Source organism: Mesorhizobium sp. WSM4308, from assembly GCF_002294905.1.
In the GTDB taxonomy this organism is placed as follows: domain Bacteria; phylum Pseudomonadota; class Alphaproteobacteria; order Rhizobiales; family Rhizobiaceae; genus Mesorhizobium.
On the sequence record NZ_NSFW01000006.1, the window covers coordinates 56024 to 112009 of the forward strand.

Genomic DNA, 55986 nt, shown 5'->3' on the forward strand with positions numbered 1-55986 from the left:
CATTGTGTTCAGCCTGGCGCTGGTCGCCGGAGCGACACAGTTGTCCACGGTCGCCGCCTTCATGGGCTCGCCGCAGGTCGGCCTGCGGGTATCGCTCGGAATGTCGCTCATCGCTCTCGTGATGGTGGCGGTCGCCGAAAACGCCCGCATACCAGTGGACAATCCATCGACCCATCTGGAGCTCACCATGGTCCACGAGGCGATGATCTTGGAATATTCCGGTCGTCATCTGGCGATGATCGAGTTCGCAGCCTTCCTCAAACTCCTGCTTTATGTGTCGCTGATTTCCTGCGTCTTCCTCCCCTGGGGGCTGGCTGGTGTCGAGGCTGGGCCGAAATCATTTGCTCTGGGTGCCGTGGCCTATCTTGGCAAACTTGCCTTGTGCGGCATTCTCCTCGCCGTGTTTGAGACTGCGATCGCCAAGATGCGCGTTTTCCGCGTCCCGGATTTTTTGGGCGCAGCACTCATGCTGGCGTTGCTCGGCACGCTCTTGCTGTTCGTCTCACGGAGCCTCTGATGAACGGCCTCACCTTCGACATCGCTCATCTGCTCGCCGGCGGCCTGGTGCTGGTCAGCTTCATGATGCTGTACCAGGATCGCCTCTTCGCCCTGATCAACGTTTTTGCACTTCATGCAATCGTGCTCGCCCTGTCCGTGGCCTGGCAGGCCTACATCCAGGACGCCCATCACCTCTATGTCACGGCGGCGATCGCCCTCATCTTCAAGGCGATCATCATTCCTGTTGGCCTGCACCGCATCATCCAGCGGCTCGGCATCCACCGCGACATCGAGACCGCCGTCGGGATCGGTCCAACCATGCTTGCCGGAATAGGTCTGGTGACCCTGTCCATGGTGCTGATGCTGCGGGTCACTCCCGACGCCGACCCCCTCGCCCGCGAGGATCTTGCCTTTGCGCTGTCCATCATACTGCTTGGACTCCTGGTGATGGTCACCCGCCGGAACGCCGTCAGCCAGGTTGTCGGATTCATGTCGCTCGAGAATGGCCTGGTGCTGGCCGCCACGGGCGCCAAGGGCATGCCGCTGGTTGTCGAGATCAGTGTCGCCTTCTCGATTCTGATCGCCTTCATTGTCATCGGCGTCTTCCTGTTTCGCATACGCGAGAGATTCGACTCGGTCGATGTCGGCGCGCTCGACGACTACAGGGGGGAACATCGTTGACCGCGTTTTCCCTCGATGCGGTGGCCGCCATCTTGCTGATACCGGTCGGCGCGGCCGCACTCCTGGCGACCCTGCCGAACTATCGGATAACGGCTGGCCTCAATGTCGCCGCGAGCTTGCTGACCTTGCTCGCTGCGGTGTCGCTTCTCGTCACGGATCGGCCGCAGCCCGGTCAGTATTTGCTCGTCGACGATCTCAATATCGTTTTCATCGTGCTCAACACGTTCGTCGGCTTCACGACCAGTGTGTTCAGCGCCTCCTACATTGCGCACGAACTGGATACCGGACGGCTGACGGCGACGAATTTGCGATTTTATCACGCAATGTACCAGATCATGATGTTCGGCATGAATCTGGCGTTCGTGTCGAACAATATCGGCTTAATGTGGGTGGCGGTGGAACTTGCCACGCTGACTACCGTGCTGATGGTCGGCATCTATCGCACGCATGAGGCGCTGGAGGCGGCTTGGAAGTATTTCATTCTCGGCAGTGTCGGCATTGCGCTTGCCCTCTTCGGCACCATCCTCGTCTACATGGCCGCTCAGCCGATTGTTGGCGAAGGCACGAATGCCATGGTCTGGACAGTGCTTATCGAGCACGCAGCGCGCTTCGACCCGGCGCTGCTGAACGTCGCCTTCGTCTTCCTGCTGCTCGGCTATGGGACGAAGGTTGGTCTTGCGCCTTTGCATGCCTGGCTGCCCGACGCCCACGCGGAAGGCCCGACGCCGATTTCGGCGGTGTTGTCAGGACTGCTCCTCAACGTCGCGCTCTATGCGGTATTGCGCTTCAAGCTGCTGCTCGCGGCTAGCCCGGACGCGATCGCGCCCGGACCACTGATGATCACGATGGGGCTCACCTCCCTCATCTTCGCGGCCTTCATGCTCTACCGCCGCCGCGACATCAAACGTCTGTTCGCGTACTCCTCCATCGAGCACATGGGCATCATCGTGTTCGCTTTCGGCATGGGTGGCCCGCTCGCCAATTTTGCCGGACTGCTGCACATGGTCATGCACAGCCTGACCAAGTCGGCGATCTTTTTCACGGTCGGCCACATCGCCCAGATCAAGGGGACACAGAACATCGCCGAGATCCGGGGGCTTACGGAAACGCATCCGGGGCTTGGCTGGGCGCTCGTCATCGGCGTCGTTGCCATTGCCGGCCTCCCTCCGCTCGGCATCTTCATGAGCGAGTTCCTGGTCGTGAGTTCGACATTTGCAAGGCACCCCCTTTTGGCGATGCCGTTGGTATTCGGGATTCTGCTCGCTTTCGGCGCCCTGCTGCTTCGGCTGACCGGCGTCGCTTTCGGCGAACCGCGAGGCAGCACCGCGCCCGCCGAGGCGTCCTACGTTCCGATGTATTCCCACCTGACGCTTGTGTTTGCCGCCGGCATCTATCTGCCACCACCGCTGGTCATATGGTTCCAGCATGTCGCCAACCTTCTAGGATGAAGCGGATGGGAGAAATGACATGCCCGCACTGACCGACCTCATCCTTGCTGGCAAGGGTGTCGACAACCATTTCCCGTGGTCGCGCGCAGTGGTGACTTCGAAAAAATGGAGCTTTGCCGTCGAGCAACTGGCTGAGGGTCACTTGAGCTTGCTCGGTCTTTGGGGCGAACCAGGCACCGTCCACATGGCACTACTCGACGAGGCTGTCGGGAACATCGGCGTTGTCAGCCTGCTATGTCCGGATGGACGCTACCCATCGGTCGGCCTGCTGCATCCGCCCGCATTGCGCCTTGAACGTGCGGCCGCGGACCTGTTCGGGCTCTTGCCACAAGGCGCGCCCGATACGCGACGGTGGCTTGATCACGGCTACTGGGGCATCAGCTTTCCATTGAGTGCCCACGTCCGGACCTCCGTTGCGACGGCGTCCCCCTACCAATTCCTGCCTGCCGAGGGGGAAAGCCTGCATCAGATCCCAGTCGGGCCCGTGCATGCCGGCATCATCGAGCCAGGGCATTTTCGATTTACAGCCAGCGGCGAAACGGTCGTCCGGCTGGAGGAACGCCTAGGGTACACGCACAAGGGCATAGAAGGCTTGATGGCGGGGTCCGATATCGACCATGCTGCCAAGCTGGCGGGCCGAACCTCTGGCGACAGTACCGTGGCATACTCCCTTGCTTTTTCCCGCGCGGTCGAAGCGGCCCTTGGTATCGAGGTTCCTGCGCGCGCGGTCTGGCTGCGAGCGCTCATGGCCGAGTTGGAGCGTCTGGCCAACCATCTGGGCGACATCGGCGCCATCTGCAACGACGCCGCCTTCGCACTCATGCATGCCCACTGCGGCGTCCTGCGCGAGCGCGTATTGCGGGCAAGCGATGCTGCCTTCGGCCATCGTTTGATGCGCGACCGCGTCGTGCCTGGAGGAGTGGCGACCTACCTGAACGACGAGGGGACGACAGCGATCTGGTCTCTGATCGCAGAGATCAGGCAGCGGTTTCCGGCGCTTGTAGAACTCTACGACAACACCGCGTCGCTACAGGATCGGACAGTCGCAACTGGGCGGCTGAAGGTGGAACTCGCTCGACAATATCGTGCCGGAGGGTATGTCGGCCGGGCCTCCGGTCGGGACTTTGATGCGCGACGCAGTCTGGCCTATCCTCCCTATGACGCGCTCAACTTCAATGTGCCTCTCCTCCAGGAAGGCGACGTGAACGCCCGTGTCTGGATTCGCATTCACGAGGTCGAGCAGAGCTTGTCCCTGGTCGAGCAAATCCTGCGACAGCTGCCGGGTGGACCGATCCGCGTCGACTTGGCACAGACAAGCGGCCCGCATGAAGGCATGGCGCTCGTCGAGGGTTTCCGGGGCGACATTCTTGCCTGGCTGCGCATTGGTAAAAGCGGCCTGGTCGAGCGCTGTCACCTGCGTGATCCGTCATGGTTTCAATGGCCGCTGCTGGAAGCGGCCATCGAAGGCAACATCGTCGCCGACTTCCCACTATGCAACAAATCGTTCAACTGCTCGTATTCAGGACACGACCTCTAAGGGTCCAAGGCAAGCCATCATGCGCAAGCTCCTCTTCGAAAGCCTGATACGCCCGCCGCTGACCGAGCGTCCGCCGCGAGTGAGCGACGCGGCGGTTGACGAGCTCGCACGCGCCCTCAATGGGGTTGCTCATAGAAGATTGGGGCGAAGCCTGTCGATCCGGGCAGTCGATGCCGGTTCCTGCAACGGTTGCGAACTCGAGATGCACGCGCTCAACAACGCTTTCTACGATATCGAGCGTTTTGGGATCCGGTTCGTCGCATCGCCGCGCCATGCCGATGTCCTGCTTGTCACTGGGCCGGTGACCAGAAACATGCGTGAGGCATTGAAGCGGACCTACGACGCAACTCCCAACCCCAAATGGGTGGTCGCGCTCGGCGATTGCGCCCAGAATGGCGGCTGTTTCGCCGGCAGTTACGCCGTGGTGCGCGGCGTGTCGGAGGCGTTGCCTGTCGATCTGCACATTCCAGGCTGCCCGCCACCGCCCATCGAAATTCTGAAAGGCCTGCTCGCCTTGCTTGAGGGAGTGAATTCAAAGGCCGGTGTTGCCCGAAATTGACTATCGATGTGGAGGGCTTTTCCGCCACTAGGTAGCAAAAGCCTCCAGACCTAAAAGGCATCCCGACTGCCTAGGTTTCGATGTGAAAACGGAGCCTTGAACGATCGTAGCGTGAAGCAGAAGCAGGGCGACTTGGTCGAAGGGCTGCCGCAAATTGCAAGGGAGCAGGCCGAGATCCGGAAGTGTTGAGCGCGCTGGACCGGGTCAGCCAAGCGGCCAGGAACCATCAACCGCCGGCAGATAGCTTCCGCTGTTCCTCACGGAACCCATGCCCTCCGCCGTGAATCGTCGACGAGATAGCGGCGGCAGGCTTCCGTGCGAACGCTCAGGCGTCCAAGTGGGCCTTATGAGTTGGCCGATCATCTGAAATGACAGTCCGCAACAGGCGTGCATGGTCAGACCGTGTCCATCTGATGGCGCAGCAGCCGCAAGCTGACGCTGGACCCATGCAGTATCATGTCAGACAGTGGATATATAGGTGTTGAACCATTTAATATCATGTATTATACATTATCATTATTGGACAAAGGAAGCGGTTGATTTGCACGACCGACCCTGCCAGCCGCCCTTTCACGAGGCTTGGTGGGCCGATGCCCTAATTGTGGTCAGGGGAAATTGTATCGCACCTACCTGAAGCAGGTGGAGCGTTGCGCAGTTTGTGGAGAACGCTTTGGTGACATAGAATCTGATGACGCGGCGCCTTGGTTCACTATCCTCATTGCGGGCGTCTTTGCAGCCCCCCTGTATTTCTTGTTCCAAGGGCTTCTTCTGTCATACTTCGCCGTCACAATGGTATTGATCTCTCTTATTATTGTGGCGCTGATACTGCTTTTGTTACCTCGCGTAAAAGGCGCTTTGATCAGCGCGTTCTGGTTTTCGCGGCTTAAAAACGACGAGCCGGGATGAACACTCTACTGATCACAAACGCCGTTTTTCCATACGCCGTCGCGTTGGTCGATGACTGTTTCAATACGAAGCAGCCGTAGTCTGGAGACCAAAATGTGATTAGCGCTTCGCAGATTCGCGCAGCCCGGGCATTGCTTGGAATTGACCAGAAAAGCCTGGCTGAGCGTGCCGGCATCTCGCTGTCAGCCATCCAACGAATGGAGGCCGGCGAGAGCGATCTACCAGGCGCGTTCGACATGCAGAAGAACGTCGTAATCGCCCTCAGAGCAGCAGGGATCGAGCTGATTGGCGATCATGAGCGCAGTGGCGGCGGAGGCCGAGGCGTGCGCCTGGCGCATCCTGTCGGCCTGGCAGGCCGGACACATTGATTGCCTCGACGGCGTCGGAAAGCCGGTACTGATCAATCGGCGGGTTTCAACCGTGAAGCAGGAAAGATGAACACGTATCATCCATTGGACCGATGAAGCGACGATATACAGAACATCAGGAGCCAACTGGTAGCTGGTCGGTTTTAGATACTCAATTCTCAGGCTGAAGCACCACGACCTGTCGATTGTGGTACGGCGCGACGTCCGGCCCGGGATCGGTCGTCAGCATGGTAAAGGTGGCCGGCTTGTTGCCGACAGCTTCGCGCCAAAGCCCAGCGACGGCCATGAATGGACAGCCGTTGAGCGTGAAGCGATGTTTCGCCTTCGGATACTTCGTCCCTGTGAATTCGAAGAACGCGGACGCAGGAACGAGGCAGCGTTTGCTGTTCCCGAATTGCCGCCCTTCGGAGCGGAAGTTGAACACAGGCCCGCCTTTTGGTCCGGCCGGCGCGAATCCGAACGTCATCGATGCAAGCTCGATCGTGTCATCAGCGGCGCGCATTATTGGTGCCGGGTCATTAATGCGGACGTCGTCCACCTGAGGCAAATCGAGTTCGGTTTGGTGGGTGGGGGACTTTGAGCGCCAGCGACGCCATCATCCGGCAATACTCAGCCCAAATAAAATAATATGCTGCTCGTAATCGTTGCACATGGACGGCTCCAGACTTGGGCGACCTCTGTTGATATTAGGGCAAGCGAAGGCGCCATGGAAAGCGGCGGGTGATCAACCCCACGGGTCTCGCTCAACCAGAATATCCGCCTCCTTTGCAGCCGCAACAAAGGCCTTCCGAGCGGCGCGGGTCTGTTTGATCCGCTGCCTGAGCTACCCGGTCCACGGTTTAGACGGTGTTCCACGACCGACCGAGCGCCACTCGCACCGGCTTCTCAAAACCGCTGGTGCTGCAAAAAACCTCCCGTGTCATCGAGCGCCCCCCCGCTGAGGCGACGATCGAATAGCGTGTTTGGGGCCGTTTCCAGACCGTCCGCTTCTGTTCGGATTTGACGATTAGCTGCCGTTTGGCTTGCCTGTAGAACGCTGCGTGCCCGTTAGAGGTGCTCCGCCGTTTGGCATTGCCGTCAGTCTGCGTAGAGGGTGTTCCGGGCTGGAACCCGACCGCTAAACGACATCGGCACCCCTTCGTAAGGAACTCGGCACGAATGGACCTGGCGCACTCCGACTATGCGCGGCGCCGTAGGATCGAATAATAAACCCGCTCTTGGCCGCACGTGCTGAAAGCGTGCTATCTAACGATCACAGCCTATCAAGCGGAGCGAAACATGCTGAAGACGGACACCCGCCAGGCCAACTGGCGACGGGCCAATCCCGGCAAATACGAAGCCCATCTCGCGGTTCAGCGAGCCCTAAAGGCAGGCGAGATTGATAGGCAAACTTGTGAAGTTTGCGGTGTCGAAGCCGTCGACGCCCATCACGATCAATACGAGGAGCCGTTGACGGTCCGATGGTTGTGCCGCCGCCATCACACCCGGCTCCATCACTACGGTGAAGACATGTTTCCAGTCAGGGAGTGCCGTTGAACGAATACCCGAGACATCTGTCTTTCGCTCGAAATGGCGTGGGTCAGCGGGAGGCGAGATGGATCTGCTCGCGGATCCATTGCTGTCCCTGATGCGCGTGAGTGCGCTCGTGCCAAATGAGCTCCACTTGAAACCGCTCCGAAAGCCAAGGGACGTCTATCCACGCGACTTCAGCTAAACGGTCGCGCATCAGGCGGCGCGGCACCAGTGCAACGAGCTCGCTGCTGGCGACAATGCTCGGAACAACAAGGAATGAGGCAGCGGACGCGACAATGGCGCGGGAGTGACCGAGGGCCTCCAGGGTGGCGTCGACGGGGGTCGTAAATCCGCCTCCAGAAGGCGAGACTATCACCTGTTCAAGCGCGGCAAACCCCGCTGCGGTCGCCCCTTCATTGATACGTGGGTGGCCGGGACGGCCGATAAGGATATAGCTCTCCTCAAACAGGTGCCAGGTCCTCAGGTAAGCTTTCCCGGTGTCTGGCGTGGCGATGGCCAGGTCGACATCGCCATCCGCCAGTTGCTGCGTTAACTTTGCCGGGGCCAAGCGGTGCACCGCAACCCGTATTTTGGGCGCCTTGTCGCGCAGCGCCACGATCAGAGGCGCCACCACCACAGCCTCGACGTAGTCGGTGCAGGCGATCGAGATGGTTAGCTCGGCTGTCGCGGGGGAAAAGCTGTCATGGCCCTGGAGGGTTCCGCGGAGCTGATCCAGGGAAGCTCTGAGCGGTCTGATCAGCTCCAGGGCCTTGGCGGTCGGCACCATGCCACGATGCGCCGGCACGAGCAGGGGATCCTTGAACAGGTCGCGAAGGCGGTTCAGTTGGGCGCTGAGCGCCGGCTGGCTCATATGTAGCCGGGCTGCGGCCCTTGTGACGTTGCGCTCGACAAGCAGAGCTTCGAGACTGACGAGTAGGTTGAGGTCGATACGCTTCATATCCATGGCATGGATACTAGCGCATAAATCAATCGATTTCACATATGGTCTACAGGGTGCGATTTAATCTCCAGGGAGTGCCGTGCTGCGCTGCTCCAGAAAAGTGATGGAGATACACATGTCGATCGATCAAAAGCCTACCATTGTCGTCGCAGGCAGCCTGAGCAAGCAGGGCCGGAGCGTGACGGAGTCGTTGTTGGGGAGTGGACGGTATCACGTTCGTGCGCTGACAAGTCGTCCAGACTCGCCTGCGGCCCTCAAGCTGGCCGAGCAGGGCGCTGAGCTCATCGCCGTGCCGCTTGCGATCAACCACAGGAGCGATTTTGTGAAAGCGTTTCGGGGAGCGCAGGGCGCCTTCCTGATGACTCCAGTCGTCGCCCCGCCGAAAACCTACGAGTTCGATATCGGTAGGGATCTCGCAGATGCCGCGGTCGAGGCAGGTGTCGAGCACATCGTCTTCAGCACCCTGGAAAACGTCGATGAGATCACCGGAGGTTCGAAGTTCGCGCCGCATTTCACGGACAAGGCGCGCGTCGGGACTTATATCCAGGGTCTTCCTGTTCGCAGCTCATTCGTCGAGCTCGCGTTCTTCTACACGAACCTTCTCGAATATTATACGCCGCGTAAGGAGGGCGACACGCTCGTCTTTCCGATCTATCTGCCGGAGCATTTCCGAGCACCCTTCGTCGATCCGCTGACGGCGACAGGGCCAGCCGTTCTGGAAATCTTCGACCATCCCGACATCTATGCCGGGCAAACGCTACCGATCATCGGGGACGTTCTATCACCGGCCGAGATGATCGAGACCTTCAAGCGCGTCACGGGCCGGAAGGCTGTGTATGCATCAGCCTACACCCCTGATGAGCTGGTTCGTCATTTTCCGGAGTTCGGGGAAAATCCCGAGCTCGTTCGAGAAAACATCGGCATGGCGGAATACGCGGTCGAATACGGATATTTCCGGAAAGACCGGGATCTCTCGTGGAGCAGGCGGATCAATCCCTCCAGTCTCACCTGGGAGCAGTTCCTGATCAAGACCGGTTGGGACGGCGAAAAAAGGGCGTTCGGTCTCAGCTAGTGAACCTCGGTCGCTCGCCGCTCGTTTACTCGCACGTCGAGCGCCGGAACCATTATCGGCAAGAGGGATTTCGAACACAGATCCATCTGAAAATCCCGAAAAACGTACTCGATGTTCACAGGCTTCGAGCTCACAACCATCCAAACATCACGCGGTCAGATCCGGCTGAGGAAGGGAAGGGAGGGAGGGGCCGCCCGTCCTTCTCCTCCACGGTTATCCGCGGACACACATGCCATGGCGGCAGGTGGCAGATCGGCTGGCTCCGTCGCTCACCGTAATCTGCCCGGACCTACCGGGCTTCGGGCAGTCGTATACCTTCGGCCTTCGTCGAAGCCACTGTGAACGCCGTCATCAGCAAGCGTTTCTTGCGGCCCTTCGGCAATGGAGCGCCGGCTCGGCCGGGAATTGCGGGGGCCGCAGCGGGCCTAGCGTAAGCCGGGATAGCGGCGACGTTCTATGCCGCAAATTGCAACGACGACAGCCCGCTCTTCGTCCTCCTCTGGTATCCGATCGCCATATCCGTTGCTACAGGAATTGGCGCTCTGGCCGGCCATAAACTACCGCGGTGGTAGATCTTTGAATTGGTGGCATCACAGTGTTCTGCCCCCTATCCGGCGCGGCCTCGTTTCACTGATTGCCATTCGAGACACGTTCTCCCATAGCTTGGAACATCCAGCCAACTCCGAAGTAAACAACCATAGAGGTCTAAATGACGCCCGAGGAATTCCGACAACGAGGTCACGAAATCATCGACTGGCTCGCGGACTATCATGCGAAGATATCCGACTACCCGGTCCAACCTGCGACACGGCCGGGCGACGTGAAAGCGATGCTTCCGGCCGTCCCGCCGGTGGAAGCTGAGGGTTTCGATCAGATCATCGCCGATCTCGATTCGGTCGTTCTTCCGAATATCTCGCATTGGCAGCACCCGCGCTTTTTCGGCTACTTTCCCTCAAACTCGCTTGGCTCAGGTATCCTGGGCGACCTGGTGAGCGGCGGACTGGGGGTGCTGGGTCTGTCCTGGCAGTCATCGCCCGCTGTAACGGAGATTGAGGAGGTCACGTTAGACTGGTTCCGGCAAATGGTTGGCCTGTCTTCCGCCTGGTTCGGCGTTATCAACGACACGGCATCGACAAGCACCTTGGTCGCCCTGCTGTGTGCCCGGGAGAAAACAACGGGGTTTTCGCTTGCTCGCCAAGGCCTGCAAGCGGAACTTAAGCCATTGACGATCTACACATCGACAAGCGCTCACTCGTCGGTGGAAAAAGCGGCGCTGCTGGCAGGCTTCGGTCGTGAGAATGTCCGCATGGTCGATGTCGACGTCAATTTTGCAATGCATCCAGCGGCGCTCCAGGATGCCATCGATGCGGATATCCGCTCCGGATTCACCCCTTGTGCGATCGTCGCGGCCGTGGGCGGGACCGCTACCGTGTCCATTGATCCGGTATCCAAGATCGCCGACATAGCGCGCAGACACGGTCTGTGGCTCCACATCGACGCTGCCATGGCCGGAAATGCGATGATCCTGCCGGAGCTGCGATGGATGTGGGAAGGCATCGAAGAGGCAGACAGCGTAGTCATCAACGCGCACAAATGGCTCGGCGTGCCTTTTGACTGCTCGCTCTATTTCGTGCGTGATGAGCCTCACCTGCTTCGGGTTATGTCTGCTGATCCAAGCTTCCTCCAATCCCAGGCCGACGAGAAGGTGCGCAATCTGCGCAACACCGGTATTCCCCTCGGGCGAAGATTCAGGGCGTTGAAACTGTGGTTCGCCATACGGGAGCAGGGGGTCTCCGGGCTACAAGCCAGGTTGCGGCGAGACATCGGCCTGGCCCAAGATCTCCGCTCGAAAGTCGAAGCAACACCGGATTGGGAGGTCGTCGCACCCGTCGTTCTGCAAACCGTATGTCTTGTGTATCGTCCGAAGTCTGTGCCGTCCCATCGTCTCGATGATTTCACGCGCGCATGGGCGAATGCGGTGAATGCGTCGGGCCAAGCCTATGTCACGCCCGCCATCGCGGCCGGGCATTGGATGGTTCGTGTATCGGTCGGCACGATATCGACGGATGCACACGATACCGAGGCGGTCTGGGGCGCGATGCAAAAAGCGGCAGCCGCGCTCGTTCCGGAATTTTCGTGAAGGGCCGACGAGGCTCGCCATGGCCGTTGTCTACCGGACGAGCGACGTTCGATGGGCTGATTGAAATTACCATATGATCGCGAAGCTGCGGAGGTGCGTCCGTCTCCTCCGTCTGTCTCCCTGAAGTGGAGAGCATGAGGAATTGTGTGGCAATCAGGCCGCTGCGGAATTGTTGCTGGGTTCGTGATTGTCGTTTGCCATGCCTGGATACCAATTCTCGAAGCAGATCGGTGGACGCCCTCTTCCTGGAACCGCATCCCAGCTTAAGCGGAGAACATCATGATTTCACCCTACACGATCAACATCCCTGACGAACGGCTCGCCACGATCAGAGCCAAGGTCGAGGCTTATGACTGGAGCCAGCTGCCGGATGCGGGAGGCTGGTCGGCGGGGGTCAGGGTTGATGACCTCAAGCGGCTCGCCGCTTATTGGCGGGACAGCTACGACTGGCGTGCGGTCGAACGGCGGCTCAACGCACTCCCCAACTTCACGGCCGACGTGGAAGGCGAGCACCTCCACTTCGTTCATGTGAAGGGCGACGGCTCCAAGCCGCCCATCCTGCTTCTCCACGGCTGGCCGGGCTCGTATCTCGAATTCGAGCGGCTCTTGGAGCCGCTCGCCGCGGACGGGCACGATGTTGTCGTCCCCTCGCTTCCTGGCTTCGCGTTCTCCAACCCGATCACGGGCCCGATCGGCCCGCGGCGGGCTGCTGCGCTCGTGCATGGGCTGATGATCCAACTGTTCGGCGACGCGCGGTATTTCATTCAAGGGGGCGATTGGGGCCACGCCCTCGCGGTCTGGGCAGCGCATGATCGACCGGACGCTCTGCTCGGCATCCATATCAACATGATGACCGTGCATGCGGAGGATGCCGCTCCGACGACCGACGAGGAGAAGTCCTTCGCCGCCAAGCGGGCCGCGATTGCCGATCGGGAGAGCGCCTACTTTCACGAGCAGGAAACCCGTCCGCAAACGCTCGGCGTCGCGATGGCCGACAGCCCGGTCGGAGCGGCGGGCTGGATACTCGAAAAGTTCGGCAAGTGGGCCGATCTTCCGACAACCGCCGATGGCGACCCCGACATCTGGAGCAAGTTTTCCGAGGAGGAACTCCTCACTAACATCATGCTCTACATCGCGCCCGCATCGTTCGTGACTGCAACCTGGATCTACTACGGCAGCCGGCTTGAGGAGTCGCGGATGCTTCCGGCCGGCACCCGCATCCAGGTGCCGACCGGCGTTGCGGCCTTTCCCGATCCGGTGTTCTTGCCGCCGCCGCGCTCGTTCGCGGAGAAGACCTACAATATCGTGCATTGGACCGACATGCCGCGGGGCGGGCATTTCGCCGCGCTGGAAGAGCCGGAACTGATGCTGGCCGACCTGCGCGCCTTTATCGCGACCGTGTCGGGAGCGCGCTCCTGAAGGTGGAGATCTCCGTTTCCGAAGCGCGGTGCGTGGCGCTGGCGGCGCAGGGCTTCAATGCCCTGCGTCGTCACGACCGCATCGGCGCGGGCTATGGCTGACCGGCCGTGGCAGCCTGATCCCCTGCATCAGGCTGCATGGGCTGGTGAACGCCGTTGGCGGAATAGCCTTTGACCGCAGCCTGTGGACGAGTCGCTGGTCGCCGGAAGCCAGTACGTGCCATTTCGCTATCACCGCAGCTCTCACCGCCGCCTTCCTGTTCTGGGCTACACGGTCGAAGCCACAATACTGAGATACCAGTGCGAGGGCTTTCCCGATTGGGAACGTTACGCGGGAAGGCGACCGCGCCGATCGGGCTTAGAAACGTCCAGGGCAGCCGCTTTCCCAAAATCTGTTCTCGATTGCTCTTTCCCGAATCATCGCTCGGATATGGAGAAACGGGAATAACCGCGCTGAACGAACGGCTACTTTCGAGGACACGGATTTGCTGCATAGGTGTCCGGGTTTGGGGCGAAACCCGACCGGCCGCTAGGCGCCCCATAGCAGTCGTCAATAACGCGACCATTCACGCCTGAAAGCGGACCGTCCGCTAAGTCCGCATGCTCCGCAGTTCTTCGAAACCCTCTTCGATCGAGATTTGTGGGGCATAGCCCAACTCGGCTCTTGCCTTGCTGATGTTTAAGGTCACTTCCACCGCCATCGTGGCCAGGTCTTGACGTGTCACCGGCGGCTTGATCCTTCCGCCGGATAGCCGAGACATGCCCTCACCGACATAGGCGACGCCGCGCACGACCCATGAGGAAACCTCCTTGCTTGGTGGAATGATCCCTTGGGTTTTCAAAATGCCCGACACGAGTTCGCGAAAAGGACGTGGTTCGCCGTCCGTGAGGAAATAGATCTCGCCGCTCCTGCCCCGACTTAAGGCCAGATCGATCCCGTGACAGGCGTTGACGATATGCGTCGACGAGGTCAGGTAACGGCCGCCATCGATCCACGCCATTTGCCGCGACTGCGCCGCTTGGACGAGCATCGGTAGTGCGGTGCTATCATCCCGTCCCCAAATGAACCGGGGCCGGACAACCATCACATCTAGGCCGTCGCCCGCCGCGGTGAGCGCAATGTGTTCGGCTTCAGCCTTGGTGCGCGAATATGCACCGGGAAACGTGAGCGGCAAGGGTCGATTTTCGTCCGCGTTTACCAAGGGGCGGCCGTTCAGGAGCAACGACTCAGTGCTGACATGGACAGCGCGCCGCACCTTGGCCTTACGCGCGGCGGCAAAGACGGCGCGAGTTCCCTCGACATTGACCGCCACATGTTCAGGCTCCTCCGGGCCATGGCTCGTGTGCGCGGCCGCATGCACCATTGTCGAACAGCCCGTCATTGCTTCTGCAAGCAACTGCTCGTCCAGGGTTCCTCTGATGGGCATCGCCCCCAGTGCACGAACTACGCTGGCGGCCTGAGGCGAACGCACCAGCGCGATCACTTCGTTACCGGCGCCGGTGAAGTGGCGAATGAGATTACGACCGAGATAACCGTTGCTTCCGGTCAGGAAGATGGGTGAGCGAAGGCCGGGAGCGGAGGCATGGCTGCCTTCCCCCGCATTGTGATGCGTCATGATGTTGTCCTGCTTTTTTAGGGAAAAGCTGCCGGAGCGCGTCAGGTAGGATTCATCGCGGCCAGCCAGCGAATGTCTGCAAGCAAAGCGCTGCGATCAGGCTCCGGCCATTGATGATAATCGAGAGCCTCCAGAAGTTTGAGCCCTTCGAGCGCCAGATAGGCGAGCATCGGACCACGTGCGTCGCCAGCTTCTTCACGGATGCGAGAGATCACTTCGTTCTGGTTTCTCTGGATCGCGGCACGCAACGCGCGATCCTGCGCAAGGGCAGCGGAGATGTTGAGCGCAACCGCGCGAAACGCATCCGGGAAGGGCTCGGCCGCTGCGGCGATTCGGCCCTGCAGGGTGCGGTTTTGCTCCGCATCGCACGCTGCCGCCGCAGCTTCGTTGAACGCGTTGTCCCGCGCTACCGCACGTTCGACCATGGCTTCCAGCAACGCCTGCTTGGACCCAAAGTCATAGACCACGCTGCCCTTGCTGATGCCGGCCGCCTTGGCCACGCCCTCGAGCGTCAGACAAGCAGCCCCCTCGCTCGCAACAACCGCCTCGACCGCATCAAGGATCCGGTCTTTATCAATGGATTTCTTGCGGCCCACATAGCGTCCTAATTTATCTGACCGGATAGATATTAATAAGTACGCCGTGTTGTCAATGCGATTGGATAGGTAGGCAACGTCTTACGCATCGCCGCGACATCCAGAGCCAGCCGGACATCATCACAGTTGTGCAGAACGGCGTTGGCTCATCCCGCGCATTCGGGCGGCGTTCCAGCAAGGCGCGAGCGCGCGCGCTAATCATCCTTAGTCCCGGGACGCTGAGGTGGCAGACGACATCGCGAAGCGCTGCCCGCCCTCCCGAAAAGGATGGTGAAACGGGAAGGATTGTAGGTGCTCTGCGACCGCCCGAGCTTCGGGAGTAGAGATTTGATCTGATGTTTGCGACAAGCCGGCAAGCGCGTGAATGTGGCTGACACTCAGCCAACAGTGGAGTTCAACTGCTTTTCCATAACAACAAGTTCCAGGTCGGGGCGCAGCGGATGACCGACCGAAGGGTCGTCGTAGGGGAATGCTAGAGTTTCGCCCGTCAGCTCGTATCCGCGCCGGCGATGCCAAGCGATCAATGCCTCACGCTGCCGGATCACCTCCATTCGCATCCGTGGCGCCCCAGCCGCCGCGGCCTGTCGCTCGACCTCCTGCTTGATCAACTTTCCGATGCCCGCGGTCTGCTCGTCCGGAGCCACGGCGAGCATCGACGTATGCCACGCGCCATCGTCGTCTATCGCGATGTTGATGCAGCCGGAGATCGCGCCATCCGTCAACCGGCGCAGCAGAAGAATGCGTCCCCGCGCGATGAGCGCACGAACGCCCTCCTCGCCGATGCGCGGTCCATCAAGCAACCCACGCTCGTTGGTCCATCCCTCAGCTGCGCCATTGGCCCTGTATGCCCCGTTCACGACTGACACTATTGCAGCGGCATCGCCCGTCACGGCATAAATGAAACGCAATTTTTCTACCCTTTCGGCGACATGCGCGACGATGCCGGTCTGGCCCGGCGCGACGTCATCCGCCATGGTGTGGCGATCGGGGAAATCGCCTCCGTTCTGCGCACGGAACGGGATTGGCGCGTCGGTGAACAGCCCGGCGAGTCGCGCGCGCCAGCCCGCCTTGATCGCCTCGACCTCTTCGGCGGTGGAGACATGGCCGGCGCTGTAGACAGCGTGCGTGGGCAGCACATCCATGCCCGGATAGAAGAGCGCGCCGTGGGTCAGCGGAAAGAGCAGCTGCTCAATCGGCGCGTTGATCCCGCGCGGGCCATAGTCCGCCACAGGTCCACCGGCCTGAACATTTACCAGCGCGCGCTTGCCCTTCAGGATGCCGTCCCCGAAGCGAAACTCGTTGGTGCCGTTCTGGTAGCCATAAGCGAAACCAAAGGCATAGACGCGTTCGATCCAGCCCTTCAGGATCGCGGGCACGCCGTACCACCACAGCGGGAACTGCAGGATGACCGCGTCCGCGGCAAGGAGTTTGGCCTGTTCGGCGACAACATCCGGCGTCTGGTTGCCGGTCGCATAGGCATGGCCCGATTCCATGATGAACGACAGCCGGTCGGGATTGGTGCGGACGGGAAAGTCGTCGGCGTCGAACACTGCTTTCCACTTCATACCGTAAAGTTCGGATTGCACGATCTCGTGTCCGGCGGCGCCAAGCGTCTCGACAGTAACATCGACCAACTGCCGGGTGAGCGAGGTTGGTTCGGGATGCGCAGATACAATAAGGATATTCTTCTTCATCATGCTTCTCTGGTCTCTATCGTGGAGTGTGGGGGCGCGCTTCAGCGCTCGCTGGGATGTACCCAAGCCAGCGGCTTCACCGGATCATCAAGCTCGGTATGGGCCAGCGCGTTGGTGAAGTTGGAGATGATCTTTGCGTCGGCCATCAACGTCGCGACGCTCACATTCCCGAGCTGAACGACCGGCGCGATGTCGGTGTAGTTCGGTACGTCGCCGTGAATTTCGGCCGCGTGTGCGTGGAATGCTTTGTGGAAGCTGTCCGGCGACTCGAACAGCGCGTGAAACGCGGCGATGTAGGGCGCGGGGGCACCCGGCTGTGCGCCGCCAAGGCCGGTTTCGACGATCACCCCTCTGACGGCGTCGCCAAGCAGGCCCAGGGCCAAGGGCACATGTTTCTCGACATAATAGGCGGCATCGAAACGTGCCTGCTCAGTATTGGGATAAAGAAAACTGACGATGATCATCCTTGCCTCCCGCGGGAGGGATTGGTGAAGCTCCCGCGTCGAGGCTTGCAGGATGAAGGCTTTTCAGCCATATTTGAAATCGATTATCTTTTATTCGGAAATAAATGTGGTGGATACCAGCCGCATCGACCTCAACCTTCTGGCAACGCTCGAAGTGCTGCTCGCCGAACGGAACGTCACCAAGGCGGCGGCGAAGCTGCATCTCAGCCAGCCGGCAGTCAGTGCGCAACTCACGCGGCTGCGCGATTTGTTCGACGATCCGTTGCTTCTTCCTGCCCAGCGCGGAATGACCCCGACCGCCAAGGCAACAGAACTTGCCCCACAATTGCGCGAGGCGTTGGATCGGGTGCGCTCGACACTGCAGTCCCACAGGGACTTCGATCCCGAAACGGCGCAACTCGCTGTGTCGATCGCTTGCTCGGATTATGTCCAGGCAGCCGTTGTGATGCCGCTCGTCTTGGCGCTCCGGCGGATAGCACCAGGCGTGCGCGTGGCGGTTTGGCACCTGTCCCCCGCCCTCATGGAACAGCAGTTGGCGAACGGCGATATCGATTTGGTGATCGCCACACCCGATCCCGCGATGCCGCATCTACGTGCATGTCATCTTTACGAGGAAACATATGTCCTCATCGGCAGGCAAGGCCACCCGAATCTGAAGCCCGGTCTGACGATCGAGAACTATGTCAGGCTGGAACATATCGTCGTCTCACGGCGAGGCGGCAATTTCGAGACACCAGTTGACGACGCCTTGGGAGTTCTCGGTTATCGGCGCAATGTCGTCATGTCAGCGGGCTCGTTCTTGTTCATTCCCGAAATTGTTTCCAGCAGCGATCTTGTCGCTCTCGTACCCAGGCGGCTGTTTCGTGCCCAATCGGAAAGGCTGATGATCATCGATCTGCCCTGGCTGAGCGAGCGGTTCGATATCGGCTTGATCTGGCACGAGCGTTGTCACGGCCATGCCGGGCAGCGCTGGGTTCGCGAATTGATCGGAAAGCTGATGGTCGAGGGCGAAGACGACGCGCCGCGCGCCTAGACTAATCGGGCAGCGACAGGTTTCCGCAATCGCCGAGGCTATCGAGTTCGCCGCTGCTTCACAACCTGGGCCGGTCCGAAGAACGCCCGCACTAGTTGTAACGAGCGGCTGAACAAGCGTCCGCTTCCGGGAAGCGCAATGAGCGCGCTCAGTTTCGTCTTCCGAGCCTTCCTAGCGCGGTCAGCTCTGTGAACGAACGACTGCTTCGCACATCGGGCCGCCCAAAACCTGCCCGTCCTTAACCGGCCCCATTGTGGTCATCCGCGTGGAGATCGCCTCCGCCGCATTCCGTTTCCACTTTGAGCGCTGCCTTTGTAGCAAGGCTCAACCCTCATTTTTGAAGCTTGTTCGCCGGAAAACATGCGTTTCGCGCTGTTTTCACCGGAAATTCTGCGGGAGTTGGCGACGTGGTTTTGCCTAAACTCGGGTTCTCAGTGCTTACGCCGCTCAGCCCCGAAAGGCTTCAGGTGAGCAAAGCGTATGGATAACTATTTGATATGAAATAAGAAATTGGCGCACCCGACAGGATTCGAACCTGTGACCTCTGCCTTCGGAGGGCAGCGCTCTATCCAGCTGAGCTACGGGTGCTTTCAGGATCAGCGATCTTGAAAACGAACCAGCCGGTGAACCGGCAAGTCACGGCTTCTTAGCGGAAGCCGGCGCGGGCTTCAACGGGCAATTGGCGATTGCGCACGCGGCCGGCCCTGCGCAGGCTCCCTGCCCTTATGGGGCGTTCAGCCCCTTCAAAAGGTTCACTGGACCTTTTGAGCCGCCCAAGGGCGGACCGGGTCTTCACCGTTCGGCATTCGAAAAGCCAAGCAATTGGCTTTTCGTCCGCTTCGCGGATCACGCCTCACTGCCCCGCCTTCACCACCCGCCTGCCGCGCACCGCCCGCTTCACCTTCTTCGTACCGGCAAGCTCGTTCATCGCGTCGAGCTGCATCTGCTGCATCTCGGCCAGGCGCGTCCATTGGCGGGAGATGAGGTAGTCGAGCTTTTCGTGCAGGTGGCGCACTTCGAGCTCGGCCTTGAGGTTGACGCGGTATTCGTTGAAGGAACGCAGGCGGTCTTTCACCTCCTGGCGCTTCTGGCTCATCATGATGACCGGCGCCTGGATGGCGGCGATGCAGGAGAGCAAGAGGTTGAGCAGGATGAAGGGATAGGGGTCGAAGGCGCCGCCGATACCCTCGAACAGATTGACGCCGATCCAGACCAAGAGCACGGCGGCAAACGAGATCAGGAACCACCAGCTGCCGCCGAAGGCCGCCATGTTGTCGGAAACGCGGTCGGGGAAGGTGCGGTGCTCCTCGAACTCTTCTTCCGAGTTTTCGGAAATCGTGTCCTGCCGGGCGATCGATTCCACCACCTGGCGGTCGAGTTCGGAAAATTCGCCGTGCTCCTGCTGCAGCAGCTCCTCCATGTAGCGCATGCGGTAGCGGCCAAGCTCCTCGCGGCTGATGCGGGCGCCCCTGGGCAGGTCCGGATGGTCGGAGCGGATGCGGTCGGCCAGGCTCGGGCGCAGCGTGTCGATGCGCACCAGGTCGCGCTTGTGGAATTTGCGGCCCGAGATCGCCGACGGCTTCTTTTTCGCCTTTATGCGCGACGCACCCAGGCCGGTCGGTTCGGAATCCGGCACTTCGGGCGTGTCGAAATGCTCTTCCGAGCCCTCGTGCAGGTCTTCCGGCGTGATCGGCGCCTCGAAATATTCGCCGCCGCTGTCGTTCTCGGTGTCCGCCGCCTGCTGCTCGGGTGCCTTGGGAACGGTGCTCATGGTGCGGGCTCCTGCTGTGGCGCTGCTGTATCTGAGGATACGCCGAGGCGACGGGGCATATCCACTGTCGGATTGCGCTGCCTATGCCATGGCTTCCAGACGATTGCGTGACAATCGGATAACAATAGCCGGCTGCGGGTTTTTTGACTGTTGGGGGTTGGGCGAGGTGTCCTCCAACGTCGTCATCCACGGGCGGAGCGAGGGGCGGCAGCGGCGTCGCGAAGACCCGAGGATGACGAAGTGAGGGGGAGGCTGCGCTCTTGTTATTGCTGTTCGGCGAACATCAGCCTGGTCTTGCTGTCGGCCGTGGTCGGCGACAGGCTGCGCTGGATCAGCGCCTCGACATGGTCGTTGCGCTGGCGGGCTGAGTCGGCGCCCATCACCACCACGATCAGCTGGCGGCCATCGGCATTGTAGGAGGTGACGATGTTGAAGCCGGAGGCCCTGATGTAACCGGTCTTGATGCCGTCGACGCCGCGCACGCGGCCGAGCATGTCGTTGTGGCCGCGCACCAGCCTGCCGCGGAACATGAAATCGCTTTCGGAGAAATAGTGGAAATGCTGGGGGAAGCGCTGGCGCAGCGCCATGCCGAGCACCGCCATGTCGCGGGCTGTCGTCATCTGGCCGTCGTCGGGCAGGCCGGACGCGTTGCGGAAGGTGGTGCTGGTCATGCCGAGCGCGCGCGCCTTTGATGTCATCATGGCGGCGAACTGGTCCTCCGTGCCGCCGAGATATTCGCCGACCGCCACCGCTACGTCATTGGCGGATTTGACGACGATGGCGCGGATGGCGGAATCGACGTCGATCGTTTCGCCGCGCCGGAAGCGCATCTTGGTCGGCGGCTGCGAGGCGGCGTGGTCGGAGACGGGGATCTGCGTTTGCTTGGTCACGCGGCCGGACTCCATCGCCTCGAACAGGAGGTAGAGTGTCATCATCTTGGTCAGCGAGGCCGGATAGCGCTGCGCCGTCGAGTTGACCTCGAACATCTGCTTGCCGGTCCTGACGTCGACGACGATGGCGGCATATTTCTGCGGCGGTGCAGGCACGGCCAGCACCTGGTCCGGCGGGGTCGTGGTCGAGCAGCCGGCGACCATCAGCAACAGGCCAAGGGCGATGAAAACTCTCTGGAGAAGCGGGAAGGGACGCAATTTGGACAAGGGCGGGTTGGACAAGGGCGGGACTGTTCTGGCGATGCTGTTGCTGAGATAAGGCGAAGCTAACGTAACGCGCTGGATGCGTCCATTTGGTTAATGGCTGTTAGTCCCAGGATTGTCGAGCCCGACCCTCTTCCTCGCCCCCGCCTCTTGCGGGGGAGAGGTGGCCGCGAAGCGGCCGGAGAGGGGGAATTCGTAGGGCATGGCCTTGCAACAGATCGCTAACCGGCGAGGTCGGCGCAGCCCCCTCTCCGTCTCGGTTTCGCCGAGCCACCTCTTCCCCACTCCCGTGGGGCGAGGAACTTGAGCCCTTTATCCGCCCCGAAAACGCCTGTTTCTGTGTCTTTCCTTGCCAGAGCCGCGTTTCCTGTGGGAAGGGGCGTGGCATTGGCTGGCTTGGGGGGTGGCATGACGAACATCGGGGCCGGGGGCGCAGCGCCCTCGCTTATCAAGGCATCGCTCAGCCGCACCGGCAAATGGGCCGGCAGCGTCGCTTTCATCAGCGGCGCCGTTGGCGACGTGCTCAATCCGCTGGCGCCGTTCGCCGCCTATATCGCGCTGGTCGCGGCCATCGCGGCGGCCATCATCGCCATTGCCATCGTGCTCAAGCTGGTGCTGGCGGCCAAGGCGCTGCCGGCGCTGTTATTCGCCACCAGCGCGGCGGCGGTTGCCGGCGGCGTCTATGCGGTGCAGCAGGAGACCAATTCGCAGAACGGGGTCATCGCCGGCCTGGTGCCGGCGATCGCGCAATTGCAGCAGTCGATGGGCATCGTCTCCGAAAAGGTGGCCAGGATCGAGCAGACGGTGACGCAGACGCAAAAGACCGTCGAAGAGGTCAAGAAATCGACCGACACGGTTGCCCAGAAGACCGACCAGATCGCGTCCACCCAGCAGCAGCAGACGCAGCAGGGCGCGCAGACGCAGAAGACCGTCGAGGCGGTCAAGCAGACCACCGACACGCTCGTCGCCGGCCAGCAACAGCAGCAGGTCCAGGCCGAAAAGCTGCAGGCGACCACCGAGCAGATCGCCGCCTCGATCGACACCATAGCCAAGGGGTTTGCCCAGTTGGCGGCGCAGGGCGGGGCGATCGCTGAGCCGAAGCGGCCGGACGAGTTCTACCACAATGCCCGCGTCTATGAATTGTCGGGGGACATGCTCAACGCCCGGCGCTCCTACCTCGCCTTTGCCGGCTTCGATGTCGACGCCATCGACCCCTATACGCGCTTTGCGACGCTGCTTCGGGTGCAGGACGGCAAGGCGGGCGCCCGCGAAGTGTTCGGGCAGCTGGCCGACAAGGGCAAGGCGCTGTCGATCAAGCTGGTGCATATTTTGCAGTTCGAGGACGCGCAGCGGCTGGACAAGCTCAACGCCTTCGTCACGGCCAATCCCGACTATGCGCCGGCCTATTTCCTCAAGGCGCAGGAGTTTTCGGAAGACCGCCTCGGCAGCCAGACGCTGACCGACAAGCGCAGCGAGGCCCAGGCGCTGACCAAGTTCGTGTCCTACGAGAAGGATGGCGGGCTGCTCAAATATTTCGTCGACCAGACGCAGCTCGCCGACTGGCTGGAGCGCAGCCGCAGCCGGCTGGCAGCACTTGGCAACGTGCTCGACCCCGCGCGCTTCGCGCCTTCGCTGACGCCGATGCGCTCCAACCAGGGCTGGTCGATGACCATTTCGCTGCCCGAACCGGCGACCGCGATTTCCTGGCGTCTCGGCGACAGCGGCCCGTTCACCGACACCGGCTTCCTGGCGATGAAGGACCAGAGCACCGGCAAGCCGATGGCCAATCCGAGCTTCGAATTGCCCGACAGCACGGCGGCGACCACGATCGGCATAAAATATCTCGACATCAGGGGCCGCGAGACCGGTCCGTTCGACATACGCTTCGATCCGGATGCCGCCCTGCAGCAAGGCGACAAGCAGATCCTCGACCAGTTCTGGACGTCGTGGATCGCCTTCGACTCCGGCGGCAATCACGGGCTGGTCTATTTCACCCAGATGCTGTCCTACCGCTGCGCCATCAAGGAGGTGCATTACAGCCTGAACGGTGCCGCGCTCGACAATTCGCTCGAGATACCGCCTTGCGACAAGAAGGACCCCTACGCCATCCCCTACGACGCCAAGGGCTATTTCAAGGTCGCCGACAGCGTGAAATCGATGTCGGTGCAGGTCACCTACACCGACGGGACGAAATCGCCGGTGCGGGAATACAAACGGCAGTAGCTCTGCTCACCCTCCCCCTTGTGGGGTCGGAAGGACGGGCGAGACTCGTGGCTCGCCCCGGCACGTCGATCCGCATAGCGGATCGGGGTGGAGGAGGCCGGCCCCACCCCACCCCGTCGAACGATCTTCGCTTCGCTTCGACCGCTCGCGACCCTCCCCACGAGAGGGAGAGTGAGGCGAACTGATGCGAAATGCCCTGGTGGCCGATGCAGCCACGGTGGCGCAACAACCAGTTTCTATGGAAATGGCCGACACCCCGGGTCCCGCGTACGTCAGCCGGGCCTGGCAGATGGCGCTTGTTAAAACCAGAGTTCGCCGCATGCTGCGCGGATATCGGCGAGTTCGCCGGTCAAAATCCAGTTGGGCACATCAACGACGCGACCACGGTCGCCAGAGAAGAAAGGTGGAAACGATATGCCGCGCCCCAAGCCGGGCCTCCAGCATTCGCACAGTGTCGCATCTCAGCTAATGTACGGAGACGACGACATAACGTCCGCCGGAGGGCTGATAATAGGCGGCGCCGCAGTGCCATAGCAGGATGCCATTGACCGAGGTCTTCGCACAGGCCGCAGGCAGCTTCGTCACGTAGACAGTTGAACGGCGGATCACTCGGCGTGTGGTACGTCTGGCGACCCCGGCGGCGCTGCCAGGCGTGAGCGGATGCCCCACTCTTGCTTGAGCGTAGCCGACGAAGGGGGAGAACGGCGCAACCGGATCGAGCAGGCCGACAAACATTATTGCGGCAACCCCGGCAGCGCTGGTTAGCTTCAAGACAATTTTTTTCATTGTTAATCCTCCCAAGAGGGAGGGAAACTACCTTTCGAGTGCCCCCGCCGCTATCCGAATTGCGCAACTCCGATAAAACTGATTATCGGTCCGTGATGGCACAGCACTATTCGATCGGGGCAGGCTGGCAATCCGTTGCATCGGCCGACTTCAGGCGCGGCCACGATATTCCCGCACGAAGGAATGTTTCCTTGGGGGATTCACCAAATAGTTGCCGATAGCTCGTCGCGAAACGTCCAAGGTGGGTAATCCCAACATCCATCGCAACCTTCGTGACATTCAGGCCATTGGCACGTGCAGTCGTCAGTTGCCGTCTGGCTTCGTTTAGGCGGAGAGTGCGTATGAATTCCAATGGACTTGCCGCGAATGTCGCACGAAATGCGTACTCCAGTTGACGACGACTCACGCCGACTTCCCTGCACAACCGAACGATCGGTAGGTCTTCTCGAATGTGGACGCGGATGAAATCCTCAGCCGTCCAGGCTTGGCGGAGATATCGACGTGGAGAATGATCGATCGCGAGTGCACGACCATCTGCAATAGCCCGAGCCCCACCCAGCGCTCCCAAATATTCCAGGAATGCATCGGGGGGCTGCTCCAGTTGAATTGAATCGCCAGCGGCTGCCACGAGATTGTTCGCAGTCGCCTCCACCTGGTTCCGGAGAATTCGTGCTTGGTTGATTGAGAGCCTGACGGCCTTCGGATGATCGGCGACCTGGGCCGCGAACATTCCCACGGCAAGCGCCTGAATTTCAGCCCAGAGGGCGGTCGGAATCACGGAGGCCGCATAACTAAGACCGGGCTGGATAGTTGCGGTTATCATCGTGCCAGCGGGGATTGTGACGACCATGCCGTCCTCAAGTGGAATGCGGCAGATTGTCGATCCGCAGGCGCGCTCCACGGCCAATACGACCACTGAGTCGCTATCCAGTCCGCCATTGGCATGTACGGTGCAATTGAAGTTGGCCAGGTCAAGCGCCCACTTGCCATGAGATTGAATTTGTCGGATGCGTGAGGGTGCCCCGCCGGCCGAAAGCTGGTCAATTTTCACCAGCATTCCCGAGGCTGCGCTTCCAAGTTGGTCCGGGCCAAGCTGCACATCCCTGTGCGAAGGCGATGAAGGCCACGAGGTCAAGAACCTGATCCTTTGCTCAAAGCGGATAGCAACGCAGTTATATTAGGGATAGCTTATGCTTAAATTGCGCCAAATCAATCGGCGCGAAAAACGTTGCCGATGCGAAACTGAGAGGCAGAATTCCGCGGCTACTGGGCACAGATCGCGACATACGCGATGGCCATGGCAAGCCTAGACTAGAGATGGGCAGGGACATCGATCTGCTGTCGATCTGGAATAATCAGGGCTTACCAGCGCACTTGCAGCAAAGGTTGGGAGAAACGTGCAAAGCGCGTGGATGAGATCATCCGCGTCAGTGCAGGCAAGCAGAATACAAGCCAGTGGTGTAAGCGCGTCGCTTGCTGGGAGGCAGTCCGAGCTACATCGCACATCAGGGAGCCTGCATGAAAACGGCCAATGCCTCGCCCCTAAACTACGGCCTTTTCGCTAGCGACCAAGTGCAGACCGGTAGCCTGCCGCCCGAACTCATCGCCAGCCTGGAGGCATTGCCCGCCTATCATGCCGCTTGCTTCTACTTGTCCGAGCCGCACAGATCATACCGCTCGACGAGCTCGTAGCATCGCGAGCCACGAAGGCGTGGCGAACGCGAACGTGTTCATGAGGCAGGCTGCGGCTGGTGAGATACCCCGGCGAGCTCCCTTAATCTTGCGATTGAAGCTCTCGGCGCAACCGGCTATGCGGAAAGCATGAGGGCATGGTCTGCGCCGATCTGAACGTGGTCGAGCAGGCCTTCGGCGCCGAGATCGACTATGGTGCGATGTTGATCAAGCGGTGCGGCGAACCGGAAGCGCCATAGCCCTACAGCCCGGCCGTCTGCCCTGGCGCGGCTAAGACGCGTATTGAAAGCCAATCCTGATCCGATGCGTGTCGGCACTTCCCATATCAAGCCCGCCAATCTTACCATGCGCATCGCAAACCGCGGCTTTAGCCTGGGGGATTAGATGTTAGTGGCTTTGGGACGGCCTGAATGCCGTTTTCCTGAAATGCCTGCTGCACGGCGATCAAAACGGCACGGCGGATCATGAAGTTTCTGCCCGCTTTCGCCTTGAATTTAGCCCGGATGACCAGCGTGCCGTCCTCAACCTCGGCAATTCCCTGGCTTTTGAACGGCTCGAGCAGATCTGCAGCAAGTTCCGGGTTGGCCGAAATATCCTGGCCGATCTTCTTGAAAATCTTGCGAACTTTGTCGACATCGGTGTTGAATGCAACGCGAAAGGTCAGTTTCTCGATCATCCAGTCGCGGCTGAAATTCTGAATCTTGCCAATCGAGCCATAGGGGATTGTCGCCAAGGCGCCGCGCTGATGGCGCAGGGAAACCGACCTGACCGAGATTTTTTCCACGGTTCCTTTCGCGCCTGACGTTTCGATATATTCGCCGAAGCGGAATGCGTCGTCGATCAGGAAGAACAGCCCGGAGACCAGGTCCTTCACCAGCGTCTGCGAGCCGAAGCCGATGGCCAGCCCGAACACACTCATGCCGGCGATCAGCGGCCAGACATTGATCCCGATCGTCACCAGGATCGAGAGCAGCGCCAAGGCCAGAATGCTCGATTTGCCGACCGCGTTGAGCAGCGGCACCAGCGTGCCCAGCCGTGAACGCGGCGCACCCTGCACCTCCTCGTCACCCCCTACGGCGGGCAACTCCGCGCGCAAGGCACGAGCCGTCCCTACTCCTACTACATTCCAAAGAAACGCCGCCCCCAACATGATCAGCGCCACCCCGGATGCGCCCTTGGCGACCTCTCGGAGATCTATGCCGAACCCGGCAGCCAGCGGTGTCGCCCATAGCGTTCCCAGCATGGCAACAATTATGGCCACGACGGTGAAGCGGGCGGTCTGTCGCCCTGCCGCTGCCAGGATCGAGATGTCAGGTGACTCCAAGCCGCGCTGCGCCCAGTTCCCGATCATTGCGTCGACATGCGGCGCGGCGAGAAACATCAACGCGGTCAGCAGAACGGCCGACCCACGAAGCGATGCTCCCAGGGTCACCGCGGCCTGAGTGCTGAGAAAGGTGATTATCAGGAACGCGATCACGATTGCCGGCCACATTTTGGCGAGACGGGTGCGCCAGCGGCTTCTGGGCCGCGGACCGGCGACGGCGACTGCCATTGTGCGTCTGTGCCGCCATACCGCCCATGCAAACAGAAGGTAGATCGGAATTGCCACGCCTGTTCGCAGCAGATCCCCCAAGGCCGGCCCGACGCTCAAGAGCCGCAACGTCGCGACCAGCGTAACGGCGATGATCGCCAGGCCAATGGCAAGCGAGAGGTCGCGCACGAGCGCCGCCAGATGGACGGAGCGCTCTGCGAACTCGGTTCGCCGCGATGCCATCAAGAGTGATCTGACGGCGGCGAGGATGATTAAGCCGAGCACCGTCGCCACAGTCCAAAGGCGAAGGGTTTGCAAGGGCACGCCAGAACCGCCCAGCAGCCGCGCCGCGATGAAACCGACCACAAGAGCCACCACGGTAGCCGTCGCACCCGCAAAGAATCTGCGCCATCCACTCCTTGTGGCGCTCGTCTTCTTGAACCGCCGGGCAAGCAGGATGAACACCCCCGCGACGAGCGCAACAAGCAACACAATCTCGAACAACAGCACAAGCAAAGGCGTCCCCCCGGCCGCGAGCGAAGCCTTCAGGTTTTCAAGTTCGACGGGGACGTCGGCCAAAGCGGCAAGCCGCGCGAACAGTCCGGAAACGAAACGCTCGGTGAGCTGTTCGAACCCCCAAATCAACGAAGGAACGTCTGTTTCCGCCATCGTGTCCACGAGTTCTCCCCCTTCAGCGCCTCGCCCGTAGTAACCGACAAGTCCTGCGCTTCGGTTCTCCAGTACGGATCATTCGGTAGTCGCATCGCCCTTCAGGATCGTTTCCAGTTCGTCGGGCCGGGGTTTGCCCGCTTTCCCCTCGACCGTCGTAACGGTCCCACTGACCGTCGCTGCCGCGGCGTTGCCAACAGTGTCGACCGTGCCGGCAACCATCAGACCCAGCTTGTCACCAAGGCCTACTCGCGAGTCGGTCATGATTTGACCGGAACCCAATTGTGCGCCCAACAACTGAACGATTTCCGGGCTTTCGGCAAACTTGCTGTGGTTCAAGCGATCGTCGGTCTTCACGTCGGTCAAATCGAGGACGGTTATTCCGGCTGCCTCCAGCTTCGATTTGTACGGCTCCTTTGACGGATCAGCCTGCCCAACCCGATCGACATTGCCTGCAATCAGACGCGAGACCGCAAGCGCCCGATCATCCCGTGAAACTGTGATCGTGAATTTCGGTTTTTTCGGTCCAAGTTCGGTCCACTGGCGACCAAAGACATCCACATCGAGGTCGGGAGATGCAAGGATGACGTTCCTGATCTTGGGCGAAACCTGCCCGTCCTCCAATGCCATCTGCCTCAGCGATTCCATGGCAAGCCATGTTCCCATCGAGTGAGCCATGAGGGTGATGTCCGTCACGCTGCGGTCGTCCGCCAAGGCCTTCAACGTTCGCTCGAACGCAGTCCGTGAGAAATTGGTGCTTTCCTTGTCGTAGTTGTAGCCGAGCACGGTGGCGCGCGAAGGCCACGTGAAAAGAATAGGCGCGACCCTTGCTCGCGAGTCATGCACAAACTGCGCGAAGCGAAAAACCGAATCTTCGTAGCGGTTGTTGAAGCCATGTACGAATACGAGAACATGGCCGTTCGAATTGTGAGAATGTAGCCATTTGTGAGCCTCGGGAATCGACAGGTTCTTCACGGCAACAACAGCGAAGTCCCTTTCGGGATTCGGTGGCAGCGTTTTTGGCCATTCGACCGTGCCGGGCGCCCGCTTCGGCGGAATTGAAATGGTCAGATCGGTCATGGAAAGCGTCGGGCTGCGCTCGCCTGTAAACAGGGTCGCTGGGTCGCCGGAAGGCTTGCGGCTGGTTGCGACCAGCATCGTTACATCCGATGCCGCCGACGATACCAGATTCGCGGGGATTGGCGCCAGAACGCCTTCTGGTCCTGCTCCGCACGCCGTCAGCGTGAGAAACAGAGCTGATATACCCCATACGGACTGCCTACCCACCCATTTAGACTGTGCCATTGCCCTTCTTTGCCCTTGCGGGTTATGCCAGCCGAGCTTCCGCACTCTTCCCTCACACCGGACGCACGATGCAGCGGAAGCCGAGGTGGCAAGTGGACGTGTCTATCGCCTGCGCCATGCGCGCGGCGGGACGATAACGCCGGCAGTAGTTGGGCGCGCAGAGGAAGGACCCGCCCTTGGTGACCTTGCGCGGAATCCTGATGTCAGGCGTCAGCGGATCGTAGCTCGCGTCGCGCTCGCCGCCGCGCGGATCTGTCATCGTGCAACAAGGGCTTTCGATGCGGCGATGCTCCTGGTACCAGTCCTTGGTCCACTGCCAGACGTTGCCTGCCATATCGTAGAGCCCATAGCTGTTTGCAGGAAACGAGCCGACCGGAGCGGTCCACTCGTAGCCATCCTGGCAGTCGTTGCGGAATGGGAAGTCGCCCTGATACGTGTTGGCCATATACCGGCCGCCGGGGGTCAATTCGTCGCCCCATACGAACTCTGCGCCGTCCAATCCTCCACGTGCCGCGAACTCCCATTCCGCCTCGGTCGGGAGCGCCTTTCCCGCCCAGTTCGCATAGGCTTCGGCATCCTCAAACGCGAGGTGGACTACCGGGTGGTTGTTGAGACCTTTGATAGAACTCGCAGGCCCACGTGGATGGCGCCAATTGGCACCCTTCACATAGGCCCACCACCGGTAATGGTCGCTTCGGTTGGTGCCAGGCGGCGGTCGAACGAATATCGCCGATGCGGGAGCGAGCAACTCCGCCGGCGCGCCGGGATATTCGGCTGCGTTGGCAGGACGCTCAGCCAGCGTCACGTACCCTGTCGCCGCGACGAATTTCGCAAAATCATCGTTCGTGACAGTCGTCACATCCGCCCAGAAACCATCGACCACGACGCGGTGGGTTGGAGCCTCTTCCGGATAATGGTGGTCTGATCCCATCAGGAATTCGCCACCAGGGATTCGCACCATGTTTGGAAATGGCGGGCTGTGCCTAGGAACGGAACGAACATGCTCCAGATCCTCCGTAGACGGCACAGCCATCCCTGCATCATTCATGACTATAGTTCCATAGAAGCGAGCTTTGATCCGGGCCGAACTAGTCTCCGAGTTGATTGAACATCGAGGATGGATCCGCTGCAATTGGCGGTGCACCGAAGGTCAGCTTGATCGCCTCCCCGATCAGCAGCGGCGGTGCCATTTGCTTGGCGATATCCACGATCTTCGCCTTCATTTTTTTGACGCTGTCCGGCTTCTTGTCGGCCAGGTTAGTAGTTTCGGACTTGTCGGCGGCCAGGTCGAACAGCTCGACGCGCTCCAACACGCCGGCCGACCATACAAGCTTCACATCGCCCTCACGGATTGCGCCGCCTGTCGGGTCGACATTGTAGACCATGTCGCTGCGGGGCGAGGGTTTGCCTTCGCTGATCGTCCCCCAGACATCCATGCCGTCGAGCGGCTTGTTCTTGGTTGGCTTCGCTCCGGCAAGCCCAGCAAGGGTCGGATAAATGTCCGAGACATGTATCAGGCCGTTCACGTCACCGGCCTTCACCTTGCCGGGCCAGTTCGCCAGAGCGCAGACACGGGTGCCACCCTCATAGAGCGTGCCCTTGCCGCTGCGATATGGCCCATTGTCGGCCGGAAGGCTGTTTCCGACCTTCGATTCGCCCGCAAACATTGCATCCCGCACGCCGCCATTGTCGCTCTGGAAGATGACGATGGTATTGTCGCGCATCTTCTTCTTCTCGAGCGCGGCAACAACCCGCCCGATCTCGTCGTCCATGACGGAGACCATGGCGGAATAGAGCCGCCGTTGCTCATCGGCGACATGAGCATATTTCTTGATGTACTCTTCGGGTGCCTGGTAGGGCGAATGCGGTGCGGTGAATGCCAGATACAGAAATAGTGGCGCCTTGCCGTCATGTTTTTCGATTACCTTGGCGGCTTCCGTGCCGAACAGGGTATTGTCGAAGCCAGGCTCCTTCAGCGGCTTGTTGTTGCGGTACCAGTCCATCACGCCATGAGAAGCGTGCTTGAAATGATCGATTTCGCCGACCAGGGCGCCGTAGAACGAATCGAATCCGCGCTGGCGCGGCCAGTATTCAGTCTTTGCGTGACCAAGATGCCACTTGCCCACCATCGCGGTCTTGTATCCTGCGTCCTTGAGCATCTGGGGCAGGAGATACTCGTCGGTGGCAAGGCCGTAACTGCCACCTGACGGGATAACGCCCATCTGCAGCCCGTAGCGCAGCGGATAGCGGCCAGTCATCAGCGCCGCGCGGGTGGGCGTGCACATCGGCTGGGCATAGAATTGTTCCAGCCGCGCGCCTTCGGCGGCGAGCTTGTCGATGTTGGGCGTCTTGATATCCGAGCCGTGGAAGCCCACGTCCTTCCAGCCCTGATCGTCGGAGATGATGTAGACGATGTTGGGGGCCGCTGGCTGTGCCTCTGCCTGCTGAACGCCGGCGAGGCCAGCGAGCGCGCCCGAAAGGCCGATTGGTGCAACCAAGCGGGAAACGGCTACCGCCGTGCCGGCCATCAATGCGTCGCGGCGCGTGATTTTGTTGCTTGTACCGGCTTCCGCCGGAAAGTCTCGATCGCTGCTCATCTTAGCCCTCCCTTTTTTGTTGGCGCTAGCCAACTTTGGCTTAGGCCAACTGAAAATATGAGCCCTTCCTGCGCTCAGTGCCCAGCCACCCAAAGCGGCATGGCAACCGTTAGAAAAACCGAATCGCCCTCGAGACGATTTTTGGCGTCGAACTCGTGGAAATATTTGATCCGGGTCGAAACCGGCAGCTTGCCAACCTGAAAATTATAGCCCGCGGTGGCTCCGATCGCCGCCACCTCGCCTCTAAACCCGCCAAGCACCGGGGGGACTCCGGATCCGGTGTCGTCGGTCAACTGATTGTAATAGTAGCCAACCAAACCGACGTCGAAAGCTTTGCTGAAGTGTTGGTCGATTGTTCCCTCGAAGTGGAAGTCCGTGCCGTTCTTGTAGTGGGTCGCCGTATCCTCGCCATTGAAGGTGATGCCGGTTGCCGCCGAGAGTTCAAGGCCGGTGGCGGAGTTCAGCCACGTGCCCGATGCGTAAATGTCGGCGGCCCAGTGGTTGAACGACAGATTGGCGATGTCGCCCTGGTGGTATTCACCCACCGGGACGTTCACGCTCACTCCGGTCTGCCAGTGAAAATCGCCACTGTGCCAGCCGATGAAGCTTCCAAGCACGGGATCGCCCAGGGTCGTGATGCTGTCTGACACCGAAAACGGGCTCGGGAGAATTCTGCCCGTTATATCGGGTCCGCCGATCGGTATGGTCGCAGTGAATGCCAGATTGCCGCCCATGACCTGCCACGGAGAAACCCAAAGGGCGGTCGAGAGATTGATAAGGGCCTTCGCATGGACGTCCGCCACGAGCTTTCCGCCGAGGTCGAGATCGACGCTTGCATTGCCGGAATAGATATAAAAGTCGTTCTGGAAGTAGACGCCTGGCGGCGGGGTGAAGCCCGCCATGGGGCCGCGCGAGCCAAGGAGGTAGAAGCTTGCGCCACCTTCCGCCGCGTGAACGCCCGGAACCATTGCCAGGTTGGCGAGCGCCGTCACGGCAACCCCCAGCAAACCCTTGGCGCCGCACCTCATCGCAGCCTCGGCGAAGGTACTGGATACGCCGAGCACACTTTTCCGGAATACGTCTTGTCTATTCATAGTCCCCGCCAGCCGTGAGTCGGCAATGTTGCGCCAATTGATTTCGCGCAGTTTCTTCATAAACTATATCTAATGTTACTGGCCCGCTATCCACTTTGCGCAAAGGAGCCATGTTTTGACAAAATGGCCGTCATTGCCTTCGTACAGAGACGTAGAGCTTGGCCCGGACGAGCCTGAAGGCGTAATCATCTGGTTGACTGCAGGCGCCTTCGGAAGCGACCAAACCAATCCGCCACGGTGGTCTCGCCCAGCACGACCACCTCGGAACTGGCCGACCGCCCGCGGAGGGGTAAAGGCTTATCGTGCCATCACGATCAATCCGGGATGCGGTGGGCCATGCACCCCCAGTCTCCTCGGTCAGGTCCGAATGGACAACCTCCCGAAAGCTCACACCTATTTCAGCGTTACCAGCACGCGTGCGGCTGACTGCAGGTCTGCTGTTTCCAAGCCTTTCCCAAATCGCGCGAAGGTGTACCGGCCGATCACGTTCTGGATCGGCTGAACAAGGCCGGAGGAAACGAAGCAGGTAGCGGAAAACTGGACAGTCCTCAAAGTTCGGCTGCGCTCGCCATCAATGCTTTTGGCTGGTTTGTCGAACGGCCGGGATTGCTGCCGCCGTTCCCAGGGATTGAGGCGGGCTGGCCACCAGACTTGGTGGAAGTGGCCGGCATCACGCTTGCGCAAGCCGCTCCGAAAGGCTTCTGTTTGCGCCTTCAGATTCGGGTGAGCGCGTTATGGATACGATCACGATCAAGGCCAGGGGTATTTCGGTTTCGCTCGACCTCACCGTCGGCCACATCGCCGACATGACCGTCGAGAGCGGCGGGCGCCGGCTGAAGCCGCTGCACCGCGCGCCCTGGGTCGACGCAGGCGAGACGCTGCCGAAGGACCTGCCGCAAGGCACGGTCCGGCTGTCCGGCGACTTCCTCTGCGCGCCGTTTTCGCGCAGCGATGTCGAGGAAGCGCCGCTGCATGGTTGGACGGCCAACAGTGCCTGGGATGTCACCGAGAGCAGTGCCACGGAGAGCGGCTGGCGAGCGGTCTTCCGGCTGCGGCACAAGGTCATGGGAGCCAGCGTCGACAAGATTCTTACGCTCATCGACGGCCATCCGTTCCTCTATCAGGAACATGTGTTTTCCGGCGGCTCCGGCGCGATTTCCGTCGCCCATCACCCGATGACGGTGATGAAAGGCGGCGGCAGGCTGGCCTTTTCGCCGAAGCGCTTTGCCGCGACATTGGCCGATCCGCTGGAGCCCGATCCCGCGCGCGGCCGCTTCATGCTGGCCTATCCGGCGCGCTCGGCCGACCTCGCCCAGTTTCCCGCCGCCGGCGGCGGCTCGGCCGACCTGACGCAATACCGCATGGAGGACCGGCGTGAGGATTTCGTCACCCTGGTCGAGGCCGACCATGGCGGTCCGGGCTGGACGGCGCTGGCACGCCAGGCCGAGGACGATCTCGTGCTGGTGCTGAAGAACCCCGCGGAGCTGCCCGTTACCATGCTGTGGCTGAGCAATGGCGGGCGCGACTACGCGCCGTGGAGCGGCCGGCATCTCGGGGTGCTCGGCATAGAGGACGGCCGCTCGGCGATAGGCCATGCCGCCTCGATCGGCGACAATTGGCTGAAGCGCGAAGGCGTGGCGACCGCCTTTGCGCTCGGCGAAGGCCGCGGCTTTTCGTTCCGCCATGTCATCGGCGCCCTGTCCCCGTCCGGCGGCACCCCGCCGCGAGAGATCACCACGGCCGACGGCCGGATGCGGCTCGCGGCAGGCGGATCGACCAGGGAAGTGGCATTCGACAGCGCGTTCCTGCGCATCGGCCAGCCCGCGGCCGCCTGAGGCGGGGTTTGCGCGAGCGCGGGGTTTGAAATTTCCGCCGACTGCCGCCAAAATGCAGCGTAATGTTTTGCCGATCATCCAGGCAAAGTGAGGCTCCCATGTCCGAAATCGCCCACCTCGCCGCCACCATCTTCAAGCGCGCCGGCAAGGCAAAGCGCTTCATCGTCGCCATCGCCGGACCGCCAGGCTCCGGCAAATCCACGCTGTCGGCCGGCCTGCATGACCTTTTGCCGGAAGGGGCGGTGGAGGTCGTACCGATGGACGGATTCCACTATGACGACATCGTGCTCAACGCGCGCGGCCTGCGGGCGCGCAAGGGCGCACCGGAGACCTTCGACTTCGCCGGCTTCGAGACCCTGCTGAAGCGCATCCGGGCCGGTGAACCCGACATCGCCGTTCCGGTCTTCGACCGCAGCATGGAATTGTCGCGCGCCGCCGCGGCGATCGTCGGCACCGAGACCAAGTTCATCCTGGTCGAAGGCAATTACCTGCTGCTCGACGAGGAGCCATGGTCACGGCTGGCGCCGCTGTTCGATTTCTCGATCTTCGTCGACGTGCCGCGCAATGAGCTCGAGCGCCGCCTGATGGAGCGCTGGCACGGCCATGGCCGTTCGGACGAAGAGGCGCGCGCCTGGATCGCCTCCAACGACATGCCCAACATCGAACGCGTGCTGGCCCGGCGCCGGGCCGCCGACCTGATCATTGGTTAACACGCTTAATTTTCCGTATTTTGGGGCGGGAACCTTAAGAGTTTCGCGCCGTTATGCCTCAGAACCCGTTTGTCCGGCGTAAGGGATTTTCCAATGGCAACCAAGGCAAAAAAACCAGCCAAGACGAGGCCCGCGAAGGCAACTCAAGCGAAAGCCGGTGCTGGTCCGGCGATTGCTGAACGCTCGAAAGACGGCAAGGCTGCTTTCGGCAAGGCCGCGCCCCGAAAGGTCGTACCGGCCGCCAAGACCGCCAGCCCGCGCAAATCGGCGCCGACCAAAGCCGGTGCCGTTCGAACGGCAGCGAATGTCGCCGCAGGCGCCGTCGTCGCAACCGCGCGCGGCGCCGTCTCGCTGGCGGCCTCCGTTATCGGCAAGGGCGGCTCGAAGGCCAAGGCGAAATAAGCAGGCTGCTTCGTCCGGCCGAGCATCTTTGGCAAAGGGCCTCGCCTTACGGCGACAGGCCGTTCTAGCCCTTTGCCGGAATGGTCAGGCCCTTCTGGACCGCCGGCCGCGCCAGGCCGCGCTCCAGCCATGCCGCCACATTGGCGAAATCATCGAAACCGACGAGGTCGCGTGCTTCATAGAAGCCGATCAAATTGCGCACCCAGCCGAGCAGCGAGATGTCGGCGATGGTGTAGTCGTTGCCCATGATCCATTTGCTGCCTTTCAGCCTGCCATCGAGCACGCCGAGCAGCCGCCGCGATTCGTCGCGGTAGCGTTCCAGCGGGCGCTTGTCGGCGATCTCGCGGCCGGCGAATTTGTGGAAGAAGCCGACCTGGCCGAACATCGGCCCGACGGAAGCCATCTGGAAGAAGACCCACTGGATCGTCTCGTAGCGCCGCGCTGCGTCCGCCGGGACGAGAAGGCCGGTCTTGTCCGCGAGATAGAGCAGGATGGCGCCGGATTCGAAAAGGCCGATCGGCTTGCCGTCCGGGCCGTTCGGATCGATGATCGCCGGGATCTTGCCATTGGGGTTGAGCGACAGGAATTCCGGCGTCCAGCTTTCGTCCTTGCTGATGTTGATCAGATGCGGCTCATAGGGCAGGCCGAGCTCTTCCAGCGCGATCGATATTTTCACGCCGTTCGGCGTCGTCGCGGAATAGAGCTGGATCTGGTCGGGATGTTTGGCCGGCCAACGGCTGGTGATCGGAAAGGCGGACAGGTCGGCCATCGAAAAACTCCTGAGCGGGGGATTTGCGCCACGGGACGCGTGGTGTTGGCGGGTGGCCAAGAATTAGGCGCGCGGCCGGGCAGGATCAATATGCCGGCGACAGTTTCGCCATGCACGGACAGAAAACCGAATCCACCGCGGCGGATCGCCGAGCGCGCGTAAGATCGCGCGGAGGCAGGTGGTCACCGCCCCGGGGGGCGGTAGTTACCGCCGGGATCAGATGGCCTTGAATGCCAGCACCGCGTTGGTGCCGCCGAAAGCAAAACCGTTGCTGATCGCGGCGCGCACCTTGCGCTCGCGCGCGACATTGGGCGTCACGTCGAGATCGCAATCGGGATCGGGTTCGCGGTAATTCGCGGTCGGCGGCACGACGCCTTCGCGGATCGCCATGACGCAGGCGATCATCTCCAGCCCGCCCGAAGCGCCCAGGCAATGGGCGTGCATCGACTTGGTCGAGGAGACCGACAGCGAGCGCGCGTGCTCGCCGAAGACGCGCTTGATCGCGTTGGTCTCGATCTGGTCGTTGGCCTTGGTGCCGGTGCCGTGCGCGTTGAGATAATCGATGTCTTCGGGATTGAGCCCTGCATCGGCGAGACAGAAGCGCATCGCCGCTTCCGGTCCCTCGATGGTCGGGGCGACGATGTCGGAGGCATCGGCCGAAAGGCCGGCGCCGGCGATTTCGGCGAGGATGGTGGCGCCACGCGCCATGGCGTGATCGTAGCTTTCCAGAACAGCCATGCCGGCGCCTTCGCCCAGCACCAGGCCCTGGCGGTCGGCCGAGAACGGCCGGCAGGTGTCGGGCGACAGCACGCGCAATGCCTCCCAGCCCTTGAGCACGCCCCAGACCAGCGGCGCTTCGGTGCCGCCGGCCACCATGACGTCGGCGCGGCCGAGCCTGATCTGGTCGACCGCCGAGGCGATGGCGTGGTTGGCCGACGAGCAGGCCGACGTGACGCCGAAGACCGGTCCGCGCAGGCCAAGGTGCATGCTGACCTGGCCGGAGGCCGCGCCCGGCATGACCCTGGGCACGGTGAAGATGCCGGCGCGATTCTTGCCCTCGATCAGAATGGCGCGATAGTTCTCCTCGACGGTCTCGAAGCCGCATACGCCGACGCCGACAATGGTTCCCATGCGATAGGTGTTGTCGGCATGCGGGGCCAGGCCGGACTGGTGCATGGCCTCCTTCGCAGCGATAACCGCCAGCAGACTGAAACGGTCCATCGACACCAGCTGCTTGCGCTCGATGCCGTGATCGGGCAGCGCCTTGATCTCGCAGCCGGTCTTGACCTTCAGGTCATGCAGGAAGGGATTGTCGATCGGGCCGATGGCCGAACGGCCGGCCCGCATTTCAGCCCAGATCGACTGCGCATCGACGCCTAGGCCGCACAGCCCGCCAATGCCGGTAATGACGACGCGTTTCAGCATTCGGTCAGGCTTTTTTCGCGATCAGCGCGCGAACGGCCTCGACCATGTCGCCAACATTCTTCAGATTGCTCCAGGCATCGACCGTGTTCATCTCGATCTCAATGCCATACTGCTCCTCGAGGTCGAAGATGATCTCCGTCAGCTCCAGCGAATGGATGCCGAGCGACGTCAATTCGGTGCTGGTGGTGATTTCTTCACCGCCCGGCTCGGCATGGGCCTTGATCTTTTCGATGATGTCCGTTGCCAGCTGGTCAGCCATTCGGTTTCTTCCCCACTTTGTCGTTTCTCGACGCCAACTGAACAGCGCCTTCTGTCCTCGATATCAGGCCGCGATCGTCGCCTTCTACCCCCGCCAAGCATCGCCTGACCGTATCGAGGTGGCTCCCTCTATAGAAACGGAAACGCCATCAAGCAACAAGCTATATATCGACAAAACCGCCGCAGTGCTTAACCTGACGGCGTGGATACGATCGAATATACGAAGTTTTCGGCCTCTTTGGCCCAGCGCGCCGCGGGTCTGGCGCAGCTGGGTTGCGCCAGCGCCGGCGACCGCACGCGCCTGCGGCGCCTCTATCAGGACGGTTCCGCCAAGATAAGGCTGCCGGCCGTTTCGGCCGACCCGCTGGAGGCGGTGCTGATCAACACCGCCGGCGGACTGACCGGCGGCGACCGCATCGGCTGGGATGTGGATGTCGGCGCCAATGCCTCGGCGTCGATAACGACCCAGGCCTGCGAAAAGGTCTACCGCGCCGCATCCGACCAAGCAGAGGTGCGGGTCAAGCTGACGGTCGGCGAGAACGCCCGCATCGCCTGGCTGCCGCAGGAGACCATCGTCTTCGACCGGGCGGCCTTTGCCCGCACATTGGACGTCGAACTCGCCGGGGGGGCCGAGGCGCTGGTGCTGGAAGCCACCGTCTTCGGCCGCCTGGCCATGGGCGAACGCGCCGCGCAAGGCACTTTCCGTGACCGTTGGCGCGTTCGCCAGGATGGTTTGCTCATCCATGCCGAGGATTTCCGCATCGGACCCGATATCACTGGTGCCCTGGCACGTCCGGCGGCCACCGGCGGCGCGATCGCCGTGGCGACGCTGCTGCTGGTGTCGCCGCGAGCCGAGGCCTTTCTCGACCCGGTCCGTGAGATCATCGGCGACCAGGGCGGCGCCAGCGCCTGGGGGGTGCAGGCATCTGGCAAGCTTCTTGCGAGGCTTTACGCCGGGGACGGCTACCAACTGCGCCAGCGGCTGGTTCCGCTCGTCGGATTGCTCAATGGGAGGGCGGGACTGCCCAAATTATGGTCACTGTGATTCTGGAAAACGCATGAACCTGACGCCGAGGGAAAAAGACAAGCTGCTGATCGCCATGGCGGCGATCGTGGCACGCAAGCGGCTGGAGCGCGGCGTCAAGCTGAACCATCCGGAAGCGATAGCGCTGATCACCGATTTCGTCGTCGAAGGCGCACGCGACGGCCGCCCGGTGGCCGAACTGATGGAGGCCGGCGCCCATGTCGTCACCCGCACGCAGGTGATGGAAGGGATCGCTGAGATGATCCATGACGTGCAGGTGGAAGCGACCTTCCCCGACGGCACCAAGCTGGTGACCGTGCACGAACCCATCAGGTGAGGAGACCGAGATGCTCGATTTGCGCCCAAACTGCGAGTGCTGCGACAAGGACCTGCCGCCGGAGGCGACTGATGCGCTGATTTGCACCTTCGAATGCACCTTCTGCGCCGATTGCGTGGAAAACGTGCTGGGCGGCGTCTGCCCCAATTGCGGCGGCAATTTTTCCGCCCGGCCGATCCGCCCGGCAGTGAAGCTGGGAAAATATCCTGCGTCGACCAAGCGCGTCCTCAAGGCCGAGGGCTGCGGCCCGCGCAAGGCAGCGTGACTGCTGAATCGCAAACGAAAGGCAAGTAGAATGATCCGTGCCAAACGCCTGTGCCTCGCGGCGATCCTGCTCATGGCCGCCGCCATGCCGGCCTATGCCCATGTCGGCATCGGCACCCCCTCCTCCTTCACGGCCGGCTTCATGCATCCCTTGTCCGGCCTCGATCATGTGACCGTGATGATCGCCGTCGGCCTGTGGGCGGCCATCAAGGGCGGCAGGGCCATCTGGGCGTGGCCGGCGGCCTTTGTCGGCGTGATGCTTGCCGGCGCGGCGCTCGGCATGGCGCATGTGCCGGTGCCGTTCGTCGAGCCGGGCATACTGGCCTCCGTCGTGGCGCTCGGCCTGCTGGTGGCGCTGGCGGTCGATCTGCCCGTCTCGGCCGGCGTCGCCATTATCGGCCTGTTCGCGCTGTTCCACGGCCACGCCCACGGCACCGAAGTCCCGGAAAATGCCGGCGGGCTCGAATATTCGGCCGGCTTTGCCGTCGCCACGGTGCTGCTCCATGCCGTTGGCATCGCCGCCGGAATGAGCCTTGGCATGAGGTTCCGTGGTCTGGCTCGTGCCGCGGGAGCGGCTTGGGCTACGATCGGTCTCGGTCTTGCCTTCGGCCTCGTGTGACATCAGATGATCCCCGGCGAAATCATCCCCGTCCCAGGCGACATCGAGCTCAACAAGGGCCTGCCGACCGTCACCCTGAAAGTCGCCAACAGCGGCGACCGGCCGATCCAGGTCGGCAGCCACTACCATTTCTTCGAAACCAATGAGGGGCTGAAATTCGACCGTGAACGGGCGCGCGGCATGCGCCTCGACATCGCCGCCGGAACCGCCATGCGCTTCGAGCCGGGACAGGAACGCGATGTCACGCTGGTACCGCTCGGCGGCAAGCGCGAGGTCTTTGGATTCCAGCAGAAGGTGATGGGCAAGCTGTGAGTTCTGTGGCGTCTCGCGCTTGGCCTTCGAAGACCGCGAACGGCGTTTGGGCAAGCCTGAAAGCAAATCGTGCTTTCGGCTCAGTCCGACGGCTTGGCGGCCGCATAGATGACGATCTTTCCCGGATCGTCGAACGCGACGGCAAGAACGTCCTGCGCAGCCAAGCGCCGCGAATCGATTGCATTGAAGAGCAGGGCGTTCGCCTCGATCTCCTTGCGCAATTCGGCGACATCATCCTTGTGCTGCCGCACCTTGTTCTCGATGACCGGCGGCGGGCCGCCTTCGCTGCGCGCCGCGTCGGTCAGGAACACGATATCGACCTTGTCGAGCTTGGAGGTCTTGCGCACCGTGCCGATGTTTTCGCGCGTGCGGTCGATCGCCGAACTGACCTTTCCGATTTCTGCCGTTGTCTTGGCCTGTTCCTCGTTGACCTGCGAGCCGACGATCCGGTCGACGGTCTCCGGGCTTTCACGGCCCTGCGCATTCAGCGCGGCCTGGGGAAGGCTCGCTGCCAGAAACGCGGCCGCCGCAATGGCATGCGGCCATCGGGCATCGGGCGAGGTGGTGGAGGTCATCGTTCGCTTTCGCAATCTGTTTCAACAATCAGGAAGCGAAACGACTCCAGCCTTGCCATGGTACCCCTCGCAATACGGCCGGCGGACCGGGTACCGGCCCGCCGCGCCGTGTCGTCAGCTGGCCTTCTTGGTGATCAGGGTCAGTGCGCCGTTTGGTTCCATGCTGGCAGCGACCACCTGCGCCGAGGTAATTCCCTTGGCCTGGAGGGCGGACTTCACCTTGGGGGTGGCGTCGATCGAGCTGCGCAATTTCTGCAGGCCGGCCTCACCGCGCTGGGCGATCACCTGATTGACCTGCGTCTGGGTGTCCTTCGGCAGCTCGGTGATGTCGACAATGTTGACGCTCTGGATCGCCGGCGCGGCCTGCTGACCGCCGGGGGCGGGAGTCGTCGCCTTGGGGGCAGGCGTGGCCGGAGCGGGCTGCTGCTGGGCACTGGCGGCACCGGCCAGCATCAGACTGGCGGCGGCTGCAAGAATTATCGTTTTGCGCATGGATTTTCCTTCCATCGATTTGGCAAACGGTCGTTTTGGGGTGACCTGCCAACCTCAACCGCCAAATGGGATCAGAAGGTGTCACTCAGCGGGTCATTCCGTGACCATTGGATGGCGACAATGTGCAGCCCAGCCTCAACCACACCGCATTTCGGGAGCAATCGCTGATGGCCAGAATCTCGCGTGCCGCCTACGCCCAGATGTATGGGCCGACTGTCGGCGACAAGGTCAGGCTGGCCGACACCGAACTCTTCATCGAGGTCGAAAAGGACCTCACCATTCACGGTGAGGAAGTAAAATTCGGCGGCGGCAAGGTGATCCGCGACGGCATGGGCCAGAGCCAGGTATCCCGCGCCCAGGGCGCGGTCGACACCGTCATCACCAACGCCTTGGTGATCGACGCCAGCGCCGGCATCTTCAAGGCCGATATCGGCCTCAGGGACGGCCGCATTGCGGCGATCGGCAAGGCCGGCAATCCAGACACGCAAGATGGCGTCACCATCATCATCGGCCCCGGCACCGAAATCATCGCCGGCGAGGGCAAGATCCTCACCGCCGGCGGCTTCGACGCGCATATCCACTTCATCTGCCCGCAGCAGATCGAGGAAGCGCTGATGAGCGGCATCACCACAATGCTCGGCGGCGGCACCGGGCCGGCGCATGGCACGCTCGCCACCACCTGCACGCCGGGGCCATGGCACATGGCCCGCATGATCCAGTCCTTCGACGCCTTCCCGATGAATATCGGCCTGTCGGGCAAGGGCAACGCCTCGCTGCCGGCGGCGCTGGAGGAAATGGTGCTGGGCGGCGCCTGCTCGCTGAAGCTGCATGAGGACTGGGGCACGACGCCGGCAGCGATCGATTGCTGCCTGTCGGTGGCTGACGATTACGACGTGCAGGTGATGATCCACACCGACACGCTGAACGAATCCGGCTTCGTCGAAAACACGGTGGCGGCGATCAAGGGCCGCACCATCCACGCCTTCCACACCGAGGGCGCGGGCGGCGGCCATGCGCCCGACATCATCAAGGTCTGCGGCTTGCCCAATGTGATCCCGTCCTCGACCAATCCGACAAGGCCCTACACGGTCAACACGCTGGCCGAGCATCTCGACATGCTGATGGTCTGCCATCATCTGTCGCCGTCGATTCCCGAGGATATCGCCTTTGCCGAAAGCCGCATCCGCAAGGAGACGATCGCCGCCGAGGATATCCTGCACGACATTGGCGCCTTCTCGATCATCTCGTCGGACAGCCAGGCCATGGGCCGCGTCGGCGAGGTGGCGATCCGCACCTGGCAGACCGCCGACAAGATGAAGCGCCAGCGCGGCTCGCTGCCGCAGGAGACCGGCGACAACGACAATTTCCGCGTCCGCCGCTACATCGCCAAATACACCATCAATCCGGCCATCGCGCATGGGCTGTCGAAAGACATCGGCTCGATCGCCGTCGGCAAGCGTGCCGACCTGGTGCTGTGGAACCCGGCCTTCTTCGGTGTGAAGCCGGAGATGGTGCTGATCGGCGGCATGATCGCCGCCGCCCCGATGGGCGACCCCAACGCCTCGATCCCGACCCCGCAGCCGATGCACTACCGGCCGATGTTCGGCGCCTATGGCAAGGCCAGGACCAACTCGTCGGTGACCTTCGTTTCCAAGGCGGCACTCGAGTCGGGGCTGCATGGCCGGCTTGGCGTCGAAAAACAGTTCGTCGCCGTGGAAAACACCCGTGGCGGCATCGGCAAGCATTCCATGGTGCTCAACGACGCCACGCCGCATGTCGAGGTCGACCCCGAAACCTACGAAGTCCGCGCCGATGGCGAGTTGCTGACCTGCGAGCCGGCGACGGTGCTGCCGATGGCGCAGCGGTATTTTCTGTTCTGAGGTCGGCCGGCCAAATTCCGTTGCGGCTGGTAGGCATAGGCCGCAATATGCGGTCTAGCAGAAACCCATCGTGATCAGGCATGGCCACCGAAATCGCCTCTCCCCATGACATCTTTCCGCATATCCGCATCGTCATGGGCATGGTGATCGGGCTTGGTGTCGCCCGCCTGCTGTCGGGGGTGGCGCGCATCGTCCAGCATCCCGGCCAATACCGGCTCTATCCCGTGCATCTGGCCTGGGTCGCCTCGGTGCTTCTGATGCTGGTGCATTTCTGGTGGTGGGAGTTCGGGCTCTACGCCATCGAGACCTGGACCTTCGGCAAATACCTGTTCATCATCTTCTACGCGATCACGCTGTTCCTGCTGTGTGCGCTGCTGTTTCCCGATTCGATGCTGGACTACACCAGCTACGAGGATTTCTTCTATTCGCGCCGGGGCTGGTTCTTCGGCTTGCTGGCGGCGACCTATCTGCTCGATGTGGTCGATACGCTGCTGAAAGGGCCTGAGCATTTTGCCCGCTTCGGCAACGAATATCTGTTCCGCACGCCGGTCTTCGTGGCATTGTGCATCGCGGCGATCCTGGTGCGCGACCGCCGCTTCCACATCGCCTTCGTCGCGGCAGCGCTGATCTACCAGATATCGTTCATCCTGCGGCTCTTCGACACGATCGTATGACTGTAGCGGATGGTCTAGAGTCCAGGAAAAGACAGGATCCCAGCATGTACAAGGCCGTCGGATCACGCGGATCCCGGGTCAGCCGCGTTCTCTGGATGCTCGAGGAGCTCGGGCAGCCCTATGAATTCGTCGAAGTCAGACTGCGCTCGCCGGAAGCCTATGCGCTCAACCCGTCGGGCAAGGTGCCGGTCCTCATCGACGGCGAGCTGACGGTGACGGATTCGGCGGCGATCTGCGTCTATCTCGCCGACAAGCATGCGGACAAGGGCATGGGCGCCGGCCCCGGAGTTGCCGGCCGTGCCGAGATGGATTCCTGGATGCATTTTGCGCAGAGCGAATTCGAGGCGCCGCTGTGGATCAAATTGCGCCACCGCTTCCTGCTGCCGAAGGAGGTACGCGTCGATGTCGGCCCGGCGGCGGCGTACGATTTCGCCTCGGAAGCCAAGGCACTGGACCGCCGGCTCGGCGACAAGCCGTTTGCGCTGGGCGACCGGTTTTCCGCCGTCGACGTGCTGCTGGGCGACATGGGCAACTGGGCGCGCGCCGGAAAATTCCCGATCGAATCCGACCGCGTCAACGCCTATTTCGACCGGGTGCTTTCGCGCCCAGCCCGCGCACGGGCGCAGGCCAACGGAGGCTCCTTGAAATGAAGCTCAACCTCAACACCGACTTCACCAAATTCCCGCGCGCCGTCTCGGTGCTGGCCGCAGGCGAGGCGCGCGCGGCGCCCGCGTTTGCCAAGGCTGTGCTTGCGCATGACGAGCGGCATCTGCGCCGCCGCGCCATCGAACTGTCCGACGGCAGCAAGGTGCTGGTCGACCTGCCCGAACCCGTCGCCCTGAACGATGGCGACCGGCTGGTGCTGGAGGATGGCCGCCATGTCGAGATCATCGCGGCGCCGGAAGAGGTCTACGACATCCGCGCCCGCGACGGCGTGCATCTGACCGAGTTGGCCTGGCATATCGGCAACCGTCACCTCGCGGCAGGCATCGAGGCGGATCGTATCGTCATCCTGCGGGACCATGTCATCAAGGCAATGCTGGAAGGGCTCGGCGCCACGGTGCGCGAGGTCTCCGAACCATTCAAGCCGGTGCGCGGCGCTTATTCCGGCGGGCATGATCACGGGCACGCGCATGCGCACAGCCATACGGAGGCCCATTCGCACGCGCACAGCGGATCGCATTCGCATGCGCACAGCCATTCCCACGACGACCATCATCACCACGACCATGACTGACCAGCCTTCGAGCATCGCCCTGCTCCGGCTGATGGCGTGGCTGTCGCCGGCCTTTCCGGTTGGCGGCTTTGCCTACAGCCACGGTCTCGAACGGGCGGTGCACGACGGGCTGGTGATCGATGCCGCGAGCCTGGGCGACTGGCTGGAAACGCTGGTCGAGATGGGCTCGGGCTGGAACGATGCCGTGCTGTTTTCCGAGAGCTGGCGCCGCGCCCGCAACGCCGGCGATCTCGACGAAGTGGCCGCATTGGCCGAGGCGCTCGCCGGCTCGCGGGAACGCCATGCCGAGACCATGCTGCAAGGCGCGGCCTTCCTCAAAGCGGCCGTGGCCTGGCCCAATCCGGTGCTGGAGCGCATGCCAGCCGAATGCGCCTACTGCATCGCCGTCGGCGCCATTGCCGGCGGCAATGGCATTGCACTGCAGGACGCGCTGTCCGCCTTCCTGCAGGCCTTCTTCTCCAATCTGGTCCAGGCGGCGATCAGGCTCGGTGTCATCGGCCAGAGCGAAGCCACCACGCTGCTGGCCGGCTTCGAGCCGTTGGCGCTCTCGACCGCCGACCGCGCGTCCGGTTCGACATTGGACGATCTCGGCGGCTGCGCCTTCGTCGCCGATATCATGGCGATGCGGCACGAAACCCAGTATTCGCGGCTGTTCCGTTCATGATCGTCCTCGCCTTCGCGCTTTCATTCGTCCTGCTGCTGATCACGGCACTGCACGTCTATTGGGGCATTGGCGGCATCTGGCCGGGCAGGGATGCGGCCTCCTGCGCCCGCGCGGTCGTCGGCTTTCGCGGCGTCGAGGAAATGCCGACGCCCTTCGCCAGTTTCGCCGTTGCCGCCTGTCTCGGCCTGGCGACGCTCTGGCCGCTGGCGCTCATCGGCTTCTTTGCCTCGCCTTTCCCGAGGGAGGGCCTTGCCGCCACCTCGCTGCTCATCGGGCTGGTGTTCCTGGGACGCGGCATTGCCGGCTTCACGCCGTGGTGGCGGCGCCTGGCGCCCGAACAGCCTTTCGCGCGGCTCGATGTGCGTTACTATTCGCCGCTGTGCCTGTTGATCGGGCTCGGCTTCGCAATCCTTGTCATCATGGAGTTCCCGACATGACCCAAGCCAACGGTCCCCTTCGCATCGGTATTGGCGGCCCTGTCGGCTCCGGCAAGACGACGCTCACCGAAAAACTCTGCAAGGCGCTGCGCGACGAGTTCTCCATCGCCGTCGTCACCAACGACATCTACACCAGGGAAGACGCCATGATGCTGGCCCGGCTGCAGGCGCTGCCGGAAGACCGCATCGTCGGCGTCGAGACCGGCGGTTGCCCGCACACCGCCATTCGCGAGGACGCCTCGATCAATCTGCAGGCGATCGCCGAGCTCAACCGGAAATTCCCCGATCTCGACATCATCTTCATCGAATCGGGCGGCGACAATCTTGCCGCCACCTTCTCGCCGGATCTCGCGGATTTGACGCTCTATGTCATCTCGGTCTGCCAGGGTGAGGAAATCCCAAGGAAAGGCGGACCGGCGATCACCCGTTCCGATTTCCTGATCATCAACAAGAGCGATCTGGCGCCCTATGTGAACGTCAACCTCGACGTGATGGAGAGCGACGCCGCCCGCATGCGCGGCAAGCGGCCGTTCGGCTTTACCGATCTGTCGCGCGGCAAAGGCTTGCGGGAGGTCATCGATTTCATCGTCGAGCATGGCGGGCTGAGGGTTGGCACCGCCACCAGCACGGCGGCCTGACAGGCATCAGCTCCCCTGCACCAACCGAAACCCGTTGCGGGCAGCAGTCGGTCGCGGCATTCTCGCCAAAACCGGAGGATTTCGATGAGCATCGCCCGCCTGCAGAAGGAAACGCTGACCAACCTGCCCTTCTACGAAGAGCGCGTCGATCTCGCCTGTGCCTTTCGCTGGACGGCGCGGCTCAACATGCACGAGGCGGTGGCCAACCATTTCTCGCTGGCGGTCAATGAAAACGGCACGCAGTTCCTGATGAACCCCAACCAGGTGCATTTCTCGCGCATCAAGGCGAGCGACCTGTTGTTGATCGACGCCAACGATCCGAACACGCTGTCGGGCCCCAATGCGCCCGACCCGACGGCCTGGGGCCTGCACGGCGCCATCCATCGCAACGTGCCGCACGCGCGCTGCGTCATGCATGTGCATTCGATCCATGCCACGGTGCTGGCCTCGCTGGCCGATTCGACATTGCCGCCGATCGACCAGAATTCGGCGATGTTCTTCAACCGCCATGTCGTCGACGCGCATTATGGCGGGCTGGCTTTCGAAGAAGAGGGCGAGCGTTGCTCGCAGCTTCTCACGGACCCCAAGGTCAAGGTCATGGTGATGGGCAATCACGGCGTGCTGGTGATCGGCGACACCGTCGCCGATGCCTTCAACCGCATGTTCTATTTCGAGCGCGCTGCCGAGACCTATATCAAGGCGCTGTGGACCGGCCGGCCGCTGCGCACGCTGTCCGACGCCATTGCCGAGAAGACGGCGAGCGAAATGGATGATTATCCGGGCCAGGCCGAGCGCCATCTCGCCGAGTTGAAGGCCATCCTCGACGAGGAAGAGCCGGTCTACCGGAACTAGAGCCCGAGCTGAGCCCGCAATTCCTCGGCGCTGTTGATGACGACGGCGCCAGGCGGTCCTCCCATCGGCTTTTCCGGCCAGAAGATCGTCTTCATGCCCGCCGCCAGTCCCGCCATGGCGCCGGGCCAGCTGTCGTCGACCGCCACGGCGTGCGCGGGATCGACATCGGCCAGGTACGCGGCGCGCAGGAACGGTTCGGCGTGCGGCTTGCCATCACGCACATCGTTGCGGCTGATCGTTTTCATGCCTGGATAGAAGAGGCCGACCATGCGCAGATTAGCGTCGACGATCATCCGGTCCGAATTCGAGACCACCGCTTGCTGCACGCCAAGCGCGCGCAATTCATTGAAGACTTCTATGGCGCCAGGTCGCGGTTTCAGCCCCTCCACCAGCGGCAGATAGTGCTCGTATTTGTGCATGATCCAGTCGTCGAAGGGAAGATCGAGGCCGAACTCGTCGCGCATCATTTCGTAGACCGGCCAGGCGGCAACGCCGAGCACCCGCTCATGAAGGTCGGCGGGCGGCTTGAGGCCAGCATTGCGCATTGCCGCCACAAGGGCTGCCTCGTGCAGCGGCTCGCTGTCGACCAGCGTGCCGTCCATGTCCCAGAAAACCGCCTTCGGTGTCATGCAGCGCTCCTTTTGCGATCCCCTTAAAGGGTTTGCGCCGGGAGATAAACCGTCGCGATCACAGAAGGCGACTGCCGCCGGAAGCGAAGCCACCCTGCTTTGCGCGTCGCGATGGTGTAAGCGAGAAAATCCCGGCCGTGCGCGCCAAACAATTGCCCTTCAGATTGACAATTGCGCAAAAAGCCGTTCCCTGCGAAACTGGGAGCGGACCGCTCCTGTGAGCAGCGGTTTGCGGAGGCAGGACGTGAATACCCGGCAGGATGGCGGCAGCAACAGGCTGGACGACGCGGCGCGCGCCGGCTGGCTTTACTATGTCGCCGGCAACACACAGGACCAGATCGCCGCCACGCTCGGCATCTCGCGGCAGACGGCGCAGCGGCTGGTGTCGCTCGCGGTGTCGGAAGGCCTGATCAAAGTGCGCGTCGATCATCCGATCGCCAACTGCCTGGACCTTGCCGCCCGGCTGAAATCGCGCTTCGCGCTCGACCTGGTCGAAGTGGTGCCGAGTGATCCCAATTCATCCTCCACCACCATCGGCATCGCCGAGGCGGCGGCGGCCGAGATCGAGCGGCGGCTGCGCTCTCCGACGCCGATCGTCATGGGCATCGGCACAGGGCGCACGCTGAAGGCGGCGATCGAGCAATTGCCGCCGATGGAATGCCCGCAGCACAAGGTGGTGTCCTTGACCGGCAACATTTCGCCTGACGGTTCGGCCGCCTTCTACAACGTCATCTTCACCATGGCCGACCGGGTCAAGGCGCGCTCCTTCCCGATGCCGCTGCCGGTCATCGCCTCCTCGCCGCAGGAGCGCGAGATGCTGCTCAACCAACCGATGATCCAGCCGACGCTGGCGCTTGCGGCGGAAGCCGATGTCACCTTCATCGGCATCGGCGACCTCGGGCCGAAGGCGCCTCTCTACGAGGACGGCTTCATTTCCGAAAGCGAGTTGAAGGCCTTGCAGAAGGCTGGCGGCATCGCCGAGATCGTCGGCTGGGTGTTCGACAGGGAAGGCCGCATGATCGAAGGCATCACCAACGACCGGGTGTCGTCGGCGTCGCTGCCGTCGCGCGAGAAATCGCTGGTCATCGCGCTGGCCATGGGCGAGCGCAAGCTGCCGGGCATCCTGGCGGCCGTGAATCGCCGGCTGGTCAACGGACTCATCACCGACGAACGGACGGCGACGGCTTTGCTGGCCAGCATCTGACCGGGAAGCGCTGCCGCCTCCCGGATGCGGCCGCGGCGACCCTCTGGCGATAAAGCCAGCAAGTCTATCTGTGCCGGCCGAAAGGGTCGTTGCCATCGAGGAAACCTAGGTCGCGCTGCAGATGCGGCGACAGGTCCCTGATATCGAGATGCGCCTTTTTTCTGATCGCGAACCAGCCGAATCCGTCCGCAAGCCACGAAATCCAGCGGTGATCGGGAGCGGGAGTGCATTTTTGCTGCGCCATGGTCATGATCGTCAACCTTCGCTATCCTGGACCCGAATGACGGGTTGACAGTAAATGTCGGTCTTGCGAGCCGGCTTTGCCAATCGAACGTCGATAAGGACCCATAAGGAGCCTTTATGCCGGATCTGAGCTCACCGCAGGTTTCGCAACTGCCGCCGCTTCAGGCGATCCGGGTGTTCGAAGCGGTGGCGCGGCAGCTTTCCTTCACCAAGGCCGCCGTGGAACTCGCCATGACACAGGCTGCCGTCAGCTATCAGATCAAGGTGCTGGAAGAGCGCGTCGGGGCGCCGCTGTTCCTGCGCCGTCCGCGGCAGATCGAGCTGACCGAAGCCGGCCAAAGGCTGGCGCCGGCGGTCAGTGAGGCCTTTGCCATTCTCAGCCAGGCCTATGCCGCCGCGCGCGGCGGCGCGGACGGGCTGCTGTGTGTCACCACCGTGCTGACCTTTGCCTCGAACTGGCTGGCGCATCATCTGGGCTCGTTCCAGATGGCTCATCCAGCACTTGCCGTGCGGCTCGAAACATCGAGCCGGCTGACAGATTTCGCCCGCGAGGATGTCGATCTCGCCATCCGCTCGGGCAGCGGCAAATGGCCGGGGCTAGAAGCCCACAAGCTGCTCGACGCCGATTTCACGCCGATGCTGAGCCCGAAGCTCGCGGCGAGCATCGGCGGCGTCAAGGAGCCGGCCGACCTGTTGCGGCTGCCGATCCTCGATCCGGGAGATGTCTGGTGGACGCAATGGTTCGAGACGGCCGGCGTGCATGCGCATGATCTTGCCAAGCGACCCGGCAGCAGCATGGGCGCGCAGGCCTATGAGGCCAATGCGGCCATCGCGGGCCATGGCGTGGCGATCCTGACCCGGGCGCTGTTCAAGGCGGAACTTGCCGACGGCCGCCTGATCCAGCCCTTCGACCTGGTTGGCGATGACGGCCACGCCTACTGGCTGGTCTATCCCGAAGCACGCCGCAACGTGCCGAAGATCCGCGCCTTCCGCGACTGGCTGCTGGCCGAGATCGCCTGCTGAGAGGCGCTTTTCTCCCGATCCAATCCTCCGGGCCTCCCTGTCCCGCCGCCTGATATCGGGCGCGGGTGCGGCTCCCGTCGTCCGCCCATCGGCAGGTCCGGTGCTGCGCTGCAGCATCGAATCCGGCTTGACATAATTCACGGCAAGTGAGTAATTGCTCACAGCCAAGGCAAATGCTCATCTTGGTTCATGGGAGGAATTTGATGAAACTGCGCACGCTCACCCTGGGCTTGTTGTCGGCCAGCGCTCTCGCTTTTGCCGCACATGCCGAATCCATCACCATCGCCACGGTCAACAATGGCGATATGGTCCGCATGCAGAAGCTGACCGACGACTTCACCAAGGCCAACCCCGACATCCAGCTCAACTGGGTCACTCTCGAAGAGAACGTGCTGCGCGAGCGCGTCACCACCGACATCGCCACCAAGGGCGGCCAGTATGACGTGATGACCATCGGCACCTACGAGGTTCCGATCTGGGCCAAGCAGAGCTGGCTGCTGCCGCTCGACAAGCTCGGCGACGACTATGATGTCAAGGACATCATCCCGGCCATCGCCGGCGGTCTTTCGGTCGATGGCAAGCTCTACGCCGCGCCCTTCTACGGCGAAAGCTCCTTCGTCATGTACCGCAAGGACCTGATGGAGAAAGCCGGACTGAAGATGCCCGACGCGCCGACCTGGGACTTCATCAAGCAGGCCGCCGACAAGATGACCGACCGCGCCAATGGCGTGAACGGCGTGTGCCTGCGCGGCAAGGCCGGCTGGGGCGAGAACATGGCCTTCCTGACCGCCATGTCGAACTCCTTCGGCGCCCGCTGGTTCGACGAGAACTGGAAGCCGCAATTCGACCAGCCCGAGTGGAAGAAGACCTTGCAGTTCTATGTCGACCTGATGAAGGCCGACGGTCCCGAGGGCGCGTCCTCCAATGGCTTCAACGAAAACTTGGCACTGTTCCAGCAGGGCAAGTGCGGCATGTGGATCGACGCCACCGTCGCGGCCTCCTTCGTCTCCGATCCCAAGGCATCCCAGGTCGCGGACAAGGTCGGCTATGCCCTGGCGCCCGACAATGGCCTCGGCAAGCGCGGCAACTGGCTGTGGGCATGGTCGCTCGCCATTCCGGCCGGCACCAAGAAGGCTGACGCCGCCGAGAAGTTCGTGTCGTGGGCGACCAGCAAGCACTATGCCGAGCTCGTCGCTTCGAAGGAAGGCTGGGCCAACGTTCCTCCGGGCACGCGCTCCTCGCTCTATGCCAATGCCGAGTACCAGAAGGCGGCTCCGTTCGCCAAGATGACGCTGGACTCCATCAACGCCGCCGACCCGACGCATCCGACCGTCAAGCCGGTGCCCTATGTCGGCGTCCAGTTCGTCGCCATCCCTGAATTCCAGGGCCTTGGCACCACGGTCGGCCAGCTCTTCTCGGCGGCTCTTGCCGGCCAGTCGAGCGTCGACGATGCGCTGAAGCAGGCTCAGGACGCCGCCACCGCGGCGATGACCGAAGGCGGGTATATCAAGTAAGGCTCCTCCCGGTGCCGAATGCCGGTTGCCTCCTCGACCGGCAACGGCCGCCCGAGTTCCCAGCTCGGGCGGCCGCCTTCAACGCCTCTGAAAATTCCAGTCTGACCATTGAAGGGTGACCGTCATGGCTACTCAGCAGACCCGTTCGCTTGCCCGTTTCATGATGGCACCATCCGTCGTGCTGCTGTTCGTCTGGATGATCGTGCCGCTGGTCATCACCATCTGGTTCTCCTTCCAGCAGTACAATCCGCTCAACCCGATCCGCGACGGGTTCGTCGGCTTCTCCAATTACGCGCTGTTTTATTCCAACCCGGCCTTCCTGCAGTCGATCCTCAACACCTTGATCCTGGTGATCAGCGTGCTGCTGATCACGGTGATCGGCGGCATCCTCTTGGCGCTGTTGATCGACCAGCCTATGTGGGGACAGGGCATCGTGCGCATCCTCGTCATCTCGCCGTTCTTCGTCATGCCGCCGGTGGCCGCGCTGGTCTGGAAGAACATGATCATGCACCCGCAATATGGGGTGTTCGCCGACATAGCGCGCTTCTTCGGGGCGCAACCGATCGACTGGTTCGGGCAGCATCCCATGACGGCGATCATCATCATCGTCGCCTGGCAGTGGCTGCCTTTCGCGACGCTGATCCTGTTGACCGCGCTGCAGTCGCTCGACGGCGAACAGAAGGAAGCCGCCGAGATGGACGGCGCCGGCTTCATCAGCCGCTTCATCTATCTGACGCTGCCGCACATGTCGCGCGCCATCACCGTCGTCATCCTGATCCAGACGATCTTCCTGCTCTCGGTCTATGCCGAGATCCTCGTCACCACCAATGGCGGCCCCGGCTACGCCTCCACCAACCTGCCCTTCCTCGTCTACCAGAAGGCGCTGCTGGAGTTCAAAATCGGCCAGGCATCCGCAGGCGGTGTGATCGCCGTCATTCTCGCCAACATCGTCGCCTTCTTCGCCATGCGCGCGGTCGGCAAGAACCTCGACAAGTAAGGGAGGACAAGATGGCCCGTGCAGTCACCACCCAGCACAAGACGATCGCGACGGTAGCCGCCTGGATCGTCGCCCTGCTGATCTTCTTCCCGATCCTCTACACGATCATCACCTCGTTCAAGTCGGAACAGGAGGCGATCCAGGGCTTCGCGCTGATCCCGTCGGGAACTTTCGAGAGCTATACCGAGGTTCAGGCGCAGAGCGGCTATTTCAAGTTCTTCTTCAATTCGGTGCTGCTCTCGGTCGGATCGACCGTCCTGGCCCTGCTGGTCGCCATTCCGGCGGCATGGTCGATGGCGTTCTCGCCGACCAAGCGGACCAAGGACATTTTGATGTGGATGCTGTCCACCAAGATGATGCCGGCGGTCGCGGTGCTGTTCCCGATCTACCTGATCTTCCGCGACACCGGCCTGCTCGACAGCCGCATCGGCCTGATGGTCATGCTGATGCTGATCAACCTGCCGATCGTGGTGTGGATGCTCTACACCTATTTCCGCGAGATCCCCGGCGAGATCCTGGAAGCGGCGCGCATGGACGGCGCCTCGCTGTGGAACGAGATCATCTATGTGCTGACCCCGATGGCGGTGCCCGGCATTGCCTCGACCATGCTCTTGAACATCATCCTGGCCTGGAACGAGGCGTTCTGGACGATCCGCCTGACCACCACGGAGGCAGCGCCGCTGACTGCCTTCATCAGTTCGTTCTCCAGCCCGCAAGGCCTGTTCTGGGCCAAGCTTTCGGCGGCCTCGACGCTGGCGATCGCCCCGATCCTGATCATGGGCTGGTTCAGCCAGAAGCAGTTGGTGCGCGGCCTGACCTTTGGCGCCGTGAAGTAAGCCGTGGCGTAACGTGACGCTCAAGAACGTCGGACAATAACCCCTCGGGGAGGAAACCATGGGAAACATCACGCTCAAGAACGTCTCCAAATCGTTCGGGTCGACGGTCATTATTCCGGGCATTGACCTGGTGATCGAGAATGGCGAGTTCGTCGTCTTCGTCGGCCCGTCCGGTTGCGGCAAGTCCACGCTGCTGCGGCTGATCGCCGGGCTGGAGGACACCAGCGGCGGCACCATCAACATCGACGGCCGCGACGTCACCGGCGAGGCGCCGGCCAAGCGCAAGCTCGCCATGGTGTTCCAGTCCTACGCGCTCTACCCGCATATGACAGTGGCCAAGAACATCGCCTTCCCGCTGAAGATGGCGGGCGAGGACCAGGCTACCATCGACCGGAAGGTGAAGGACGCGGCGCGGGTCCTGAACCTCACCAATTATCTCGAACGCCGGCCCGGCCAGCTCTCCGGCGGCCAGCGCCAGCGCGTCGCCATCGGCCGCGCCATCGTGCGCCAACCCTCGGCCTTCCTGTTCGACGAGCCGCTGTCCAACCTCGATGCCGCCCTGCGCGGCACGATGCGGCTGGAGATCAGCGAACTGCACCATCAGCTCAAGACGACCATGATCTACGTCACCCACGACCAGGTCGAGGCGATGACCATGGCCGACAAGATCGTCGTGCTGAATGCCGGCAATATCGAGCAGGTCGGCTCGCCGATGGAGCTCTACAAGACGCCGCGCAATTTGTTCGTCGCCGGCTTCATCGGCTCGCCGAAGATGAACCTGGTCGAGGGCGCTCCGGCCGCCAAATATAGC

Annotated in this window: 57 protein-coding genes, 1 tRNA gene and 3 pseudogenes (2 of these 61 only partly in view); 37 read left to right on the forward strand and 24 right to left on the reverse strand. The window is 62.0% G+C overall.

Going from position 1 to position 55986, the window contains the following annotated elements; translation table 11 throughout:
- From CK227_RS12675 to CK227_RS12705, 7 genes are all read left to right on the forward strand, one after another.
- Positions 1 to 517 carry the 3' portion of an NADH-quinone oxidoreductase subunit H gene (locus tag CK227_RS12675; RefSeq protein ID WP_095773165.1) on the forward strand. It extends 440 nt beyond the left edge of the window, so the window shows 517 of its 957 coding nt (coding positions 441–957); its start codon lies beyond the left edge, outside the window; the stop codon is at positions 515 to 517.
- Entirely contained in the window at positions 517 to 1179 is a 663-nt protein-coding gene (locus tag CK227_RS12680; RefSeq protein ID WP_095773166.1) for a hydrogenase-4 component E, read from the forward strand. Before CK227_RS12675 ends, CK227_RS12680 begins: the two co-directional genes overlap by 1 nt.
- Positions 1176 to 2627: a hydrogenase 4 subunit F gene (locus CK227_RS12685; RefSeq protein WP_095773167.1), complete on the forward strand. Its 1452-nt coding sequence runs from the start codon at positions 1176 to 1178 to the stop codon at positions 2625 to 2627. Before CK227_RS12680 ends, CK227_RS12685 begins: the two co-directional genes overlap by 4 nt.
- A 19-nt stretch (positions 2628 to 2646) precedes the next feature.
- Entirely contained in the window at positions 2647 to 4164 is a 1518-nt protein-coding gene (locus CK227_RS12690) for a nickel-dependent hydrogenase large subunit (RefSeq protein WP_095773168.1), read from the forward strand.
- Positions 4165 to 4183: 19 nt separating this feature from the next.
- Complete coding sequence (locus CK227_RS12695) at positions 4184 to 4723, forward strand: NADH-quinone oxidoreductase subunit B family protein (protein WP_095773169.1); 540 nt, start codon at positions 4184 to 4186, stop codon at positions 4721 to 4723.
- 615 nt (positions 4724 to 5338) lie between these two features.
- Entirely contained in the window at positions 5339 to 5629 is a 291-nt protein-coding gene (locus CK227_RS12700) for a DUF983 domain-containing protein (RefSeq protein ID WP_179296440.1), read from the forward strand.
- A gap of 95 nt (positions 5630 to 5724) precedes the next feature.
- Positions 5725 to 5997, forward strand: a complete 273-nt coding sequence (locus tag CK227_RS12705) for a helix-turn-helix transcriptional regulator (protein ID WP_095773171.1) — start codon at positions 5725 to 5727, stop codon at positions 5995 to 5997.
- Between the two features lie 154 nt (positions 5998 to 6151).
- Here the strand turns inward: CK227_RS12705 and CK227_RS12710 are convergent.
- Positions 6152 to 6649: pseudogene (locus CK227_RS12710) on the reverse strand (SOS response-associated peptidase family protein); the annotation flags it as partial.
- Positions 6650 to 7275: 626 nt separating this feature from the next.
- On the opposite strand from CK227_RS12710, the gene CK227_RS12720 reads away from it, so the two are divergent.
- Entirely contained in the window at positions 7276 to 7533 is a 258-nt protein-coding gene (locus tag CK227_RS12720) for a hypothetical protein (protein WP_095773424.1), read from the forward strand.
- Positions 7534 to 7576: 43 nt separating this feature from the next.
- Here the strand turns inward: CK227_RS12720 and CK227_RS12725 are convergent, their stop codons facing one another.
- A complete protein-coding gene (locus CK227_RS12725) occupies positions 7577 to 8467 on the reverse strand; it encodes a LysR family transcriptional regulator (RefSeq protein ID WP_095773425.1) in 891 nt (296 codons plus the stop codon).
- 118 nt (positions 8468 to 8585) lie between these two features.
- Between CK227_RS12725 and CK227_RS12730 the strand changes: the two genes are divergently transcribed.
- The 5 genes and pseudogenes from CK227_RS12730 (at position 8586) to CK227_RS12750 (ending at position 13101) form a co-directional block, all read left to right on the forward strand.
- Complete coding sequence (locus tag CK227_RS12730) at positions 8586 to 9542, forward strand: NmrA/HSCARG family protein (protein ID WP_095773172.1); 957 nt, start codon at positions 8586 to 8588, stop codon at positions 9540 to 9542.
- A gap of 111 nt (positions 9543 to 9653) precedes the next feature.
- Positions 9654 to 9918 (forward strand): annotated as a pseudogene (locus tag CK227_RS37225) (alpha/beta fold hydrolase); the annotation flags it as partial.
- A gap of 7 nt (positions 9919 to 9925) precedes the next feature.
- Positions 9926 to 10114: pseudogene (locus CK227_RS37230) on the forward strand (NrsF family protein); the annotation flags it as partial.
- 137 nt (positions 10115 to 10251) lie between these two features.
- A complete protein-coding gene (locus tag CK227_RS12745) occupies positions 10252 to 11682 on the forward strand; it encodes a pyridoxal-dependent decarboxylase (protein ID WP_095773173.1) in 1431 nt (476 codons plus the stop codon).
- A gap of 279 nt (positions 11683 to 11961) precedes the next feature.
- Entirely contained in the window at positions 11962 to 13101 is a 1140-nt protein-coding gene (locus tag CK227_RS12750; RefSeq protein WP_095773174.1) for an epoxide hydrolase family protein, read from the forward strand.
- 589 nt (positions 13102 to 13690) lie between these two features.
- Here the strand turns inward: CK227_RS12750 and CK227_RS12755 are convergent.
- The 4 genes from CK227_RS12755 to CK227_RS12770 form a co-directional block, all read right to left on the reverse strand.
- Positions 13691 to 14716, reverse strand: a complete 1026-nt coding sequence (locus CK227_RS12755) for an NAD-dependent epimerase/dehydratase family protein (protein ID WP_095773175.1) — start codon at positions 14714 to 14716, stop codon at positions 13691 to 13693.
- A gap of 41 nt (positions 14717 to 14757) precedes the next feature.
- A complete protein-coding gene (locus CK227_RS12760; protein ID WP_095773176.1) occupies positions 14758 to 15312 on the reverse strand; it encodes a TetR/AcrR family transcriptional regulator in 555 nt (184 codons plus the stop codon).
- A 377-nt stretch (positions 15313 to 15689) separates the two neighbouring features.
- Positions 15690 to 17006, reverse strand: a complete 1317-nt coding sequence (locus CK227_RS12765) for a GNAT family N-acetyltransferase (RefSeq protein ID WP_095804190.1) — start codon at positions 17004 to 17006, stop codon at positions 15690 to 15692.
- A 41-nt stretch (positions 17007 to 17047) separates the two neighbouring features.
- Entirely contained in the window at positions 17048 to 17470 is a 423-nt protein-coding gene (locus tag CK227_RS12770; protein WP_095773178.1) for an EthD family reductase, read from the reverse strand.
- A 52-nt stretch (positions 17471 to 17522) separates the two neighbouring features.
- Here CK227_RS12770 and CK227_RS12775 point away from each other — a divergent pair, with 52 nt between their 5' ends.
- Positions 17523 to 18503 carry a LysR family transcriptional regulator gene (locus CK227_RS12775; protein ID WP_245318137.1) on the forward strand — a complete coding sequence of 327 codons (981 nt, stop codon included), beginning with the start codon at positions 17523 to 17525 and terminating at the stop codon, positions 18501 to 18503.
- A 511-nt stretch (positions 18504 to 19014) separates the two neighbouring features.
- Here the strand turns inward: CK227_RS12775 and CK227_RS12780 are convergent.
- The 3 genes from CK227_RS12780 to CK227_RS12790 form a co-directional block, all read right to left on the reverse strand.
- Positions 19015 to 19091 (reverse strand) — tRNA-Arg (locus CK227_RS12780).
- 265 nt (positions 19092 to 19356) lie between these two features.
- Entirely contained in the window at positions 19357 to 20274 is a 918-nt protein-coding gene (locus CK227_RS12785; protein WP_095773179.1) for a DUF1003 domain-containing protein, read from the reverse strand.
- Positions 20275 to 20537: 263 nt separating this feature from the next.
- Positions 20538 to 21431 (reverse strand): D-alanyl-D-alanine carboxypeptidase family protein, encoded by an 894-nt coding sequence (locus CK227_RS12790; protein WP_095773180.1) that lies wholly within the window; start codon positions 21429 to 21431, stop codon positions 20538 to 20540.
- A gap of 405 nt (positions 21432 to 21836) precedes the next feature.
- Between CK227_RS12790 and CK227_RS12795 the strand changes: the two genes are divergently transcribed.
- Positions 21837 to 23651, forward strand: a complete 1815-nt coding sequence (locus CK227_RS12795; RefSeq protein WP_095773181.1) for a methyl-accepting chemotaxis protein — start codon at positions 21837 to 21839, stop codon at positions 23649 to 23651.
- A gap of 465 nt (positions 23652 to 24116) precedes the next feature.
- Here CK227_RS12795 and CK227_RS12800 read toward each other — a convergent pair whose 3' ends face one another.
- The 8 genes from CK227_RS12800 to CK227_RS36155 form a co-directional block, all read right to left on the reverse strand.
- Positions 24117 to 24437 (reverse strand): hypothetical protein, encoded by a 321-nt coding sequence (locus CK227_RS12800; RefSeq protein ID WP_095773182.1) that lies wholly within the window; start codon positions 24435 to 24437, stop codon positions 24117 to 24119.
- Between the two features lie 106 nt (positions 24438 to 24543).
- Positions 24544 to 25488 (reverse strand): AraC family transcriptional regulator, encoded by a 945-nt coding sequence (locus CK227_RS12805; protein WP_210421572.1) that lies wholly within the window; start codon positions 25486 to 25488, stop codon positions 24544 to 24546.
- Positions 25489 to 26496: 1008 nt separating this feature from the next.
- Positions 26497 to 28329 (reverse strand): mechanosensitive ion channel domain-containing protein, encoded by a 1833-nt coding sequence (locus tag CK227_RS12810; RefSeq protein ID WP_095773184.1) that lies wholly within the window; start codon positions 28327 to 28329, stop codon positions 26497 to 26499.
- A 78-nt stretch (positions 28330 to 28407) separates the two neighbouring features.
- Positions 28408 to 29634, reverse strand: coding sequence for an alpha/beta hydrolase (locus CK227_RS12815; RefSeq protein ID WP_095773185.1), 1227 nt, complete (start codon positions 29632 to 29634; stop codon positions 28408 to 28410).
- Positions 29635 to 29686: 52 nt separating this feature from the next.
- Positions 29687 to 30595 carry a formylglycine-generating enzyme family protein gene (locus tag CK227_RS12820; RefSeq protein ID WP_095773186.1) on the reverse strand — a complete coding sequence of 303 codons (909 nt, stop codon included), beginning with the start codon at positions 30593 to 30595 and terminating at the stop codon, positions 29687 to 29689.
- Positions 30596 to 30722: 127 nt separating this feature from the next.
- Positions 30723 to 32264, reverse strand: coding sequence for an arylsulfatase (locus CK227_RS12825; protein WP_348628966.1), 1542 nt, complete (start codon positions 32262 to 32264; stop codon positions 30723 to 30725).
- A gap of 41 nt (positions 32265 to 32305) precedes the next feature.
- Positions 32306 to 33385, reverse strand: a complete 1080-nt coding sequence (locus CK227_RS12830) for a transporter (protein ID WP_245318138.1) — start codon at positions 33383 to 33385, stop codon at positions 32306 to 32308.
- Between the two features lie 333 nt (positions 33386 to 33718).
- On the reverse strand, positions 33719 to 34009 hold the full coding sequence (locus CK227_RS36155) for a hypothetical protein (RefSeq protein WP_142885761.1): 291 nt from the start codon (positions 34007 to 34009) through the stop codon (positions 33719 to 33721).
- Positions 34010 to 34059: 50 nt separating this feature from the next.
- On the opposite strand from CK227_RS36155, the gene CK227_RS12835 reads away from it, so the two are divergent.
- The 3 genes from CK227_RS12835 to CK227_RS12845 all read left to right on the forward strand — a co-directional run bounded on the left by CK227_RS12835 (position 34060) and on the right by CK227_RS12845 (position 36272).
- Entirely contained in the window at positions 34060 to 35160 is a 1101-nt protein-coding gene (locus CK227_RS12835) for a hypothetical protein (RefSeq protein ID WP_095773188.1), read from the forward strand.
- A 98-nt stretch (positions 35161 to 35258) separates the two neighbouring features.
- Entirely contained in the window at positions 35259 to 35870 is a 612-nt protein-coding gene (locus CK227_RS12840; protein ID WP_095773189.1) for a nucleoside triphosphate hydrolase, read from the forward strand.
- A 93-nt stretch (positions 35871 to 35963) separates the two neighbouring features.
- The gene (locus tag CK227_RS12845; RefSeq protein WP_095773190.1) at positions 35964 to 36272 is read left to right on the forward strand and encodes a hypothetical protein; all 309 of its coding nucleotides are present in this window, start codon (positions 35964 to 35966) and stop codon (positions 36270 to 36272) included.
- A 64-nt stretch (positions 36273 to 36336) separates the two neighbouring features.
- On the opposite strand, the gene CK227_RS12850 is transcribed toward CK227_RS12845, so the two are convergent.
- From CK227_RS12850 to CK227_RS12860, 3 genes are all read right to left on the reverse strand, one after another.
- Positions 36337 to 37041, reverse strand: coding sequence for a glutathione S-transferase N-terminal domain-containing protein (locus CK227_RS12850; protein ID WP_095773191.1), 705 nt, complete (start codon positions 37039 to 37041; stop codon positions 36337 to 36339).
- Positions 37042 to 37257: 216 nt separating this feature from the next.
- On the reverse strand, positions 37258 to 38466 hold the full coding sequence (locus CK227_RS12855) for a beta-ketoacyl-[acyl-carrier-protein] synthase family protein (protein WP_095773192.1): 1209 nt from the start codon (positions 38464 to 38466) through the stop codon (positions 37258 to 37260).
- A 4-nt stretch (positions 38467 to 38470) separates the two neighbouring features.
- Positions 38471 to 38725: an acyl carrier protein gene (locus CK227_RS12860; RefSeq protein WP_010912831.1), complete on the reverse strand. Its 255-nt coding sequence runs from the start codon at positions 38723 to 38725 to the stop codon at positions 38471 to 38473.
- 201 nt (positions 38726 to 38926) lie between these two features.
- On the opposite strand from CK227_RS12860, the gene CK227_RS12865 reads away from it, so the two are divergent.
- From CK227_RS12865 to CK227_RS12885, 5 genes are read left to right on the forward strand one after another with little or no spacing between them, the layout of a single operon-like run.
- Positions 38927 to 39769, forward strand: coding sequence for an urease accessory protein UreD (locus tag CK227_RS12865; protein WP_095773193.1), 843 nt, complete (start codon positions 38927 to 38929; stop codon positions 39767 to 39769).
- A gap of 13 nt (positions 39770 to 39782) precedes the next feature.
- Complete coding sequence (locus CK227_RS12870; protein ID WP_019862540.1) at positions 39783 to 40085, forward strand: urease subunit gamma; 303 nt, start codon at positions 39783 to 39785, stop codon at positions 40083 to 40085.
- Positions 40086 to 40095: 10 nt separating this feature from the next.
- Positions 40096 to 40350 carry a DUF1272 domain-containing protein gene (locus tag CK227_RS12875; RefSeq protein ID WP_095773194.1) on the forward strand — a complete coding sequence of 85 codons (255 nt, stop codon included), beginning with the start codon at positions 40096 to 40098 and terminating at the stop codon, positions 40348 to 40350.
- Positions 40351 to 40380: 30 nt separating this feature from the next.
- Positions 40381 to 40968, forward strand: coding sequence for a HupE/UreJ family protein (locus tag CK227_RS12880; RefSeq protein ID WP_095773195.1), 588 nt, complete (start codon positions 40381 to 40383; stop codon positions 40966 to 40968).
- A gap of 6 nt (positions 40969 to 40974) precedes the next feature.
- A complete protein-coding gene (locus CK227_RS12885) occupies positions 40975 to 41280 on the forward strand; it encodes an urease subunit beta (protein ID WP_095773196.1) in 306 nt (101 codons plus the stop codon).
- Between the two features lie 80 nt (positions 41281 to 41360).
- On the opposite strand, the gene CK227_RS12890 is transcribed toward CK227_RS12885, so the two are convergent.
- Positions 41361 to 41855 carry a hypothetical protein gene (locus tag CK227_RS12890; RefSeq protein ID WP_095773197.1) on the reverse strand — a complete coding sequence of 165 codons (495 nt, stop codon included), beginning with the start codon at positions 41853 to 41855 and terminating at the stop codon, positions 41361 to 41363.
- A gap of 114 nt (positions 41856 to 41969) precedes the next feature.
- A complete protein-coding gene (locus tag CK227_RS12895; protein ID WP_095773428.1) occupies positions 41970 to 42347 on the reverse strand; it encodes a hypothetical protein in 378 nt (125 codons plus the stop codon).
- A 164-nt stretch (positions 42348 to 42511) separates the two neighbouring features.
- Here CK227_RS12895 and ureC point away from each other — a divergent pair, with 164 nt between their 5' ends.
- The 8 genes from ureC to CK227_RS12935 all read left to right on the forward strand — a co-directional run bounded on the left by ureC (position 42512) and on the right by CK227_RS12935 (position 48729).
- Positions 42512 to 44227: an urease subunit alpha gene (ureC, locus tag CK227_RS12900; RefSeq protein WP_179296452.1), complete on the forward strand. Its 1716-nt coding sequence runs from the start codon at positions 42512 to 42514 to the stop codon at positions 44225 to 44227.
- 80 nt (positions 44228 to 44307) lie between these two features.
- Positions 44308 to 44901 carry a hypothetical protein gene (locus CK227_RS12905; protein WP_095773198.1) on the forward strand — a complete coding sequence of 198 codons (594 nt, stop codon included), beginning with the start codon at positions 44308 to 44310 and terminating at the stop codon, positions 44899 to 44901.
- 44 nt (positions 44902 to 44945) lie between these two features.
- Positions 44946 to 45551, forward strand: a complete 606-nt coding sequence (locus CK227_RS12910) for a glutathione S-transferase family protein (protein ID WP_095773199.1) — start codon at positions 44946 to 44948, stop codon at positions 45549 to 45551.
- Positions 45548 to 46138 (forward strand): urease accessory protein UreE, encoded by a 591-nt coding sequence (gene ureE, locus CK227_RS12915; protein ID WP_095773200.1) that lies wholly within the window; start codon positions 45548 to 45550, stop codon positions 46136 to 46138. The genes CK227_RS12910 and ureE overlap by 4 nt, the downstream gene beginning before the upstream one ends.
- Entirely contained in the window at positions 46131 to 46802 is a 672-nt protein-coding gene (locus CK227_RS12920) for an urease accessory protein UreF (RefSeq protein ID WP_095773201.1), read from the forward strand. Before ureE ends, CK227_RS12920 begins: the two co-directional genes overlap by 8 nt.
- Positions 46799 to 47239 (forward strand): DUF3995 domain-containing protein, encoded by a 441-nt coding sequence (locus CK227_RS12925; protein WP_095773202.1) that lies wholly within the window; start codon positions 46799 to 46801, stop codon positions 47237 to 47239. Before CK227_RS12920 ends, CK227_RS12925 begins: the two co-directional genes overlap by 4 nt.
- Complete coding sequence (gene ureG / locus CK227_RS12930) at positions 47236 to 47877, forward strand: urease accessory protein UreG (protein ID WP_010912817.1); 642 nt, start codon at positions 47236 to 47238, stop codon at positions 47875 to 47877. Before CK227_RS12925 ends, ureG begins: the two co-directional genes overlap by 4 nt.
- Positions 47878 to 47961: 84 nt before the next feature.
- On the forward strand, positions 47962 to 48729 hold the full coding sequence (locus CK227_RS12935; RefSeq protein ID WP_095773203.1) for a class II aldolase and adducin N-terminal domain-containing protein: 768 nt from the start codon (positions 47962 to 47964) through the stop codon (positions 48727 to 48729).
- Here CK227_RS12935 and CK227_RS12940 read toward each other — a convergent pair.
- A complete protein-coding gene (locus CK227_RS12940; protein ID WP_095773204.1) occupies positions 48726 to 49358 on the reverse strand; it encodes an HAD family phosphatase in 633 nt (210 codons plus the stop codon). The genes CK227_RS12935 and CK227_RS12940 overlap by 4 nt on opposite strands.
- A 244-nt stretch (positions 49359 to 49602) precedes the next feature.
- Between CK227_RS12940 and CK227_RS12945 the strand changes: the two genes are divergently transcribed.
- Positions 49603 to 50562 (forward strand): sugar-binding transcriptional regulator, encoded by a 960-nt coding sequence (locus CK227_RS12945; RefSeq protein WP_010912814.1) that lies wholly within the window; start codon positions 49603 to 49605, stop codon positions 50560 to 50562.
- Positions 50563 to 50626: 64 nt separating this feature from the next.
- Here the strand turns inward: CK227_RS12945 and CK227_RS12950 are convergent, their stop codons facing one another.
- Positions 50627 to 50812, reverse strand: a complete 186-nt coding sequence (locus tag CK227_RS12950; protein WP_095773430.1) for a hypothetical protein — start codon at positions 50810 to 50812, stop codon at positions 50627 to 50629.
- A gap of 110 nt (positions 50813 to 50922) precedes the next feature.
- Between CK227_RS12950 and gcvA the strand changes: the two genes are divergently transcribed.
- The 5 genes from gcvA to CK227_RS12975 all read left to right on the forward strand — a co-directional run.
- Positions 50923 to 51828: a transcriptional regulator GcvA gene (gene gcvA, locus CK227_RS12955; protein ID WP_095773205.1), complete on the forward strand. Its 906-nt coding sequence runs from the start codon at positions 50923 to 50925 to the stop codon at positions 51826 to 51828.
- Positions 51829 to 52031: 203 nt separating this feature from the next.
- The gene (locus CK227_RS12960) at positions 52032 to 53342 is read left to right on the forward strand and encodes a sugar ABC transporter substrate-binding protein (protein WP_095773206.1); all 1311 of its coding nucleotides are present in this window, start codon (positions 52032 to 52034) and stop codon (positions 53340 to 53342) included.
- Between the two features lie 124 nt (positions 53343 to 53466).
- On the forward strand, positions 53467 to 54339 hold the full coding sequence (locus tag CK227_RS12965) for a sugar ABC transporter permease (protein ID WP_027047618.1): 873 nt from the start codon (positions 53467 to 53469) through the stop codon (positions 54337 to 54339).
- 11 nt (positions 54340 to 54350) lie between these two features.
- Complete coding sequence (locus CK227_RS12970) at positions 54351 to 55175, forward strand: carbohydrate ABC transporter permease (protein ID WP_019862521.1); 825 nt, start codon at positions 54351 to 54353, stop codon at positions 55173 to 55175.
- Positions 55176 to 55233: 58 nt separating this feature from the next.
- On the forward strand, positions 55234 to 55986 hold the 5' portion of the coding sequence (locus tag CK227_RS12975; protein WP_095773207.1) for an ABC transporter ATP-binding protein. It continues 252 nt past the right edge of the window; only the first 753 of its 1005 coding nucleotides appear in the window; it begins with the start codon at positions 55234 to 55236; its stop codon lies beyond the right edge, outside the window.

What these genes read in the sequence shown, in the direction of transcription:
- CK227_RS12680 (WP_095773166.1), top strand. Translation starts at nt 517, where the DNA reads ATGAACGGCCTCACCTTCGACATCGCTCATCTGCTCGCCGGCGGCCTG.
- CK227_RS12690 (WP_095773168.1), top strand. Translation starts at nt 2,647, where the DNA reads ATGCCCGCACTGACCGACCTCATCCTTGCTGGCAAGGGTGTCGACAAC.
- CK227_RS12695 (WP_095773169.1), top strand. Translation starts at nt 4,184, where the DNA reads ATGCGCAAGCTCCTCTTCGAAAGCCTGATACGCCCGCCGCTGACCGAG.
- CK227_RS12720 (WP_095773424.1), top strand. Translation starts at nt 7,276, where the DNA reads ATGCTGAAGACGGACACCCGCCAGGCCAACTGGCGACGGGCCAATCCC.
- CK227_RS12725 (WP_095773425.1), bottom strand. Translation starts at nt 8,467, where the DNA reads ATGAAGCGTATCGACCTCAACCTACTCGTCAGTCTCGAAGCTCTGCTT.
- CK227_RS12730 (WP_095773172.1), top strand. Translation starts at nt 8,586, where the DNA reads ATGTCGATCGATCAAAAGCCTACCATTGTCGTCGCAGGCAGCCTGAGC.
- CK227_RS12745 (WP_095773173.1), top strand. Translation starts at nt 10,252, where the DNA reads ATGACGCCCGAGGAATTCCGACAACGAGGTCACGAAATCATCGACTGG.
- CK227_RS12750 (WP_095773174.1), top strand. Translation starts at nt 11,962, where the DNA reads ATGATTTCACCCTACACGATCAACATCCCTGACGAACGGCTCGCCACG.
- CK227_RS12755 (WP_095773175.1), bottom strand. Translation starts at nt 14,716, where the DNA reads ATGACGCATCACAATGCGGGGGAAGGCAGCCATGCCTCCGCTCCCGGC.
- CK227_RS12765 (WP_095804190.1), bottom strand. Translation starts at nt 17,006, where the DNA reads ATGAAGAAGAATATCCTTATTGTATCTGCGCATCCCGAACCAACCTCG.
- CK227_RS12770 (WP_095773178.1), bottom strand. Translation starts at nt 17,470, where the DNA reads ATGATCATCGTCAGTTTTCTTTATCCCAATACTGAGCAGGCACGTTTC.
- CK227_RS12775 (WP_245318137.1), top strand. Translation starts at nt 17,523, where the DNA reads ATGAAGGCTTTTCAGCCATATTTGAAATCGATTATCTTTTATTCGGAA.
- CK227_RS12785 (WP_095773179.1), bottom strand. Translation starts at nt 20,274, where the DNA reads ATGAGCACCGTTCCCAAGGCACCCGAGCAGCAGGCGGCGGACACCGAG.
- CK227_RS12795 (WP_095773181.1), top strand. Translation starts at nt 21,837, where the DNA reads ATGACGAACATCGGGGCCGGGGGCGCAGCGCCCTCGCTTATCAAGGCA.
- CK227_RS12800 (WP_095773182.1), bottom strand. Translation starts at nt 24,437, where the DNA reads ATGAAAAAAATTGTCTTGAAGCTAACCAGCGCTGCCGGGGTTGCCGCA.
- CK227_RS12810 (WP_095773184.1), bottom strand. Translation starts at nt 28,329, where the DNA reads ATGGCGGAAACAGACGTTCCTTCGTTGATTTGGGGGTTCGAACAGCTC.
- CK227_RS12815 (WP_095773185.1), bottom strand. Translation starts at nt 29,634, where the DNA reads ATGGCACAGTCTAAATGGGTGGGTAGGCAGTCCGTATGGGGTATATCA.
- CK227_RS12820 (WP_095773186.1), bottom strand. Translation starts at nt 30,595, where the DNA reads ATGGTGCGAATCCCTGGTGGCGAATTCCTGATGGGATCAGACCACCAT.
- CK227_RS12830 (WP_245318138.1), bottom strand. Translation starts at nt 33,385, where the DNA reads ATGAAGAAACTGCGCGAAATCAATTGGCGCAACATTGCCGACTCACGG.
- CK227_RS12835 (WP_095773188.1), top strand. Translation starts at nt 34,060, where the DNA reads ATGGATACGATCACGATCAAGGCCAGGGGTATTTCGGTTTCGCTCGAC.
- CK227_RS12840 (WP_095773189.1), top strand. Translation starts at nt 35,259, where the DNA reads ATGTCCGAAATCGCCCACCTCGCCGCCACCATCTTCAAGCGCGCCGGC.
- CK227_RS12845 (WP_095773190.1), top strand. Translation starts at nt 35,964, where the DNA reads ATGGCAACCAAGGCAAAAAAACCAGCCAAGACGAGGCCCGCGAAGGCA.
- CK227_RS12850 (WP_095773191.1), bottom strand. Translation starts at nt 37,041, where the DNA reads ATGGCCGACCTGTCCGCCTTTCCGATCACCAGCCGTTGGCCGGCCAAA.
- CK227_RS12855 (WP_095773192.1), bottom strand. Translation starts at nt 38,466, where the DNA reads ATGCTGAAACGCGTCGTCATTACCGGCATTGGCGGGCTGTGCGGCCTA.
- CK227_RS12860 (WP_010912831.1), bottom strand. Translation starts at nt 38,725, where the DNA reads ATGGCTGACCAGCTGGCAACGGACATCATCGAAAAGATCAAGGCCCAT.
- CK227_RS12870 (WP_019862540.1), top strand. Translation starts at nt 39,783, where the DNA reads ATGAACCTGACGCCGAGGGAAAAAGACAAGCTGCTGATCGCCATGGCG.
- CK227_RS12875 (WP_095773194.1), top strand. Translation starts at nt 40,096, where the DNA reads ATGCTCGATTTGCGCCCAAACTGCGAGTGCTGCGACAAGGACCTGCCG.
- CK227_RS12880 (WP_095773195.1), top strand. Translation starts at nt 40,381, where the DNA reads ATGATCCGTGCCAAACGCCTGTGCCTCGCGGCGATCCTGCTCATGGCC.
- CK227_RS12885 (WP_095773196.1), top strand. Translation starts at nt 40,975, where the DNA reads ATGATCCCCGGCGAAATCATCCCCGTCCCAGGCGACATCGAGCTCAAC.
- CK227_RS12890 (WP_095773197.1), bottom strand. Translation starts at nt 41,855, where the DNA reads ATGACCTCCACCACCTCGCCCGATGCCCGATGGCCGCATGCCATTGCG.
- CK227_RS12895 (WP_095773428.1), bottom strand. Translation starts at nt 42,347, where the DNA reads ATGCGCAAAACGATAATTCTTGCAGCCGCCGCCAGTCTGATGCTGGCC.
- CK227_RS12905 (WP_095773198.1), top strand. Translation starts at nt 44,308, where the DNA reads ATGGCCACCGAAATCGCCTCTCCCCATGACATCTTTCCGCATATCCGC.
- CK227_RS12910 (WP_095773199.1), top strand. Translation starts at nt 44,946, where the DNA reads ATGTACAAGGCCGTCGGATCACGCGGATCCCGGGTCAGCCGCGTTCTC.
- ureE (WP_095773200.1), top strand. Translation starts at nt 45,548, where the DNA reads ATGAAGCTCAACCTCAACACCGACTTCACCAAATTCCCGCGCGCCGTC.
- CK227_RS12920 (WP_095773201.1), top strand. Translation starts at nt 46,131, where the DNA reads ATGACTGACCAGCCTTCGAGCATCGCCCTGCTCCGGCTGATGGCGTGG.
- CK227_RS12925 (WP_095773202.1), top strand. Translation starts at nt 46,799, where the DNA reads ATGATCGTCCTCGCCTTCGCGCTTTCATTCGTCCTGCTGCTGATCACG.
- ureG (WP_010912817.1), top strand. Translation starts at nt 47,236, where the DNA reads ATGACCCAAGCCAACGGTCCCCTTCGCATCGGTATTGGCGGCCCTGTC.
- CK227_RS12935 (WP_095773203.1), top strand. Translation starts at nt 47,962, where the DNA reads ATGAGCATCGCCCGCCTGCAGAAGGAAACGCTGACCAACCTGCCCTTC.
- CK227_RS12940 (WP_095773204.1), bottom strand. Translation starts at nt 49,358, where the DNA reads ATGACACCGAAGGCGGTTTTCTGGGACATGGACGGCACGCTGGTCGAC.
- CK227_RS12950 (WP_095773430.1), bottom strand. Translation starts at nt 50,812, where the DNA reads ATGACCATGGCGCAGCAAAAATGCACTCCCGCTCCCGATCACCGCTGG.
- gcvA (WP_095773205.1), top strand. Translation starts at nt 50,923, where the DNA reads ATGCCGGATCTGAGCTCACCGCAGGTTTCGCAACTGCCGCCGCTTCAG.
- CK227_RS12960 (WP_095773206.1), top strand. Translation starts at nt 52,032, where the DNA reads ATGAAACTGCGCACGCTCACCCTGGGCTTGTTGTCGGCCAGCGCTCTC.
- CK227_RS12965 (WP_027047618.1), top strand. Translation starts at nt 53,467, where the DNA reads ATGGCTACTCAGCAGACCCGTTCGCTTGCCCGTTTCATGATGGCACCA.
- CK227_RS12970 (WP_019862521.1), top strand. Translation starts at nt 54,351, where the DNA reads ATGGCCCGTGCAGTCACCACCCAGCACAAGACGATCGCGACGGTAGCC.